At 62.8% G+C, this 56,439-nt stretch carries 50 protein-coding genes (1 of these 50 running past the window's edge); 32 read left to right on the forward strand and 18 right to left on the reverse strand.

Annotated features, from left to right (window positions below; all coding sequences use genetic code 11):
- Positions 1-11: 11 nt before the first annotated feature.
- From LNV09_RS18115 to LNV09_RS18150, 8 genes are all read left to right on the forward strand, one after another.
- Positions 12-983, forward strand: a complete 972-nt coding sequence (locus LNV09_RS18115; protein WP_263558475.1) for an HlyD family secretion protein — start codon at positions 12-14, stop codon at positions 981-983.
- Between the two features lie 3 nt (positions 984-986).
- A complete protein-coding gene (locus LNV09_RS18120; RefSeq protein WP_263558476.1) occupies positions 987-2,141 on the forward strand; it encodes an ABC transporter permease in 1,155 nt (384 codons plus the stop codon).
- Positions 2,141-3,280: an ABC transporter permease gene (locus tag LNV09_RS18125; RefSeq protein ID WP_263558477.1), complete on the forward strand. Its 1,140-nt coding sequence runs from the start codon at positions 2,141-2,143 to the stop codon at positions 3,278-3,280. Before LNV09_RS18120 ends, LNV09_RS18125 begins: the two co-directional genes overlap by 1 nt.
- A 210-nt stretch (positions 3,281-3,490) precedes the next feature.
- On the forward strand, positions 3,491-5,779 hold the full coding sequence (locus LNV09_RS18130; protein WP_263558478.1) for an Orn/Lys/Arg family decarboxylase: 2,289 nt from the start codon (positions 3,491-3,493) through the stop codon (positions 5,777-5,779).
- Between the two features lie 35 nt (positions 5,780-5,814).
- The gene (gene potE / locus LNV09_RS18135) at positions 5,815-7,152 is read left to right on the forward strand and encodes a putrescine-ornithine antiporter (protein WP_263558479.1); all 1,338 of its coding nucleotides are present in this window, start codon (positions 5,815-5,817) and stop codon (positions 7,150-7,152) included.
- 23 nt (positions 7,153-7,175) lie between these two features.
- Complete coding sequence (locus tag LNV09_RS18140) at positions 7,176-8,090, forward strand: amino acid ABC transporter substrate-binding protein (protein WP_263558480.1); 915 nt, start codon at positions 7,176-7,178, stop codon at positions 8,088-8,090.
- Between the two features lie 46 nt (positions 8,091-8,136).
- On the forward strand, positions 8,137-10,440 hold the full coding sequence (locus LNV09_RS18145; protein WP_263558481.1) for an Orn/Lys/Arg family decarboxylase: 2,304 nt from the start codon (positions 8,137-8,139) through the stop codon (positions 10,438-10,440).
- 143 nt (positions 10,441-10,583) lie between these two features.
- Positions 10,584-11,726, forward strand: a complete 1,143-nt coding sequence (locus LNV09_RS18150; RefSeq protein WP_263558482.1) for a hypothetical protein — start codon at positions 10,584-10,586, stop codon at positions 11,724-11,726.
- Here the strand turns inward: LNV09_RS18150 and LNV09_RS18155 are convergent.
- Together LNV09_RS18155 and LNV09_RS18160 are read right to left on the reverse strand one after the other, a co-directional pair.
- Positions 11,723-13,273 (reverse strand): methyl-accepting chemotaxis protein, encoded by a 1,551-nt coding sequence (locus LNV09_RS18155; RefSeq protein ID WP_263558483.1) that lies wholly within the window; start codon positions 13,271-13,273, stop codon positions 11,723-11,725. The genes LNV09_RS18150 and LNV09_RS18155 overlap by 4 nt on opposite strands.
- A 256-nt stretch (positions 13,274-13,529) precedes the next feature.
- The gene (locus LNV09_RS18160; RefSeq protein WP_263558484.1) at positions 13,530-17,099 is read right to left on the reverse strand and encodes an indolepyruvate ferredoxin oxidoreductase family protein; all 3,570 of its coding nucleotides are present in this window, start codon (positions 17,097-17,099) and stop codon (positions 13,530-13,532) included.
- A 255-nt stretch (positions 17,100-17,354) separates the two neighbouring features.
- On the opposite strand from LNV09_RS18160, the gene LNV09_RS18165 reads away from it, so the two are divergent.
- The 5 genes from LNV09_RS18165 (at position 17,355) to arsA (ending at position 21,941) form a co-directional block, all read left to right on the forward strand.
- Complete coding sequence (locus tag LNV09_RS18165) at positions 17,355-17,891, forward strand: Lrp/AsnC family transcriptional regulator (RefSeq protein ID WP_411969322.1); 537 nt, start codon at positions 17,355-17,357, stop codon at positions 17,889-17,891.
- A gap of 180 nt (positions 17,892-18,071) precedes the next feature.
- Complete coding sequence (locus LNV09_RS18170) at positions 18,072-18,509, forward strand: hypothetical protein (RefSeq protein WP_263558485.1); 438 nt, start codon at positions 18,072-18,074, stop codon at positions 18,507-18,509.
- 269 nt (positions 18,510-18,778) lie between these two features.
- Entirely contained in the window at positions 18,779-19,117 is a 339-nt protein-coding gene (locus LNV09_RS18175) for a cupin domain-containing protein (RefSeq protein ID WP_263558486.1), read from the forward strand.
- Positions 19,118-19,202: 85 nt separating this feature from the next.
- The gene (locus LNV09_RS18180; protein WP_263558487.1) at positions 19,203-20,096 is read left to right on the forward strand and encodes an EamA family transporter; all 894 of its coding nucleotides are present in this window, start codon (positions 19,203-19,205) and stop codon (positions 20,094-20,096) included.
- A 69-nt stretch (positions 20,097-20,165) separates the two neighbouring features.
- Positions 20,166-21,941, forward strand: a complete 1,776-nt coding sequence (gene arsA / locus LNV09_RS18185; protein WP_263558488.1) for an arsenical pump-driving ATPase — start codon at positions 20,166-20,168, stop codon at positions 21,939-21,941.
- A 33-nt stretch (positions 21,942-21,974) separates the two neighbouring features.
- Here the strand turns inward: arsA and LNV09_RS18190 are convergent, their stop codons facing one another.
- The 3 genes from LNV09_RS18190 to LNV09_RS18200 form a co-directional block, all read right to left on the reverse strand.
- Positions 21,975-22,895: a DUF535 family protein gene (locus LNV09_RS18190; RefSeq protein WP_263558489.1), complete on the reverse strand. Its 921-nt coding sequence runs from the start codon at positions 22,893-22,895 to the stop codon at positions 21,975-21,977.
- A gap of 616 nt (positions 22,896-23,511) precedes the next feature.
- Positions 23,512-24,318 carry a PEP-CTERM sorting domain-containing protein gene (locus LNV09_RS18195; protein WP_263558490.1) on the reverse strand — a complete coding sequence of 269 codons (807 nt, stop codon included), beginning with the start codon at positions 24,316-24,318 and terminating at the stop codon, positions 23,512-23,514.
- 56 nt (positions 24,319-24,374) lie between these two features.
- Positions 24,375-25,190, reverse strand: coding sequence for a PEP-CTERM sorting domain-containing protein (locus LNV09_RS18200; RefSeq protein ID WP_263558491.1), 816 nt, complete (start codon positions 25,188-25,190; stop codon positions 24,375-24,377).
- A gap of 264 nt (positions 25,191-25,454) precedes the next feature.
- Here LNV09_RS18200 and LNV09_RS18205 point away from each other — a divergent pair, with 264 nt between their 5' ends.
- The 5 genes from LNV09_RS18205 to LNV09_RS18225 all read left to right on the forward strand — a co-directional run bounded on the left by LNV09_RS18205 (position 25,455) and on the right by LNV09_RS18225 (position 31,254).
- Positions 25,455-28,433: an ATP-binding protein gene (locus LNV09_RS18205; protein WP_263558492.1), complete on the forward strand. Its 2,979-nt coding sequence runs from the start codon at positions 25,455-25,457 to the stop codon at positions 28,431-28,433.
- 16 nt (positions 28,434-28,449) lie between these two features.
- A complete protein-coding gene (locus LNV09_RS18210; protein ID WP_263558493.1) occupies positions 28,450-28,797 on the forward strand; it encodes an Hpt domain-containing protein in 348 nt (115 codons plus the stop codon).
- Positions 28,794-30,149 carry a response regulator gene (locus tag LNV09_RS18215; RefSeq protein WP_263558494.1) on the forward strand — a complete coding sequence of 452 codons (1,356 nt, stop codon included), beginning with the start codon at positions 28,794-28,796 and terminating at the stop codon, positions 30,147-30,149. Before LNV09_RS18210 ends, LNV09_RS18215 begins: the two co-directional genes overlap by 4 nt.
- Positions 30,150-30,225: 76 nt before the next feature.
- Positions 30,226-30,981, forward strand: coding sequence for a hypothetical protein (locus LNV09_RS18220; protein WP_263558495.1), 756 nt, complete (start codon positions 30,226-30,228; stop codon positions 30,979-30,981).
- 105 nt (positions 30,982-31,086) lie between these two features.
- Positions 31,087-31,254 carry a hypothetical protein gene (locus LNV09_RS18225; RefSeq protein WP_263558496.1) on the forward strand — a complete coding sequence of 56 codons (168 nt, stop codon included), beginning with the start codon at positions 31,087-31,089 and terminating at the stop codon, positions 31,252-31,254.
- 21 nt (positions 31,255-31,275) lie between these two features.
- On the opposite strand, the gene LNV09_RS18230 is transcribed toward LNV09_RS18225, so the two are convergent.
- Together LNV09_RS18230 and LNV09_RS18235 are read right to left on the reverse strand one after the other, a co-directional pair.
- Positions 31,276-31,962 (reverse strand): SDR family NAD(P)-dependent oxidoreductase, encoded by a 687-nt coding sequence (locus LNV09_RS18230; protein ID WP_263558632.1) that lies wholly within the window; start codon positions 31,960-31,962, stop codon positions 31,276-31,278.
- 14 nt (positions 31,963-31,976) lie between these two features.
- On the reverse strand, positions 31,977-32,222 hold the full coding sequence (locus LNV09_RS18235) for a TIGR02450 family Trp-rich protein (RefSeq protein ID WP_263558497.1): 246 nt from the start codon (positions 32,220-32,222) through the stop codon (positions 31,977-31,979).
- Positions 32,223-32,369: 147 nt separating this feature from the next.
- On the opposite strand from LNV09_RS18235, the gene LNV09_RS18240 reads away from it, so the two are divergent.
- Positions 32,370-33,392, forward strand: coding sequence for an NAD(P)/FAD-dependent oxidoreductase (locus LNV09_RS18240; RefSeq protein ID WP_263558498.1), 1,023 nt, complete (start codon positions 32,370-32,372; stop codon positions 33,390-33,392).
- 93 nt (positions 33,393-33,485) lie between these two features.
- Positions 33,486-36,527 (forward strand): EAL domain-containing protein, encoded by a 3,042-nt coding sequence (locus LNV09_RS18245; RefSeq protein ID WP_263558499.1) that lies wholly within the window; start codon positions 33,486-33,488, stop codon positions 36,525-36,527.
- Here LNV09_RS18245 and LNV09_RS18250 read toward each other — a convergent pair.
- On the reverse strand, positions 36,504-36,998 hold the full coding sequence (locus LNV09_RS18250; RefSeq protein WP_263558500.1) for an SgcJ/EcaC family oxidoreductase: 495 nt from the start codon (positions 36,996-36,998) through the stop codon (positions 36,504-36,506). The genes LNV09_RS18245 and LNV09_RS18250 overlap by 24 nt on opposite strands.
- A gap of 153 nt (positions 36,999-37,151) precedes the next feature.
- On the opposite strand from LNV09_RS18250, the gene LNV09_RS18255 reads away from it, so the two are divergent.
- Genes LNV09_RS18255 through LNV09_RS18280 form a run of 6 tightly spaced genes read left to right on the forward strand, consistent with a single transcriptional unit; the run spans position 37,152 to position 42,788 of the window.
- Positions 37,152-38,759 carry an ABC transporter substrate-binding protein gene (locus LNV09_RS18255; protein WP_263558501.1) on the forward strand — a complete coding sequence of 536 codons (1,608 nt, stop codon included), beginning with the start codon at positions 37,152-37,154 and terminating at the stop codon, positions 38,757-38,759.
- A 2-nt stretch (positions 38,760-38,761) separates the two neighbouring features.
- Positions 38,762-39,775 carry an ABC transporter permease gene (locus tag LNV09_RS18260; RefSeq protein ID WP_263558502.1) on the forward strand — a complete coding sequence of 338 codons (1,014 nt, stop codon included), beginning with the start codon at positions 38,762-38,764 and terminating at the stop codon, positions 39,773-39,775.
- The gene (gene nikC, locus LNV09_RS18265; RefSeq protein ID WP_263558503.1) at positions 39,751-40,683 is read left to right on the forward strand and encodes a nickel transporter permease; all 933 of its coding nucleotides are present in this window, start codon (positions 39,751-39,753) and stop codon (positions 40,681-40,683) included. The genes LNV09_RS18260 and nikC overlap by 25 nt, the downstream gene beginning before the upstream one ends.
- A complete protein-coding gene (locus LNV09_RS18270; protein ID WP_263558504.1) occupies positions 40,680-41,606 on the forward strand; it encodes an ABC transporter ATP-binding protein in 927 nt (308 codons plus the stop codon). The genes nikC and LNV09_RS18270 overlap by 4 nt, the downstream gene beginning before the upstream one ends.
- Complete coding sequence (locus LNV09_RS18275; RefSeq protein WP_263558505.1) at positions 41,606-42,376, forward strand: ABC transporter ATP-binding protein; 771 nt, start codon at positions 41,606-41,608, stop codon at positions 42,374-42,376. Before LNV09_RS18270 ends, LNV09_RS18275 begins: the two co-directional genes overlap by 1 nt.
- A gap of 37 nt (positions 42,377-42,413) precedes the next feature.
- Positions 42,414-42,788 (forward strand): methylglyoxal synthase, encoded by a 375-nt coding sequence (locus tag LNV09_RS18280; protein ID WP_411969314.1) that lies wholly within the window; start codon positions 42,414-42,416, stop codon positions 42,786-42,788.
- A gap of 2 nt (positions 42,789-42,790) precedes the next feature.
- Here LNV09_RS18280 and LNV09_RS18285 read toward each other — a convergent pair whose 3' ends face one another.
- On the reverse strand, positions 42,791-43,375 hold the full coding sequence (locus LNV09_RS18285) for a hypothetical protein (protein WP_263558507.1): 585 nt from the start codon (positions 43,373-43,375) through the stop codon (positions 42,791-42,793).
- A gap of 86 nt (positions 43,376-43,461) precedes the next feature.
- Between LNV09_RS18285 and LNV09_RS18290 the strand changes: the two genes are divergently transcribed.
- Positions 43,462-43,629: a hypothetical protein gene (locus LNV09_RS18290; protein WP_263533648.1), complete on the forward strand. Its 168-nt coding sequence runs from the start codon at positions 43,462-43,464 to the stop codon at positions 43,627-43,629.
- A gap of 155 nt (positions 43,630-43,784) precedes the next feature.
- The gene (locus LNV09_RS18295; protein WP_263558508.1) at positions 43,785-45,464 is read left to right on the forward strand and encodes an NAD(P)/FAD-dependent oxidoreductase; all 1,680 of its coding nucleotides are present in this window, start codon (positions 43,785-43,787) and stop codon (positions 45,462-45,464) included.
- Between the two features lie 4 nt (positions 45,465-45,468).
- Here LNV09_RS18295 and LNV09_RS18300 read toward each other — a convergent pair whose 3' ends face one another.
- The 3 genes from LNV09_RS18300 to LNV09_RS18310 all read right to left on the reverse strand — a co-directional run bounded on the left by LNV09_RS18300 (position 45,469) and on the right by LNV09_RS18310 (position 47,806).
- The gene (locus LNV09_RS18300) at positions 45,469-46,329 is read right to left on the reverse strand and encodes a hypothetical protein (RefSeq protein ID WP_263558509.1); all 861 of its coding nucleotides are present in this window, start codon (positions 46,327-46,329) and stop codon (positions 45,469-45,471) included.
- Positions 46,330-46,633: 304 nt separating this feature from the next.
- Positions 46,634-47,524 carry a TIGR02285 family protein gene (locus LNV09_RS18305; protein ID WP_263558510.1) on the reverse strand — a complete coding sequence of 297 codons (891 nt, stop codon included), beginning with the start codon at positions 47,522-47,524 and terminating at the stop codon, positions 46,634-46,636.
- Positions 47,525-47,566: 42 nt separating this feature from the next.
- Positions 47,567-47,806: a hypothetical protein gene (locus tag LNV09_RS18310; protein ID WP_263558511.1), complete on the reverse strand. Its 240-nt coding sequence runs from the start codon at positions 47,804-47,806 to the stop codon at positions 47,567-47,569.
- A gap of 14 nt (positions 47,807-47,820) precedes the next feature.
- Between LNV09_RS18310 and LNV09_RS18315 the strand changes: the two genes are divergently transcribed.
- Both LNV09_RS18315 and LNV09_RS18320 read left to right on the forward strand, forming a co-directional pair.
- Positions 47,821-48,147, forward strand: coding sequence for a DUF427 domain-containing protein (locus LNV09_RS18315; protein WP_505190996.1), 327 nt, complete (start codon positions 47,821-47,823; stop codon positions 48,145-48,147).
- Between the two features lie 41 nt (positions 48,148-48,188).
- Positions 48,189-49,127: a DedA family protein/thiosulfate sulfurtransferase GlpE gene (locus LNV09_RS18320; protein ID WP_263558513.1), complete on the forward strand. Its 939-nt coding sequence runs from the start codon at positions 48,189-48,191 to the stop codon at positions 49,125-49,127.
- A 68-nt stretch (positions 49,128-49,195) separates the two neighbouring features.
- Here LNV09_RS18320 and LNV09_RS18325 read toward each other — a convergent pair whose 3' ends face one another.
- The 3 genes from LNV09_RS18325 to mltA form a co-directional block, all read right to left on the reverse strand.
- A complete protein-coding gene (locus LNV09_RS18325; protein ID WP_263558514.1) occupies positions 49,196-49,696 on the reverse strand; it encodes a potassium channel family protein in 501 nt (166 codons plus the stop codon).
- 319 nt (positions 49,697-50,015) lie between these two features.
- On the reverse strand, positions 50,016-50,846 hold the full coding sequence (locus LNV09_RS18330) for a 2OG-Fe(II) oxygenase (protein WP_263558515.1): 831 nt from the start codon (positions 50,844-50,846) through the stop codon (positions 50,016-50,018).
- 521 nt (positions 50,847-51,367) lie between these two features.
- Positions 51,368-52,570, reverse strand: coding sequence for a murein transglycosylase A (gene mltA, locus LNV09_RS18335; RefSeq protein WP_263558516.1), 1,203 nt, complete (start codon positions 52,568-52,570; stop codon positions 51,368-51,370).
- Here mltA and LNV09_RS18340 point away from each other — a divergent pair.
- Positions 52,569-52,700, forward strand: coding sequence for a hypothetical protein (locus LNV09_RS18340; RefSeq protein WP_263558517.1), 132 nt, complete (start codon positions 52,569-52,571; stop codon positions 52,698-52,700). The genes mltA and LNV09_RS18340 overlap by 2 nt on opposite strands.
- Here LNV09_RS18340 and tlpB read toward each other — a convergent pair.
- Both tlpB and apaG read right to left on the reverse strand, forming a co-directional pair.
- The gene (gene tlpB / locus LNV09_RS18345) at positions 52,697-54,715 is read right to left on the reverse strand and encodes a transporter-like protein TlpB (RefSeq protein ID WP_263558518.1); all 2,019 of its coding nucleotides are present in this window, start codon (positions 54,713-54,715) and stop codon (positions 52,697-52,699) included. The genes LNV09_RS18340 and tlpB overlap by 4 nt on opposite strands.
- Positions 54,715-55,089 carry a Co2+/Mg2+ efflux facilitator ApaG/CorD gene (apaG, locus tag LNV09_RS18350; RefSeq protein ID WP_263558519.1) on the reverse strand — a complete coding sequence of 125 codons (375 nt, stop codon included), beginning with the start codon at positions 55,087-55,089 and terminating at the stop codon, positions 54,715-54,717. The genes tlpB and apaG overlap by 1 nt, the downstream gene beginning before the upstream one ends.
- 85 nt (positions 55,090-55,174) lie before the next feature.
- Between apaG and LNV09_RS18355 the strand changes: the two genes are divergently transcribed.
- The gene (locus LNV09_RS18355) at positions 55,175-55,810 is read left to right on the forward strand and encodes a DNA-3-methyladenine glycosylase I (protein WP_263558520.1); all 636 of its coding nucleotides are present in this window, start codon (positions 55,175-55,177) and stop codon (positions 55,808-55,810) included.
- Between the two features lie 21 nt (positions 55,811-55,831).
- On the opposite strand, the gene LNV09_RS18360 is transcribed toward LNV09_RS18355, so the two are convergent.
- Positions 55,832-56,439, reverse strand: partial view of a fasciclin domain-containing protein gene (locus LNV09_RS18360; RefSeq protein ID WP_263558521.1) — the 3' portion only. The gene runs 316 nt beyond the window's last position; the window shows 608 of its 924 coding nt (coding positions 317-924); its start codon lies off the right edge, out of view; it ends in the stop codon at positions 55,832-55,834.

Consider the following 56,439-nt stretch of genomic DNA (forward strand, 5'->3'; position numbering starts at 1 on the left):
AGAGACAGATGATGAAGTTGCCTAAATTTTTAGTGCCCGCAATTGCCCTGACCGCGCTGGGAGTTGGCGTTTACGCGATGTTGCAGCACAGCCCGCCGGCACCTGAGCAACTGCAAGGCATGATGGAGGCGCGCGAGACTGATATCGCGCCCAAGCTGACCGGCCGCGTGATCGAATTGCTGGTGCAAGAAGGCCAGCGCATCGAGAAGGGCGCACTGATCCTGCGCATCGACAGCCCCGAGGTCGCGGCCAAGATGGCTCAGGCCAGCAATGCGGCTGCAGCCGCAGCGGCGGTGGCGCAAAAGGCCAAGAACGGTGCCCGGCCGGAAGAGATCCGCATGGCGCAGGCTAACTTCGAGCGTGCGCAGGTCGGGGTTGATTTGGCGCGCAAGAGTTTCGAGCGGGTGGACGGGCTTTACAAAGAAGGCCTTGTGTCGGCGCAAAAGCGCGACGAGGCCGAGGCCAATTGGCGCGCCGCCCAAGGCCTCGCCAATGCCGCCCGCGCCCAGGCCGATATGGCCCGCGCCGGTGCGCGCAGTGAAGACCAAGCGGCGGCCAGCGCTCAAGCGGCCCAGGTCGCCGGCGCGGTGCAAGAGGTTGAAGTGGCGCGCGCCGAGACCGAGCTGAAGAGCCCGGTGGCCGGCGAAGTGGCCAAGCTGCTGGCCAAGGTGGGCGAGCTGTCGCCGGCCGGCGTGCCGGTGATCACCGTGGTCGACCTGGCCGATCAATGGATGCTCTTGAACGTGCGCGAGGATCAGCTGCAGCGCTTTGCCGTCGGCCAGGAGTTTGACGCCACGCTGCCGGCGCTGCCGAATCAGACGGTGCGTTTCAAGGTCGTCGCCTCGCAAGCCTTGCCCGATTTCGCCACCTGGCGCTCTACCCGCAGCAACCAGGGCTATGACCTGCGCACCTTCGAGATCAAGGCGCAGCCGCTCAAACCGATTGCGGGCGCGCGGCCCGGCATGAGCGTGTTGGTCAAGTAAATCATGGCTATCTTGGCGAGGGAATGGGCACGCTTGCGCGCCAGCCCTTTCGATCTGGCCATGTTGTCCTGGCTGCCGCTTTTGATGGGCTTGCTGCTGATCTGGACCTTTGCTGCGGGCCTGCCGACGCGCCTGCCCATAGGCATTTTGGACAGCGACCACAGCGCGCTGTCGCGCCAGCTTTCCCGCATGCTGGACGCCGCACCCGGCCTGCAGATCGCAGCGCAGTTCAGTGACGAAGGCGAGCTGCAGCGGGCGCTGCGCGCCGGCCATGTTTACGGCGCCTTGGTGATACCGGCTGGCATGGCCAGCGACATCAAAAAGGGCAGGGCAGCCCAGCTGGCCTTGCTGCATAACGCCCAATTCGCGACCCACTCAGGTTTAATCCAAAAAGACGTGCGCACGGTGGTCGGCACGCTGTCGGCCGGCATCGAGATTGTCTCGCGCGAGAAGCGCGGCCAAAGCGCGCTGGCGGCGCAGGAGGGCTTCGAGCCGCTGCGCGCCAATCTGCAGGCGATCTACAACCCGACGCTGAACTACCAGCAGTTCCTGGCCGCCGTGCTGCTGCCAGCCCTGATGCATATGTTGGCGATGGTGGCCGGCGCCTGGGCCGTCGGCACCGAGCTGCGTGATGCGACGGCGCCGCAGTGGCTGGCCGCTGGGCGGGGCCAGGTCTTGCCTGCGGTGCTGCTCAAGCTGCTGCCGGCCATGCTGCTGCTGAACGGCGTCAATCTGATCTTGTGGCTGCTGATGCAGCAGCTGGGCCTGCTGCAGTTGGATGCCCTGGCCGTCTTGTTGGGGCTGCACGCGCTGATGTTGGCGCTGTACTGGGGTTTGGGTGCATTCGTGGCGCTGGCCAGCAGCAGCTTGCGTACGGCGCTGTCGGCCGCCGGCTTCATCACCGCGCCGGCCTTTGCGTTTTCGGGCCTGGCCTTCCCCTTGATGGCGATGCCCCAAGGTGCCCGGCAATGGGCCGAAGCCCTGCCGCTTGCCTGGGTGCTGGAGGCGCAGGTCGGCTTGCTGCAGCAGGGGCGAGCGGCGGCGGCGCTCTTGCCGCTGGCCGGTTGGCTGAGCCTGGCTGCTGCCCTGCTGTTGCTGGCCAGCGCCGCGCTGCTCAAACGTGCGGCGCTGACGCCCACTTGCTGGGGCAAGCGCTGATGTGGGCCTGGTTCAAAACCATTGGTGAGACCTGGCGCAGTGCCTTGACGGACAAGGGCACTTTGCTAATGTTCATCGTCGCCCCCATCATCTACGCCTTCTTCTACCCCTGGCCCTATCTGACCCAGGAGTTGCGGCGCGTGCCGGTGGCCATCGTGGACCAGGACCACAGCAATATTGCCCGTCAGATTGGTCGTTTTGCGCAGGCCAGCCCGCGCCTGGATTTACGCTTCGTCACGGCCAGCGAATCGGAAGCCAAGGCGGCGCTGGCGCGGCGGGAAATTGAGGGTTATGTCTTGCTGCCCGATGGGCTCAAGCGCGATGTCTTGCGTGGCCACGGCGTGGTGGTGCCTGTGCTCGCCGACGGCGCTTACTTTCTGATCAACAAGGTGGTGCTGAGCGGCTTCGGCGAGGTGCTCGGCACAGTCTCGGCCGGCGCCGAGCTGCGCCAGTTGCAGGCCAAGGGCGCCTCGCCCTTGGGGGCTGCAGCCAGCCGCAGCCCATTGAATCTGAGCCTGGTGGCACTTTACAACCCGACCCAGGGCTATGGCAGTTATGTGGTGCCGGCGGTGGCGGTGCTGATCATTCAGCAGCTGATGTTGATAGGCACGGCGATGTGGGTCGGCACTTGGTTCGAACGCCGGCCAGCCGCCGAAACGCTTGCCACCTGGGCCGCGCGTACCTTGGCCTTTGCCTGTTTGGGCCTGCTGTCTGCCGCCTGGTTCTTTGGCCCGGTGTTCCGCTTTTTTGACTATGGCCACAGCGGCAATGTCGCCGGCGCGGCGCTGCTGCTCTTGCCTTATTGCTGGGCTATTGCGGCCTTGGGCGTGGCGCTAGGTGCCTTGTTGGCGGACCGTGAGCGCAGCATGCAAGCACTGTTGTGTACCTCGTTGCCGATTGCTTTTTTGAGTGGCTTTTCCTGGCCCCGCGAAGCCTTACCAGCGCCGCTGTATGCCCTGGGCGACTTCATCCCGGCGGTGGTCGGCATCCAGACCTTTGTGCGTTTGAATCAGATGGGGGCAACCCTGGCCGAGGTCCGCCCTTTTGCCAATATCCTCATCCTGCAAGCGCTGGGTTTCAGCTTGTTGGCCATTTGGGCCTTGCAGCGGCGCCGTCGGCCAGGGCTCAAACTGCCCTGATTTGAAACAGTTGTCGGCGCGGTGTTTTGAAGCTGGTAGGGATAAACCCTGATATCTGGCGGGAGCCACCAAAGTTTCATTTTGACCTAGACATACGGCGTTAGCATCAGGTCGCCGAACTTCGGTTCGCCAATTATTTGGAGGCCCGAACAGGCCTCTTTTCGGCCGCAGCGCTCAAGCTGGTCTGGCCAAAACTGGGGGTCAAAGAAAATGAGTCAAGGCACGCTGATTATTGGAATGAAGGTGCTGGTCATCAGCGATGAGTTTGGCGGCCAGACGGCGGTGGGCCGAACGGTGCGCTCGCTGGCGCAGGCGCTCGCTGAACGTGATATCGCCGTCATCGAGGCCACTTCCGCCGAAGACGCTCGCGCGGTGATCCTGTCCGACCCCTCGATCCAAGGCATCTTGCTGAGCTGGACGCTGGGCAGCCAAGACCCGCAGCATCATGCGGCGCAGGCCTTGCTGGACTTGATCCGCTCGCGCAACACCGATGTGCCGGTGTTCCTGATGGCCGACAAAGACGGTGCCGCCTTGACGGCCGCCGTGATGCGCCAGGTCGATGAGCTGATCTGGTTCTTGGAAGACACGACCAGCTTTATTGCCGGCCGCGTGATGGCCGCCATCCAGCGTTACCGCGAGGCGGTGGCACCTCCGTTCACCAAGGCCTTGATCCAATTCGCGCAGAAGTATGAATACTCCTGGCACACGCCCGGCCATGCCGGTGGCACGGCCTTCCTGAAGTCACCGGTGGGTCGCGCTTTCCATGACTATTTCGGCGAAAACCTGCTGCGCTCGGACCTGTCGATTTCGGTCGGTGAGCTCGGTTCCCTGCTGGACCACAGCGGCCCGATCGGCGAGAGTGAAAAATACTGCGCCAAGATCTTCGGCGCCGACCGGGCCTACACGGTGACGAATGGCTCCTCGATGTCGAACCGGGTCATCATGATGTCCTCGGTGACCCGTGGAGATTACGCCTTATGTGATCGCAATGCCCACAAGTCCACCGAGCAGGCGCTGACCATGACGGGGGTGGTGCCAACCTACCTCGTGCCTTCGCGCAACCACCTCGGCATCATCGGCCCGATCTACGCCAAGACACTCAGTGAGGAAGGGGTCCAGGCAGCCATCCAGCGCAACCCCTTGGCCAAGGACAAGGCGCAAAAAGCGGTGCATGCCATCGTCACCAACTCGACCTATGACGGCCTGATCTATCTGGTGCCGCGCGTGGTGGAGCTGCTCGACAAGAGCGTCGACCGCATCCATTTCGACGAAGCCTGGTACGGCTATGCGCGCTTCAACCCGCTCTACCGCAACCGCTTCGGCATGTATGGCGAGGCCAAGGATTACCCGCGCGACAAGCCGACCATCTTCACCACCACCTCCACGCACAAGCTGCTGGCCGCCATCAGCCAGTCCTCCTTGATCAGCGTGCGTGACGGCCGCAACCCGGTGCCGCATGCGCGCTTCAACGAGAGCTACATGATGCATGGCTCGACCTCGCCGCTGTACGCGATCATCGCGTCCAACGAGGTCTCGGCGGCGATGATGAGCGGCGTCGGCGGGCGCACGCTGACGACCGAGTCGATCCAAGAGGCCGTCGCTTTCCGCAAGGGCGTGCGCACGATCAAGCGCGAGGCCGAAACCACCGGCGACTGGTTCTTCAGCACCTGGAATGCTGACACCGTGACCGACCCGGTCAGCGGCGCGCAAATCGCTTTTGAAGATGCGCCGACTGAGTTGCTGATCAGCGAGCCGGACTGCTGGACCCTGCACCCTGGCGCGGCCTGGCATGGCTTCAAGGACATCGAAGCCGGCTATTGCATGCTGGACCCGATCAAGGTCTCTATCGTCAGCCCGGGCGTGGCAGCTGACGGCAGGTTTGAGCAGATGGGCATCCCGGCGATGTTGGTGACCGCCTTTCTGAGCAAGCGCGGCATCCAGGTCGAGAAGACCACCGACTTCACCATTCTGGTTCTGTTCTCAATGGGCATCACGCGCGGCAAGTTCGGCACCCTGGTCAATGCGCTGCTGCGCTTCAAGGATGCCTACGACGCCAACACACCGGTTGCTGAAGTCTTGTTCGAGCATGTGGCCGATGCGCCGGCGCAGTACGAGGGCATGGGCTTGCAGGACTTGGCCAAGGCCATGTTCGAGCAGATGAAGGCGAGCGATATCTTGCGGGTGCAGGCGCAGGCTTTCTCCAGCCTGCCGGTGCCGGTGATGACGCCGGCCGACGCTTACTCCAAGCTGGTGCACAACGAGATTGAAGAAGTGGCGCTGGAGAACCTGGCCGGGCGCGTCATCGCGACCGCCGTGGTGCCCTACCCACCGGGCATTCCTATGCTGATGCCGGGTGAATTGGCCGGCGCGGACGACGGCCCCTTCATCGCCTATCTGCGTGGCCTGCAGGACTGGGGCAAGCGCTTTCCGGGCTTCGGGCATGACACGCACGGCGTCGAAGACCGCGACGGCCGCTATTACGTGCAGTGCCTGAAGTAGCTCGTCCATCCATACATTTGACACAGGAGGCCTGCATGGCTGACTCCAGCAAGAAGATGAGCCTGATGGGGCTGACCACCATCGTGGCGGTCAATATGATGGGCTCCGGCATCATCATGCTGCCGGCCAATATGGCGCAAATCGGTGCCGTGTCGCTGCTTTCATGGGCAATCACGGCAGTCGGTTCGATGGCGATTGCCTACAGCTTCGCGCAATGCGGCTTGTTTTGCGCCCGCTCCGGCGGCATGTCGGCCTATACCGAGGAGGCGCATGGCAAGTCGGGCTTCTTCATGGCCTCGTTTTTGTATTACCTGTCGCTGGCGATCGGCAATGTGGCGATCGCGATTTCGGCGGTCGGCTACATCACGCCCTTCATCCCCTGGCTGGGCACCGGCGCCACGCCCTTGTTCGTTGGCGTGGTGGCGCTGCTGTGGCTGACCACGGTGGCCAATTTTGGCGGCCCCAAGGTCACAGGCAAGATCGGCGCCATCACCGTCTGGGGCGTCATCATCCCGGTCGCGGGCTTGTCAGTGATCGGTTGGCTGTGGTTCAAGTCCGATGTGTTCGCGCAGGCCTGGAACCCGCACAACGTACCTTTGGCCGAGGCGATCTCGTCCAGCATTCCGCTGACGCTCTGGGCCTTTTTAGGCATGGAGTCGGCGGCCGCCAACTCCGACGCGGTCGAGAACCCCAAGCGCAATGTGCCGCTGGCCTGCCTGTTCGGCACCGGCGGGGCGGCGGTGGTTTACATCTTGTCCACGACAGTGATCCAGGGCATCGTGCCGAATGCCGAACTGGCCAATTCGACGGCTCCGTTTGCCTTGGTGTACTCCACCATGTTCACGCCCATGGTCGGCAATGTGATTCTGTTCCTGGCGGTGGCGGCCTGCGTAGGCTCGCTCTTGGGTTGGCAGTTCACGCTGGCGCAAGTGTCCAAGGCGGCGGCCGAGCAGCGCATGTTCCCGAAATTCTTTGCCCGTGTGACGGCGGCCGATGCGCCTGTGGTCGGCATGGTGGTGGCGGGTGTGTTGCAAACGCTGATGGCGGTGTCGACGATGTCGCCCGACGCGGCGGCCCAGTTTGGCAAGCTGGTCAATTTGGCTGCCGTGACCAACCTGATTCCCTATGTGACGGCGCTATCGGCGTTGATGATCATCATGCACAAGGCCGAGGTCAGCCCGGCCGTGTTCAGCCGGAATGTGGCGGTCTTGATGGTGGCGATGATTTACAGCTTTTATGCGCTGTATGCCTCGGGCCAGGAGGCGGTGTTCGGCGGCATGATTGTGATGGCGGTCGGGTACTTGATCTACGGTTTTATTGCGAACCGTTTTATCGCTGCGCCTGCAGCAGTCGGCGGAGCCACACGCGCATGAACCCCATCAGCAGGACAAGCATCATGAGCAAATTCCGCAAACTAGGCGCCGGTCTTCTGGGCATTGGCCTGTTGGCCGGCTTGATCTTGCCGCAGTCGGCCTCGGCCCAGACGCTGGAGCGCATCAAGAAGGCCGACACCATCAAGCTCGGCTTCATCGACCGTGCCGCGCCTTACTCCTATCTGGGCGCCGACGGCAAGCCCAGTGGCTATGCCATCGAGGTCTGCCAAGTCGTCGTCGATGCCATCAAATTCAAGCTGGCACAGCCCGCCTTGAAAGTGAGTTATGTGGCACTGAAAGCCGAGGACGCCGAGGAGACTGTCAGCCAGGGCGGCGTTGATTTGCTCTGCACGGCAACGGTGGAAACGCTCAAGCGCCGCGAGCGCATGTCTTACTCGATTCCGGTCGTCAGCGGCGGCATCGGTGTGCTATTGCGCGGCGACGCAGCGCAAAGCCTGCGCGATGTCTTGAGCGGCAAGCCGGCCCGCAGCGGCCCGGTCTGGCGCGGCACCACCAATGGCGGCCTGTCCAATCACACTTATGCGGTGCGTGGTGGCACGGTTACCGAGGCTTGGGTGCGCGAGCAAACACGCCGGCTTGGCGTGACCGTCAATGCGATCACCGTCGATGATTACGGCAAGGGGATCGAACTGGTGCGAGCGCGCCAGGCCGATGCATTTTTTGGTGAGCGTGCGCTGCTGAAGGACTATGTGCAGCGCAACAAGCTGAGCGGCGAGGTGCTGGTGCTGGAGCGTCGCTTTGCCGCCGAGCCGCTGGCGCTGGCGATGGGCCGCAACGAGGATGACTTGCGCCTGCTGGTGGATGGTGCTTTGAGTCGGCTGCTCAAGAGCCCCGACTTCGCCACGCTCTATGAGCGCCATTTCGGGCCGCTGGATGAAGCCAGCCGCCTGATTTACACCGGCTTTGCGCTGCCTTGAGTTGCAGGATCGCCTAGCTCTTTTTATCCAGACGAGGACTTAAGCCATGACCAGCTCCAAGCTGATCCCTTCCCGCGTACTCTGCGTTGACGGCGACCTGGCCGGTGAGTCCAGCACGGCCAGCCGGCGCATCCGGGCCATCGTTGGCGCGCTGCGCGAGCATGGCGTCGAGGTGATCGAGTCGCTGTCTTATGAAGATGGCCTGGCCAATCTGATCTCGGATACGTCCATCCACTGCTTGCTGCTGGATTGGTCCTTGGGCGCCAATGACGCCGCCAGCCATGCAGCCGCCACTGAGCTGTTGCGGAATCTGCGCAAGCGCAATGCGAGTCTGCCGGTGTTCCTGCTCGCCGACCGCAAGGCATCAAGCGGGCCGATGACGGTCGAGGTGGCCAGCTTGGCGGATGAGTTCATCTGGACGTTGGAGGATAGCCCGGCCTTCATCGCGCGCCGCGTTGAAGCGGCGCTGGATCGTTACTTCGACGGGCTGCTGCCGCCCTTTGCCCGCGCGCTGGTCAACTACAACCGTGATGCCGAGTATTCCTGGGCGGCGCCCGGTCACCAGGGCGGCGTGGCCTTCACCAAGTCGCCGATCGGGCGGCTGTTCCATGACGCCTACGGCGAGACGCTGTTCCGCACCGACATGGGCATCGAGCGCGGCGCCCTGGGTTCGCTGCTCTCGCACAGCGGCCCGATCGGTGAGAGCGAGCAATACGCGGCGCGCGTGTTCGGCAGCGATCGCAGCTACTCGGTGCTGAACGGCACCTCGGCCTCCAACCGCACCATCATGTCGGCCTGCATCGGCGAGCAGCAGATCGCGCTGTGCGACCGCAACTGCCACAAGTCGATCGAGCAGGGCCTGGCTATCACCGGCGGCATCCCGGTGTTTTTGCAAGCCGGGCGCAACCGCTATGGCGTGATCGGCCCTATCCACCCCGATCAGATGACGCCCGCCGCGATTGCGGCCAAGATCGCCGCCAACCCGCTGGCGGCGCAGGCCGAGTCACAGCGCGCCGTCTACAGCGTGGTGACCAACTGCACCTATGACGGCATGTGCTACGACGCCAAGAGCGCGGAAAGCCTGCTGGGCCAGAGTGTCGACCGCATCCATTTCGATGAAGCCTGGTATGGCTATGCCCGCTTCAACCCCATGTACCGTGACCGTTATGCGATGCGCGGCGCGGCCAGTAGCCATGCGGACGATGGCCCGAGCGTCTACGCGACGCACTCGACCCACAAGCTCTTGGCGGCGCTGTCGCAGACCTCCTTCATCCATGTGCGCGACGGGCGCGGTGCGATTGATCATGGTCGCTTCAACGAAGCCTATGGCGCGCAGGCCTCGACCTCGCCGCTGTACGCGTTGATCGCCAGCAATGAGGTGGCGGCCGCGATGATGGCCGGCCCTTCCGGCGAGGCGCTGACGCAGGACGTGATCGATGAGGCGATCGCCTGCCGCCAGGCCGTGGCCCAGGTGCAGCGCGAGTTGGCAGCCAAGGGCGAGTGGTTCTTCACGCCCTGGAACGCGCCTGAGGTCACCGACCCCGCCACGGGTGTGCGTTATGCATTCGCCGATGCACCGGCCGAGTTGCTGGCCCATGAGCCCACTTGCTGGGTGCTTCATCCGGGCGAGAGTTGGCATGGCTTTGACGCGCTGCCTGACGGCTGGTGCCTGCTCGACCCGATCAAGTTCGCCGTGGTGGCGCCGGGCATGCAGGATGACGGTCAGCTGTCCGAGCGTGGCATTCCTTGCGACCTGGTGACGGCCTATCTGGGCCAACACGGCATCGTGCCTTCGCGTACCACCTCGCACATGGTGTTGTTCTTGTTTTCGATGGGCGTGACCAAGGGCAAATGGGGCACTTTGATCAACACCTTGCTCGACTTCAAGCGCGACTACGACGCCAATGTGCCGCTGGCGGACGCCTTGCCGCGCGTGCTTGCCGCTGCGCCGGCACGTTATGCCGGCATGGGGCTGAAGGATCTGGGCGATGCGATGTGGGCCGAGCTACGCGCTGGCCGCATGGGGCATTGGGAAGCCGAAGCTTATGCGCAGCTGCCCAAGCCGGTTTGCACGCCGCGCGTCGCCTTTCAGGCTTTGATGGCCGGCGAGGTGGAGTTGCTGCCCTTGGACGAGATGGCCAACCGCGTCGTCACCGTCGGCGTGATTCCTTACCCGCCCGGCATCCCTATCGTGATGTCGGGCGAGAACATAGGCCCAGCCGATGGGGCCTGGATCAGTTATCTGCGCGTGCTGCAGCATTGGGCCGAGGCCTTCCCCGGGTTCGCCAAGGAGGTCGAGGGCACGATAGAGAAGGACGGCGTCTACAGCGTCTATTGCCTGAAACAGTAGGCCAGGCAGTGATCCTTGCAACAGTCCGAGAAGGGCTGATTTAGGTCAAAACGCGTGGCCGGCAAAGCAGTATCGTTTTGCCAAGGGCTGCAGTCTCAAGCGAAGTTGTCGCCCGAGTTCTTGTCGAAAAACAAGGGGCAATGATGAAGCGGATATCAACGACTTTGCTGACCGGCCATGCTTTGATGGCCTTGGTGGCAGGCAACGCTGCGGCGGCCAGCAGCTGGACCATCACCGATCTGGGCTCGGCCTACAACGTGCAAACCATGGCCTTGAACGATCAAGGCGCGGTCATCCTGGGTAACCGCATCCTGAGCCCCGTGGCCGGCGGCGGCTACTCGGTCACAGAACTGTTCAATGCGCAGGGCAATGCCAATAACTTCGGCCTCTACGGCATCAACAACAGCAACACCGTGATCGGGGTTGATCGCAATGGGGGCTCGGCGCAGGCCTTTGCATGGCAGGGCGGCGTCAGGACCAATTTGCCGCAGCTGGCCAATTGGGCCAACTACAGCTATTCCGAAGTGCGGCAAATCAATGCCAAGGGCCAGATCATCGGCAATACCGGTGATGGGGCTGCGATCTGGTCACCCGATGGCAGCGGCGGCTATGCCATCACGGAACTGGACAAGTGGAGCACGGGCAGCGCCATCAATGACGCCGGCATGGGCTTGATGAGCAATGTGAATTCGCCGACGGCCAATTTTCAAACCGGCTATTCAAACGGGCTCGGTCCCACCACCTTCATCCCCGCGCGGGCTGGCTACAGGCCTGCGGGAGCGGCGATCAACAACTCGAACACGGTGGCCGGCGCGGCTTTTTATGAAGCAGCGGGCTATAGCTGGAACCAGACTTATGTGTGGCAGGGCAGCACAGTGACGCAATTGCCTGTCAGTGCGACGGCGGCCAATTGGCAGATGAATGTGGGCGAGGTCGGCGGCATCAATGAGGCCAATATCATCGTCGGCACAGGCTCCTTTGGCCCCTACGACGGTCGCGCCATGATGTGGACACCAGGCGCCTTGGGCTGGAGCGAGATCGACTTGAACACCGTGGCCTACACGGGTGCGAGTTTTGGCAAACTGACCCAGGCCAGAGACATCAACGAGAGCGGCCAGATCCTTGGGGCTGGAGATTATTTTGACAGTGCCAGCGGCCAGTGGAGCCAACATGTCTTCCTGCTCACCCCGGTGCCTGAGCTGGCAAGTTCTTCCATGCTGCTGGCGGGCTTGCTGGGCCTGTTTGGCCTGCTGCGGCGCCGCTTGGCGACGCCGTCGCTCCGCTAGCGCCTGAGCTTGAAGACGGCTACCGCTTGCACCAACTGGCCCGCTTGCCCGCGCAAGCTCTCGGCGGCGGCGGCGGACTGCTCCACCAAGGCCGCATTTTGCTGCGTGGCTTGATCCATTTTGGTGATGGCCGCGCCGACTTGCGCGACGCCGCTGCTTTGCTGAGCACTGGCGGCGCTGATCTCGGCCACGATATCGGCCACACGCTTGATCGCACCGACGATTTCATCCATGGTCTGGCCGGCCTGCCCGACCAGATTGCTGCCGGCCTCAACGCGCTCGACGCTGTCGACAATCAAGGTTTTGATTTCACGCGCGGCTTCCGCGCTGCGCTGCGCCAGGCTGCGCACTTCGGACGCCACCACGGCGAAACCGCGCCCCTGCTCGCCGGCTCTCGCGGCCTCGACGGCCGCATTGAGCGCCAGGATATTGGTCTGGAAGGCAATGCCATCAATGACGCTGATGATGTCCGAAATCTTCCTTGAAGACTCGTTGATGCCGCGCATCGTCTCCACCACTTGCCCAACCACTTGCCCGCCTTGCTCGGCCACCATCGAGGCGTTCAAGGAGAGTTGATTCGCTTGGCGGGCGTTATCGGCGTTATGCCTGACGGTATTGCCCAGCTCATCCATGGTGGCGGCGGTTTGCTGCAAAGCCGAGGCTTGCGCCTCGGTGCGGGCGGACAGGTCTTGATTGCCCTGCGCGATCTCGGCACTGGCGGTCGCCACGCTCTCGGCATTGCTGCGCACATTGCCCACCACATCAATCAAGGAATCCTGCATGCCGCTCAGCGCGCTGAGCAAGGGCGAGAACTCGTCTTGGCTTTGGTCCCGGATTGGAACGGTCAGGTCGCCATCGCGCACGCGCTCAGCCACATCTTGCGACGCTTGCACCCGTTGACGTAGCGCTTTGGCGATCAGCACGGACAGGAATAGCAGCCCAAGCAAGCAGACCCCGACAATACCCAGCAGCAGCTTCAAGGTGGTGCCAATCTCCGACCGCACACCGTCAATGTCCGTGGTGAGCGAGTCTTGCTGGAACTTGACGGTCTCGTCCAGCACGGCCAACACTTCATTGCGAGCGGGAATTGTCTTGTCCACCAGATAGGCGAAGGCCTCTTCTTTCTTGCCGTCTTGAACCAATGCAATATTGCCCTCGGCCACTTGCCAGAAGCGGCCCAGCAGCGGCGGCAACTGGGCAAAGCGGCGCTTGCCCTCTGTAGTGAATAGCAGGTTCTCGTACGCGGCAGACATCTCTGTCACCAACTTGCGTTTGCTGCCAATGTCCTCGATCGAGGCGTTTCGTTCCGCATCGTTGCGGGCCAGCATGGCGTGGCGCAGCTGCAGAGATATTCGGGTGATATTGAGCTCCATCGCCGCAATGCGCGTCAGCTGCGGCACGCGACCTTTTTCGGTCGCCTCCGCCGTGGCTGCCACGGCATTGAGCTTGACATAGGCGGTGGCGGCCACAGCAAGCAGCGCGAGCGAAAGTGCAAACGACACCAGGTAGAGCCGCTGGGCAATACCTTTGGTGTTAAAAAAACTCATGGGGCAGACCCTTCACTTTGACAACCGGCCGTGTCAGGGCGTCGCCGAGAGCTTGTGCGCTTGGGCAACGCAGCCACTGGTCATGCTGCTGCGGAAGCGGCATTGATACTTTGACAAGTATCAATGTATTGTCGGCTCGGGCAGCTCCAAGCTTGAATGCATCAGCGTTGTTGTGAATTGCTGCACAGTTTCAATCAATAAAAAAACCCGCAGGGCTTGCGCACTGCGGGTTGGCGGTTGAAAGCTTGGCGTCAGATCAAGCGAGGGCCTTCCACTGCGCCATCAGCCCGTCCCACTTGGCGCGCGCTGCATGCACATGGCGCTCCTTGACATGGCCGTAACCGCGAATCTCCTCGGGAATGCGGGCAATCTCGGTGGCCAGGCTCAGACGCGCAGGCGTCAAGCCCTTGGCCAGGATCGCTTCGATGCTGGCGCGGTACTCGTCAATCAAGGCGCGTTCCATCTTGCGCTCGGCCGTGTAGCCGAAGATGTCAAATGTGCCGCCGCGCAGGCCCTTGAACTTGGCCAGCAAGCCAAAGGCGGGCCGAATCCAGCCGCCCATCTGCTGCTTGATCAAGTCGCCCTTGGCGTTCTTTTTGGCCAATAGCGGCGGCGCCAGGTGATGCACCAGCTTGTAGTCGCCTTCGAACTGGCTGGCCACTTGATCCAGGAACTTCTGGTCGGTGTGCAGGCGCGCGACTTCGTACTCGTCCTTGTAGGCCATCAGCTTGAATAGATAACGGGCCACCGCTTCGGTCAGTTTGTGGGTCGGGCCGCCCAGCTTGTCTTCGGCTGCGCGCACCTTGTCGACGAAGGCTTTGTAGCTCTCTGCATAGGCCGGGTCTTGGTAGTCAACCAGGAAGTCGATGCGCTTGGAGAACATCTCGTCCAGGCCGGGGCGCTTGACGATATTGATGACTTGGCGCGCCTCGAACAGGGCTCGCACGGCAGCCAGATCCTGCGCGCAGCGACGGCCCCATTCAAACGCGATCTTGTTGTTCTCGATCTGCACATTGTTCAGCTCGATCGCCCGCATCAGCGCCGCATAGCTCAAAGGCACGCGGCCTTGCTGCCAGGCATAGCCCAGCATCAGCGGGTTGGTGTAGAGCGAGTCGCCGACCAGCTTGACGGCCACTTCCTCGGCGTCAAACATGCCAACACCCGCTTGGCCAACGGCCGAGGCAACCGCGCTCTCACAAGCAGCCGCTGGGAATGACCAGTTCGCGTCATTGACCAGCGCGGCGGTCGGCGAGCCATGGGTGTTGAGCGCCACAAAGGTGCGGCCCTCGCGCATCACCGCCAGCGTGGTCTTGTTGGCGGCGACGATGGAGTCGCAGGCGATGACCAGATCGGCCTCGGCCGTGCCAACCTTGGTGCAGTGGATCGCGTCTTCGCTATTGGCAATCTGGATATGGCTCCAGGTGCTGCCGCCCTTTTGCGCCAATCCTGCGGCGTCTTGCGTGATCACGCCCTTGCCTTCCAGGTGGGCGGCCATGCCCAGCAGCTGGCCGATGGTGATGACGCCGGTGCCGCCGACGCCGGCGACGACGATGCCCCAGGCTTTTTCGGGGTTAGGGATCAAAGGCAGGGGCAGGGTGCCCAAAGCCGCGTCGAAGGGGCTCAGGCGCTTGTCCTTCTTGGGTTTCTTGAGCTGGCCGCCTTCGACGGTGACGAAGCTCGGGCAGAAGCCCTTGACGCAGGAATAGTCCTTGTTGCAGCTGTTCTGGTTGATCTGGCGCTTGCGCCCAAACTCGGTGTCCAAGGGCTCTATGCTCAAGCAGTTGGATTGAATGCTGCAATCACCGCAACCTTCGCAGACCAAGTCGTTGATAACGACGCGCTTGGCCGGGTCTGTTAACTTGCCCCGCTTGCGGCGGCGGCGCTTTTCGGTCGCGCAGGTCTGGTCATAGATGATGGCCGAGGTGCCGACGATCTCGCGGAACTCGCGCTGGATGGTGTCCAGCTCATCGCGGTGATGCGCGGTCACGCCGGGCAGCAGCGCCACGCCGTCGTACTTCTGCGGCTCATCCGTCACGATGCAAAGTTTGGCCACGCCTTCCGAGATCACGCTTTGCATGATTTGCAGGACGCTGTGGCCTTCCGCGCGCTCGCCCACTTGCTGGCCGCCGGTCATCGCGACCGCATCGTTGTAGAGGATTTTGTAGGTGATGTTGACGCCGGCGGCGATCGATTGGCGGATCGCCAGGATGCCGCTGTGGAAGTAGGTACCGTCGCCAAGATTGGAGAAGATGTGCTTCTCGTCGGTGAAGGCCGACTGCCCCACCCATGGCACGCCTTCGCCGCCCATCTGCGTGAAGGTGGCGGTGCTGCGGCCGGGCATCCAGGTGACCATATAGTGGCAGCCGATGCCGCCCACTGCGCGCGAACCTTCGGGCACGCGGGTGGAGGTGTTGTGCGGGCAGCCGCTGCAGAACCACGGCGTGCGGTCGGCACCGGCGGCGGTTTTTTCCTCGGCCTTGAGCGCATTCTCTTTGGCATCGATGATGGCAACGCGGGCGTCCAAACGTGCCATCACATCGGCGTCGACGCCGAGCTTCTTTAAACGTTTGGCGATTGCGCGGGCAATGATGGCCGGCGTCAGATCGGCCTGTGGGCGCAAGAGCCAGTTCTTGCTCGGGCTGGCCATGCCCCATTCGCCGCCCAGGGCACCCGAATCGGCGTCGTCATCGAATTTGCCCAGCACATGCGGGCGCACATCGGGGCGCCAGTTGTAGAGCTGTTCCTTGATTTGATACTCGATGACCTGGCGCTTTTCTTCCACCACGAGGATTTCTTGCAGGCCGTCGGCAAAGTCGCGCGTGATCGTCGCTTCTAGCGGCCAAACCACATTGACCTTGTGAACGCGGATGCCGAGGCGGCGGCAGGTGTCGTCGTCCAGACCCAGGTCATGCAGCGCCTGGCGGGTGTCGTTATAAGCCTTGCCGGAGGCGATCAGACCGAAGCGATCCTGCTGGGTCGAGATCACGTTGTAGTTGAGCTTATTGGCGCGCACATAGGCCAGGGCGGCGTACCACTTGTGGTCCATCATGCGCGCTTCTTGCTCCAGCGGCGCGTCGGGCCAGCGGATATGCAGGCCGCCGGCCGGCATCGGGAAGTCCTCCGGCATGATGATCTTGACGCGGTCCGGGTCGACGCTGACCGAGGCACCCGACTCGACAATCTCTTGAATCGTCTTCATGCCCGACCACAGGCCCGAGAAGCGACTCATCGCGAATGCGTGCACGCCCATGTCCAGGATGCCCTGCACGCTGCTCGGGAAGAAGACCGGGAAGCCGGCCGCCTTGAACACGTGGTCGCTCTGGTGCGCGGCGGTGGAACTCTTGGCGATATGGTCATCGGCAGCGATCGCGATCACGCCGCCATGCTTGGAGGTGCCGGCCATATTGGCGTGTTTGAAGACGTCGATGCTGCGGTCCACACCCGGGCCCTTGCCGTACCAGATGCCGAACACACCGTCGAACTTGGCTTTCTCGGGGAAGAGGTCGAGTTGCTGCGAGCCCCACACCGCAGTGGCGCCGAGTTCCTCGTTGACGCCGGGTTGGAACACGATGTGCTGTTTGGCCAGATGCTTTTTGGCCGATTGCAGCGCCTGGTCATAACCACCCAGTGGCGAGCCGCGGTAGCCGGATATGAAACCGGCGGTGTTGAGGCCGGCCATTGCGTCGCGCGTGCGCTGAAGCATCGGCAGGCGCACGAGGGCCTGCACCCCGCTCATGAACGCGCGACCCGAGTCGAGCGCGTATTTGTCGTCCAGCGTGACTTTTTCTAGCGCGCGCAGGATGTGATCGGGCAAGGGTGCATTCATGGTGGTGTCGCTTGTCTCTTGGTTTGGGGCAGGGCTGGCGCAGGTCGCTTGTGGCGACTTCGCCCCCTTTGGGTATGGGCAGTATTACCGGGTAGGGCAGTGTAGGGAAAGCGCGGCGTTTGGTGCTTGCTTTTTGCTGTTGCAATTTTGATTCAAGAGCAATAATCATGCTGCAAACGTCAAAAGGAGTACAGATTGGCATCTCGAAAGCCAGAAACAGGGCATGGCCGGGCGAAAGCCTTGGCCAAAACAGCGCTGAACATTGCGCCGGCGCCGGCTGGCAGCCCAACGCTGGATGGCGAAGGCGCCGGTGGCGACACCCTGGATCGTTTCCACATTGCCATCCTGGCCGAGCTGCAACGCGATGCTCGCTTGTCGAATGCTGAGCTGTCGGCGCGCATCGGCCTGTCCACCGCCCCGACCTGGCGGCGTGTGCGCTGGCTGGAAGAGCAGGGCTTCATCACCGGCTACCGCGCCGAGATCGACCGCCGCAAGATCGGCCTGGGCGTGCTGGCCTTTGTGCGCCTGGACGCCGACCGCAACACCGGCGCCTCGACCAAGCCGCTGGAAGATGCGATCCGGCAATTGCCCGAAGTGATCTCCTGCCACTACATCTCGGGCGCCGGCACTTTTGAGCTGCAGGTCCTGGCGACCGACCTCGATGCCTTCAGCCGCTTCACCATCGACACCTTGTTGAACCTGCCTAACGTCAAGGATGTACATACCAGCTTTTCGCTTGGCGAGGTCAAGGCCAGTGGCGGTGTGCCGCTGGCGCATTTGGGTGGTGGCTGAAACCGTAGCTGTGTAGTGGCTCTTAAAGGAATACAAATGTTTGTGACCACACTGGGGGCCAAGGATTTGGAAAGGCGCAGTCTTGCGTGGCTGAAGCGGGCTTCCCGCTTGGCAGGCGGCGCCTTGATCTTGTCCTTGTTCTTGATCCTGGGGCCTCTGCATTTGTTGGAGCCCCTGAATTTGCTGCCCCATTTCGCGCTCATCACCAGCGCTGCCGTTTTGCTGCTGCGCGCCTACACGGTGCCCGCCAAGCAGTGGTGGAAAAAGCTGATCAAGGTTCTCGTGGTTCTGCTGATCGCGCTGAGCTTGGCCGCACTTTCGTTTGGAATCTTGATGACCACTTCTTTGCAGCTGAGCGCGAAGACCACTCAAGACATAGATTGCGGCCCGTCGCTGGAGTGCCGTGTGTACAGCCGGGGGAATTTTGGGAACTACTGGCAGGACCTCGTCCAGCGTCAGCGCTACCTCGGCTTCATTTATGTGGAAACTCCCTTGACACAGTTCGATCGGGAAGTCGTCAAGACCATGCGCTTCGATGCGCAGGCGCAAGGTCTGATTCTTGAGGTGGAGGAGTATGGCCAGGCGCCGCGCACGGTAAAAATTGCTTTGCCCAAGTGATGGCGTTGCAAGGGCAAGTGTGGGAATGCAAGATGACTCGGTGCCTTGACCCAGCCACTGGAAGGTGCCATCAGGCAGTCGCCGGGGTGATCTCAGGCGGTGCATGCCGCTGGGGCACCTGATCGCCTGGCCTCGAATGGGCTGAATCACCGCCCCTGTGTGATGGTCGCCCGGCCTGTTCCACGAGTGGGTCGGCCGCCCTCAGTTAAGCTGGGTATTTTCCCGAAGCCCTTTCGCGGAACCCCTGTTGCTTGAACCGAGAGAAGGCCATGCACGCCGTCAATTTGAAGCTCACACTTGCCAGCGTCACAGAGCCATGGCGGCCAAGCACGGTCGCTCATTTCAATGGCAACGAGGTGATGGTCGCCAAGGGCCGCGGCAGCTACCCCTGGCACAAACATGAAGAGTCGGATGACCTCTTCCTTGTCTTGCAAGGCCGTTTGATGCTGGAGTTACGTGATCGCCAAATTCATCTGGCGGCCGGCGAAATGTTCGTCGTGCCCAAGGGCGTCGAGCACCGGCCGGTGGTGGCCGAGGGCGAAGAAGCTCACTTCATGCTGATCGAGCCGCCCGGCACGGCCAAGAGCGGCACCACGCTGGTCGAGTGATCCGGCTTTCGCCCGCATCACCCCAAAGCGGCGGCCCGTTCAAGTGCCTGCCGCTACCATCAGCGGCACTCAATCAGGAGCCAGCATGAGTCAGGGCGCACGCCTTCCTTTCAAGCATTTCTTGCTCGCCTTGGCCGTGGTAGCGATTTGGGGCAGTAACTTCGTCGTCATACGGCTGGGGCTGAACGCCTTGCCGCCGCTGCTGTTCGCAACTCTGAGATTCAGCTTCGCGGTATTGCCGGCGATCTTCTTCCTCAAGAAGCCCGATCTGCCTTGGCGCAATCTGGCCAGCTATGGGCTCTTGATCGGCGTTGGCCAATTCGGCCTGCTGTTCCTGGCCATGCGCAGCAATATCTCGCCGGGCCTGGCGTCCTTGGTGATACAGACGCAAGTCTTTTTTACCTTGATGCTGTCGATGCGGCTGAACAAGGAAGGTGTGCAAGGTTATCAATGGCTAGCCTTGCTGCTCGCCGCCAGCGGCATCGCCTTGATCGCGAGTCACACCGACGGCAGCGCCACGCCCTTGGGGCTGCTCATGATCCTCGCCGCCGCCTTCAGTTGGGCCTGCGCCAATATGGTCGGCAAGCAGGCCGGTCGGGTCAATATGCTGGCCTATATGGTCTGGACGAGCGTCTTCGCCGTGCCGCCCTTGCTGGCGCTGTCCTTGATCGTTGAGGGGCCAACGGCCATGGCGGCAGGCCTGGCCCGGGCTGATGCGACGACCTGGGCCGCCGTGCTCTGGCAGGCCGTCGGCAACACCTTGTTCGGCTATGCAGCCTGGGGCTGGCTGCTGGCCCGCCATGCGCCGGCCACCGTCGTGCCGATGGCCTTGCTGGTGCCGGTGTTTGGCATGAGCACGGCGGCGCTGGTGCTGGGCGAGAGCCTACCGGCCTGGAAGCTGATCGCAGCGGGCCTGGTGTTGAGTGGCCTGGCGCTCAACCTGCTGTGGCCGCTGCGGCCGTGGCGGGTTCGCGCCTGACATTGATCTAGAGCAGGCGGGGCTCAATAGCTGGGATTTGGCAGGCGGAGTGGAGATTAGGATGGGGCGATGAACGCCTCATACCCACTCGCCCTGCTCAAACAGCCGCCTCGCTATCTGTTCTTCACCGGCAAGGGCGGCGTGGGCAAGACTTCGTGCTCGACGGCGGTGGCGCTGGCTTTGGCGGACAGGGGGCTGCGGGTGCTGCTGGTCAGTACCGACACGGCCTCAAATTTGGACGAGATGCTGGGCGTGCCGCTGCGCAACCACCCGGTCGCGGTTCCCGGCGCGCCAGGGCTGTCGGTCTTGAATATCGACCCGAATCAAGCCGCCGAAGATTACCGCCTGCGGGTCTTGGATCAGTTGGCTGCTGAAGTTAGCGAAGCCGAGCGCAGCACGGTGCGCGAACAGTTGTCGGGCGCCTGCACGACCGAGATTGCCGCTTTTGACGAGTTCGCGACGCTGCTGGCCGAGCCACCGGCGGATTTTGATCACATCATTTTTGACACCGCGCCAACCGGTCATACGCTGCGCTTGTTGAGCCTGCCCAAGGCTTGGAGCGGATTCCTCGCCGACAACGACCGAGGTGCTTCCTGCCTAGGCCCGCATTCGGGCCTGAAGATGCAAGAGCAGCGCTTTCAAGCGGCCTTGGCCGCCCTGACCGACCCGGCCTTGACCGAGGTGGTGCTGGTGACGCGGGCCGAGGTGGCCGCCTTGGCCGAAGCCGGCCGCACCTCGGCGGAGCTGCGCGAGTTGGGCTTGAACCGCCAGCGCTTGCTGGTCAATGGCGTGTTCAAGGCCAGCGACCGCGCTGACACGGTTGCGCTGGCTTTGGAGGCGCAAGCTGAAGCCGCGCTCGCAGCGATGCCGCCCGCCTTGCTGGATTTACCGCGTGACCAGGTGCCGCTGCGCTCTTTTGACACCGTGGGTTTGCCGGCCTTGCGAGGCTTGTTGAGTGAATCGCCCGCTGGCCATGCGACTTCGGCCGCGTTGTCGCTACCCGCTCAACTCGACGCCGCTAGCCTGGGCGCGCTCTGCGATGACTTGGCTGCTGCGGGCCATGGCCTGATCATGGTGATGGGCAAGGGCGGCGTAGGCAAGACCACGATTGCGGCGGCACTGGCGATCGGCCTGGTGCAACGCGGCCATGCGGTTCATCTGACGACCACCGATCCGGCCGCCCATGTGCTGCCGACCGTACACGGCGATTTGGCCGGGCTGCGCGTCGACTGCATAGACCCCAAGCGCGAAACCGAGCTGTACATCGCCAAGATCATGGCGGCTCGTGGGCGCACGCTTGACGATGCTGGGCGCGCGCTCTTGCTGGAGGACTTGCAATCACCTTGCACCGAGGAGGTCGCGGTGTTCCATGCCTTCTCGCGCGTGGTCAGCGAAGCGCGCAGCGCCTTTGTGGTGATGGACACCGCGCCGACCGGCCACTCGCTGCTGCTGATGGACGCCACCGGCGCCTACCATCGGCAAATGATGCGTGAGTTCGAGGGGCGCAATTCGGCGGGCCGGGTACTGACTCCTTTGATGCGCCTGCAAGACCCGCAACACACCCGCATCATCATTGCGACGCTGGCCGAGCAAACACCAGTCTCGCAGGCGGTGGCGCTGCAAGACGATCTCAAACGCGCCGGCATCACGCCGTTTGCCTGGGTCATCAATCGCAGCCTGCTGGCCGCTGGTGCGCGTGACCCTTTGCTAACGGCGCGGCTGATTGGTGAGCAGCGCCAGGTGCAACGCATCCGCGCCGGCCTGGCCGAGCGGCTCTATGTCTTGCCTTGGTCGGCCACACCGCCGGTGGGCGTGGCGGCCTTGGCGGGTTTGACGGCCTCGTGAATCGCCGCACCTGGTGAGTGCAAGCAAACGGCTTCAGTTCGCATGCTCGTGCGTATGCGTATGCACCGTTTGAGCTTGCAGGCCGCTGCTCAAGGCATGGGCCAGCGCGAGCAAGGTATCAAAGCGCTTGCGAGCCTCGGAACGCTTCTTCGAGGCGATCGCAGTCAGGTCGGGCGGGCTCAGCGGCTCGCAGCTCAATTGATAGTCGCCGTCCGTGCGTTGTCGCGCCCCCATTTCTTCCCACAGGCTGTTGTAGTCGGCAAAAATCTTGCCCTTGCGCGCAGCGCTTCGATGGGCGAGGTTGGCGTTGCCAACCAGCAAGAGCTGGCGACAACCATAGCCATGACCTAAATGTGCCAGCAATCGCAGCATCAGGCATTTGGGACGCAGGCCATGGAAATCTTGAGTGGCTTGGCGGATGTGTTGGAGGCCGTCTTCGCCCTGCGGCCCTTGCATGCAGCCTATGCCCAGCGCCAGCTGGGTGCTCTCGCGGAAGAAAGAAAACGCCGCCGAGTAGATCAGCGTCTCGCCTTGCACCAGGCGCAGCACCAGTTCGCCTTCACGTTCGAGTGGCGCGATCGCCGACAACTCAATGCCGTAGCTCGCGCCGCTTTTGCCCTCGACTTGGGCCAGTAGCACTGCTTGCTGCGCGGCGCGCACGACCAAGGGGGCTAGGCCTTGACTGAAGATGAAGTGGTAATGCGCCTGCAGCAAAGCCAGCCTTTGGCTGCAGTTCAGGGTGTTGCTCAGGTAGGGGCGGTAGATCTTCAAGACCAGGCTCGGCTTGTGCTTGACCAGCTCGCTGAACGGTGAGTGGGCATTCAGCAACTGCAACCAGGCGGAAGTGGCCGGCCGGTTGGCGAAAGCTCGCCAGCCGATCTTGATGCTTTCACGTAAACGGGGCAGGCCTTGCCTTCCGCTCAGGCCCGAATTGAGGGTGATGGTTTGCGACAAAGTGGGGTCTTCAGCGGGGCGGTGGACGGCCGCGGATGGAGCAGCTGGTGCGATCGGGGGTCAATGGCGCGCGGGCCAGACTTCTTATGGGTCTGTGGCCGCAAGGTAATGAATTGTAAATCTTTGTGTTTTGGTAAAACTGCCTTGACACCTCCCTCTGATGGGGGTGTCGGGCGGCAAATCGTCACGATTCAAGGCATGTTTCGCGTCAGCTCCAGCACCAGCTGGGCCATGCGGCCCATGCTGAAGAGCGACCCGGGCCAAGCTCAGTTCCGGCGCGCCCCCATCCCGGCTAACGCCGCTGGGCTGCGACCCACTGTTCTCGCGTCACGAGCTAAAGCCCGAGACGCTTGCAATCCACCGCAAGAGGCCCGTTCGAGGCCACCGTCATGGCTTCCGGCACCGTGGCCTCAACTGCTTTAGCCATCGCGCCGACGTAGACGGTGTCGCTTCAGACCTAGCGATAGGCGTACAGGCCCGCTCACGCAGGTGAGTGCTCCAGCAAGCTGATGTCTTGCTTCAGGCCTTCGTCTGAAAACCAGTACCAGTCAGCGCGGACGGTGAAACGGCGAGACGCCTTGAGCTTGAGGGCCGCTCGCCGTTTTTGCAGCCCGTTTCAGCCGCGCCGGCGATGAATCGCGCCAGCGCCGATCGCCAGCAGGCCCAGGCCCATCAAGGCCCAGCTGCTTGGTTCAGGCACTGCCGTGATGTTGTAGGTGATGTCCTGCTCGAAGGTCCATTGGCCCGCAAACGGTCCGGTCGGCGAAGAATTGACGGTCCAGCGCACTTGATGATTGCCTGCGGACAGTCCCTCCATCGCGATCAGATAGCCATCTGAAATGGCCGGGAAGATGCCGGCGGGCCAGCCGCCCAGATTGTCTGCGCCGACATGCAAAGGGAACAAGTCGGTTGATTGGCGGAATTGGCCCAGCGACGAATAGCCGGCTGGCAGCAAGGCAGGCGCACCGTCGACGGTGAGCGACATGCTGTTGATCGTGCCCAATACATGGCCGGCAATGAAGCGAAGGTCAGCTTCGGTCTCGTTGGCATCGGGCCAGCCGGTGACGACCTGAAGATTCAGCAACAGGGTCTGGTCGGGGCGCACCGTCACGTTGCGAACCACCGGGGTCGGGGTGAAGGATCCGGGCAGAAAGAAGAATCCTCCTTGGTCGCCAAGCTGTGTGTTGGCGCCAGGCCCATCGAGGAGGGGGTTGGTGGCGGCGGGAATCGAGACCCACCATTGACTGAACTGGGCCAACCTGAAACGCTGGTCGTAGCCGGCAACGAGGGCGTCGGGGGCGATCAGCTGCTGCGCCAGCGAGGGGCCGGCCGCGATGGCAAGCAGGGCGGCCGCAGCCAGCGGGAGCAGTTGGCGCCTGACGCCGCTAGCTGCGTGGCCATGTTGTGTTGCTACGTTTGACATGTCGTACATCCTTTGAATTGAGGTTCGAAGATAGTTCTCAGCCTGTGCCGCAAAGCTCACGCGCGCCTGCGATGAATCGCGCCGGCCCCGATGGCCAGCAGGCCCAGGCCCATCAAGGCCCAGGTGCCAGGCTCGGGCACGGCGTTGATGTTGTAGGTGACGTCGTACGAGGTCGGGGGGCCGCCGGCGTAGGGGCCGGTGGAGACAAAGGTCGAGGTGAAGTGCAGCTGATGTTGGCCGGCCGACAAGCCTTCCAAGGCAAAGGTGTAGCCCAAGGTGACGGCTGGAAAGGTGCCCGTTGGGTAGCCCCACATGCTTTCAATAATGCCGCCGGGCGGCAAGCTCAGTGGGAACAGCGGGCTCGCCTGCAGGAAGGGGTCCAGTGAATTGATGCCATTGGGCAACAGAGCCGGCGCACCATCGACCGTGACCGTTAGATTGCTTACATCGCCCAGCGCATAGGCCGCGTGCGTGCGCATATCGGCCTCGGTGTAAACCTGGGCGTCCGCCCAGTAAATGATGGTGACCGGGCTGAACACCAAGGTCTGGTCGGTTCGCACCGTCACATTGCGTACAACGGGATCTTGGGAAAACGTCGAGGCGAGAAAGAAGTAGCTGCCCTGGTCGCCCTGCGCGGTATGGGCGCCGGTCATGTCGAGTATGGGGTTGGTCGCCGGTAGGATGGAGAATTCCCATTGCGCCATTTGGGCCGATAAGAAGCTCTGGCTGTAGCCGCCGACCATGGTGTCGGGTGCAATCAGTTGCTGCGCCCGCAAAGGCACGGCCGCGATGGCAAGGATGGTGGCTGCTGCGAGTGGGGCCAATTGCCGCGCGATGGCGGCGGTGGCGTGGCGGGTGAGTGGTTTTGACATGGCGCATCTCCCAAGGATTGACAAAGGAAGGCAGGCGGCTTGCCTGCCAAGTGCACGGCGTCGGTTTGCCGTGCGGCCAATGTCCTACTTGCTGGGGTCGGCGTCCTTAAGGCGCCTGAAACAGGCCTGAAAAGTTCTGAAACTGCACGGGCAAGGCAGTAGTTAGGGGGCAGCGTCTCTATCATCGCCAGCAAGCGGTCTTGCGACGAGCAACTTGCAACTTGCAACTTGCAAAAAAGGCGGCCGAGCATTGAGGAGTCAGCGATGGTGATGACCCAGACTTACCCGGACGCCGGGCTATCGAGCAATGCAGTTGTCCCGCCGTCTGGCGCCGGCGCGCGGCGCTGGAAATGGATATTGCTCGGCCTTTGCCTGTGCTGCGCCGGCATGCGGCTGTGGGCAATGGCTTATCTGGAGCGCTCGGTCGTGCCTGCGGCGGCGGGCGGCATGGGCGTGGTCATGAAGGGCCCCTTGAGTGGCCCCCATTGGATGACGACGGTGGTGAGCATGGAGCCCGAAGCCGACCTTGCCCGCCAGGGCGTCAAGGCGGGTGATCGCCTGACCTTTGACCAGATAGGCGACCGTTGGCGCATCAAGGGCGTGGATGAGTTGATCCCCGTCACGATCGAGTCCAACGGTGAATGGCGCCAGCTATGGGTCCGCACCGAGCCTCAACCAGATCGCGTTGACGCCGTGGGAGTCATGCGCGAGTTCAGCGGCTTGGTCGAGAGCTGGCTGGCCTTGACGATTGCGGCGGTGCTGAGTTGGCGGCGTTCGGACAGTCGGGCCATGCGTGCCTTGGCGATCGCCTTGGCGCTCTACAGCATTGCCGACGTGGGCATGCGTTTGCCGGCAGGCACGGTGCAGGCTTTCATGATGTTCTACGGCTCCTTTGTGAATACCTTGCTCATCGCGGCAAGCTATCTGTACTTCGCCATCGCCTATCCGGATGAGCAAAGCCGGTTCTCGCGAACCGGGGTCCGGCGCGGCTTCGCCCTGCTGGTTTGCCTAGGTTTGGCGGTCAATGTGTTCGAGCTGGTCTTTCATTTTCGGCTCACGCCATTCGAGCCACCGTATTGGAAACTGGTCTTCGAGCGACTGGGCGGCAGCTTTGTCTATTTGGTCGACATCGCGACCTTGGTGTTTTTGTGGCTGGCTTGGCGGCGCGCCAGCGGTGTGGCGAGGTACCGCGCCGCTTGGATAGGCGTTTGCGTCGCTGTCATGGTGAGTGGCTCGATTGTTTTCGTCATCATGGGCAACTTGCCGGGGCGCACGTTGCAGCGCGAGTTGGTCATGGATTTCATTCAAATTGCATTGGCGATGCTGTCTATGCTGGGCTTGGCGTACGCCGTGCTGCGCCACCGCGTGTTCGGTTTTGGCTTCGCGCTCAACCGTGCCTTGGTCTGGGGCTTGGTGCTGGCGGTTCTGGTGGCCGGTGTGGCTACGCTGCGCATGATTGGGAGCCGCTGGCCGCTGCTGGCCGACCCGCGCATTGCGGCCGGCGTGACTGTGCCGCTGGCGCTGGTGTTCTCCAGCACGGTGCCGCGCTTGCGAGTCTGGGCCGATGACATCGTGCAGCGGCTTTTCTATCGCAACTGGCGCAGCAAGGAAGAAGCGCTGTGGACGGCGGCGACGGCGGCGGTCGGCCTGCAAGGGCAGGACGTGCTGTTAAGCCATTACTTGCGCGCCATCAAGCGATTTGCAGGCGGGGCCGAGGTGTCGGTTTTCCGCGTGCAGACAGCGGCGCGGACTCCGGCTTGCGCTCGCTTGGCCGCCACCGCAGCCACGGCGCCCGAGCTTTTGAGTATGGAGGCAGCCGATTTGCGCAGCATCCAAGCGCACCGCCTGCCGGCTGCCTTGTCGGCGCTGGTCGGTGTGGACGGTTTGGCGGTGCCGATCAAACACCGCGATCAATTGACCGGTTTCTTGCTGCTGCACACCCGGCCCGAAGGCGCACCCTATCGCCCCGACGAGGTGCGTGCGTTGGCCCGCGCCACCGACATGATGCAAGAGGATTTGCAGGCCGACGCCGGGCGCACCCAGGCGCAGCTGCTGGAGCAAAAACTCGCTGCCGAGTTGCAAGCGCGAGAGGCCGCGCAGTCGGCCAATGCGGCCAAGAGCGCTTTTCTGGCCACCGTCAGCCACGAGATCCGCACGCCTATGAATGGCGTGATCGGCATGAGCGGGCTGCTGCTCAATTCGCAGCTGACCGAGGAGCAGCGCGACAACGCGCAAACCATCCGCGACTCGGCCGAGGCGCTGCTGAGCATCATCAATGACGTGCTCGATTTCTCCAAGATCGAGGCCGGCCGGATGGAGCTGGAGGACCAGCCCTTTGAGCTGCGCGAATGCGTGCGCCTGGCGCTCGATCTGGTGAGCGTGCGCGCCAGCCAAAAAGGCTTGCGCCTGAGCTGCCATTTCGAGGCCAATGTGCCCGAGGCGGTGCAGGGCGACGCCGCCCATCTGCGCCAGATCCTGCTCAATCTGCTCAGCAATGCGCTCAAGTTCACCGACAAGGGTGAAGTCGTATTGAGTGTGTCGGCGCCCAGCGAGGGGCGGCTGGCGTTTGAGGTGCGCGACACCGGCATCGGCCTCAGCGCCGAGGGCAGCGCGCGCTTGTTCCAGCGTTTCAGCCAGGCCGACAGCAGCATCAACAGCCGCTATGGCGGCAGCGGCCTGGGCCTGGCCATCAGCAAACAATTGGCCGAACTGATGGGCGGCAGCATGGCTGTGGACAGCGCCGGGCCGGGGCAGGGCAGCCGCTTCTACTTTGACATCCAGGCGCGTGCGGTGGCACTGGCGCCGCGACCCCAGCGGGTGGTGCCAGCGCCAACCGAGTTGGACCCCAATATGGCCGCGCGCCATCCGCTGCGCATCCTCTTGGCCGAGGACAACGGCGTCAACCAAAAGCTCGGCCTGCGCCTGCTGGAACAGATGGGCTACCGAGCCGACCTGGCCAGCAATGGGCGCGAGGCGGTGCAGAGTGTCGAGCGCCAGACTTACGATCTGGTGCTGATGGATGTGCGCATGCCCGAGATGGACGGGCTGCAGGCTAGCCGCGCCATCACGGGGCGCTGGCCGCCGGGCCAGCGCCCGCGCATCGTCGCGATGACGGCCAACGCCCTCAACGGCGACCGGCCACAATGCCTGGCGGCGGGCATGGATGAGCACTTGAGCAAGCCCTTGCGCGTCGAGGCCTTGATCGTCGAGCTGAGCGCCACTGCCCGTAGAGTTGATGCGTAATGTCGAGACAAACACCATGAACCAGCCCTTGCTAGAACCGCTTGTCTTCGAAGCCCTGCAGGCCAATGCGGGCGCTGACTTTGTGCTGCAACTGCTGGAGGCCTTCGCCGAGGAGGCGCCGCTGCTGGCGCAGCAGCTGCGCGAGGCGGCGGCGGGCGGTGACAGCACTCAATTCGAGACCATTGCGCACAGCTTGAAGAGCAATGGCGTTACCTTTGGTGCGGCGCGCTTGGCCGAACTGGCCGGCCGGCTGGAATGCCATGGCCTGGCGGCGGGCGGCGCGGCCATCAGCGCTGCGCTCGATGAGTTGACGGCCGAGATCGCGGCCGCCTTGCTGGCTCTGCAAGCGGCGGCGCGGCTATGAGCGGCAGCCCCGTTACCAAACTCGTGTTCGGCCATGTCGAGCTGCGCTTGGGCGAACGCCGCGTGCTGGTCGATGGCCAAACCGTTGCCCTGGGCAGCCGTAGCTTTGATCTGCTCAAGGCCCTGGTTAACAAGCGCGAGCGCGTTGTCAGCAAGGAAGAATTGCTCGATGAGGTGTGGCCGGGCTTGGTCGTCGAGGAGAACAATCTGCAAGTGCAGATTTCGGGTCTGCGCCGCGTGCTGGGCGCCGCGGCGATTGCGACCGTGCCGGGCCTGGGCTACCAATTTACGCTGCCTTTGGGTCCGGCCGAAACTGCCGAAACAGCAGAAGCGACCGACAAAAGGCAACCGGCTCAACAAGCGCAACAAAAAACGCTGGCTTTGGCGGGCAGTCTGTCAGCGCGCGTGCTGGTGGCCGATGACAACCGGGTCAACCGGCTGCTGCTGTGCCGCTCGCTGGAGCTGATGGGGCATCAGGTCAGCGCGGCTGCGAATGGCCGGGCAGCACTTGAGATGCTCAGGCAGCAGCCGTTTGATTTGCTGCTGCTCGATCTGGCGATGCCCGAGCTGGATGGCTTTGGCTTGCTGCAAGAGCGGGCCGGCGACGCCGCGCTGTGCGAGGTGGCGGTGATCGTGACCAGCGCCTTGGGCGGCGTGGCGCCAGTGGCGCGCTGCATCGAGCTGGGGGTGGAAGACTTTCTGCACAAGCCGGTTGATCCCTGGTTGCTCAAGGCGCGCGTGGATGCCAGCTTGAACGCCAAGCTGCTGCGTGATCAGCAGCGCGACGCGTTGCGCCGCTTGATGCCGGCCGGCCCCAGCGCGGCCCGCTGCTTGCCCGATGTGACCGTCTTGGTCGCCGGCCTGCATGGGCTGGCCGCGCTGGACCTGTCGCCCGATCAGATGCAAGAGCTGCTGAGCGACTGGTGCACCTTGATGTTTGATGCCATCGATGGGCGTGGCGGCGAGCTCGCGCAGTTCAGTGGCGATGGCTTGTTGGCCTTGTTCAGCGAGCCGCAGGCGGCTGTGCAAGCAGCGCAGGAGATGGGCGATCTGATGCGCGTGTTCAATGAAGAGCGGCTGATCGCGGAATTGGCGACGGTCAACTTGGGCTGCGGCTTGGCGCGCGGCCAGGTCTTGGCCTGCTCGGCCGCCACCAGCAGCCGCGCGGCCTATGCCTGCATAGGCGCGCCGGTTGCTCAGGCGCAGCGCTTGGCGGCGGCGTGCTCGCTAGGAACGGCGGCGGGAGAGGCCGTATTTCTGATGGATGCCGCCACGCGGGCCGGGCTGAGCGCCGAGTTCGAGATCATTGCCGTAGCGCAGAGCGGGGCGGAAGCTGCTTACTCCCTGCTCTAGGTCGCCGCTGAAAGCGGCAATTTATGGGCGAAAATTCTCGGCTTGCTGCCCTCGCGTTGGCGCTTATGCTGCACGCATGAAGATGCATCCCTTTCGCTTCGGTGTCGGCTTGGCTTTGGCGCTCACCGCAGTCGCCGCCGGTGCGGCTGATTTACCAACATCTGTCGGCCCACGTCAAAACCTCTGGGTCGAAGTCCGCTGGGTGGACAGTGCGGTCAGCGGCGCAGCAATGGCGGCGATACGCGATGGCTCGGTCGTGGTCGGCACGGCGGGCTCGGTGTCCTCGCGAGGCAGTGTCGGCTTCAACACGCAGCGGCGTGACGAGCAGCAGGTGCAGCGCTTGTTGGTGCTCAACGGCGATCAGGCTTCGGTGCAATTGACAGAAACGACGCCCGTGCAGTGGCTGGACTTTGGCGTGCAGTTTGATGCCGCTGCGGGTGGGGCAGGTGGGGCTGGCGGGGCGACCCCCCTGCCAGCGGCCGGAGGAGCCAATTCGAATGTCAACCGGGGCTGGGCCGTGCCAAGGCAGGGCGTCACCGAGCAGACCCAAGGCTTCACTGTCACGCCGCATTGGCCGGGTGGACAACAGCCGGTGCGGGTGGAGCTCAGGGCGCAGGGCAGCAGCGGCTCCGGTAACTTGCTGCAAGGCCAATCTCAGGCTCAAACACAGGCGCAAGTCCTCAGCACCGTCTCGGTGGGCCTAGGCCAATGGCTGACCGTGGCTCGCAGCGGCGCGGCCACGCAGCGCCAGGAGCGCGGCGTGATCAGCAGCCGCAGCGCCGAGACGCAGAGGACGCGGGAGTTGCAGTTGCGCGTCGATCTGGCTCCCTGAAATGGGGTCAGGTTCATTTATTGGCTAGTTTCAGTTGCCGACGGTGATGCCGCTATGCTCAGGCACCGGTCGCGCGGGTCGCGAAGTCAAATGTAGGACTGCTTCATGACCCTCTGCCCCATCGCCATCGCCGTAGGCTGCCGCAAATGCCCGATCTTCAAGGTCTGCCCGGTCAAGGGCTTGATCGGCGATATGCCTGACTCGGCGGCGCCACCCGAGAAACCCAAGGCTGCGGCAAAAAAGACCAGCAGCGCCGCGAAAAAACCTCGCTGAACTCGGCGCGCCTGCGGGCTGCTACCAGGGCAGTTGCTCGCCCGTGTAGCTGAGGAACTGCCCGCTGTCCGCTGGCTTCAGCCCATCCAGCACTGCCAACAACTCGCCCGCCGCAACTGCGGCTGGCCGGCCGATTTCGGCACCGCGAAACGGCGCCGACAAGGCCGAGCTGACCGTGCCCGGATGCAAGGCGACGAGCACCGTCTGCGGCTGGCTGCGGCGCAGCTCGATGGCGGCCGTCTTGATCAGCATATTCAGCGCCGCCTTGGATGCGCGGTAGCTGTACCAGCCGCCCAGGCGGTTGTCTTCGATGCTGCCGACTTTGGCAGACAGCAGGGCCATCACGCCGCGTTGGCGGTCCAGCAAGGGGCTGAAATGGCGCAGCAGCAGGGCGGGGCCGAAGGTGTTGACGGCGAAGGTGCTCAGCATCTGCGCGTAGCTGAGCTGGCTCAATTGCTTCTCGGGCATGAAGTCCGGGCCGTGCAAGATGCCGGCGGCGTTGATGATCAGCTGAAACGGCCCGGCCTGAGCCAAGTCGGCGGCGGCCGCTGCGATGCTGGCTTCTTCTGCAAAGTCAATCGCCGGTGCGGCGTCTCGCCCCAAACCGAGTGCGAGCCCGCAGCGTGGGTCGGCCTGCAAGGCTTGCACAAAAGCGGCTCCAATCGCGCCGCTGGCCCCCACCACCAGCGCCCGGTAGCCCTCGGGCATGGAAGTGAGCGCGCTCACTGCCAACCTTGGCGCCACAGGGCCGGGTCTTGCAAGTCGCGCCAAGCGATGCGCTGGCTGCGCTTGGAGATCACCGCCTCCAACTCGACAGCTTCGACCGCCAAGGTCGTTTTCTTGGGGCCCGCACTCTCTTCAATTGGAGCGTTGAAGACCTGGGTTACCAAGAAATGCTTTTCCTTGGCCAGCGGCCGCATGGCTGTCCATTTGCTGAGCAGCAGTTTTTTCGGGTGTATCAAGTTCATGGCGCTGAGCCTAGCCTAAACCGCTTAAGCGTGGCTGCGCATATGGCATTGCCTGGGCAAACGCCAGGTGATCGGCCGGCCAGCCATTCACAGGCAGAGATGCGCGGCAGAATCCGCGCTTCGAGTTCATTGCATTGGGGCTTTGTCATGTCGTCATCGCAGCATGTGGCCGTTGTGGGCGCCGGCCTGGCCGGCTTGGCCTGCGCGACGGCCTTGGTCGCCGCGGGCCACCGGGTCACGGTGTTTGAAAAAAGCCGCGGTGTGGCCGGTCGCATGAGCACTCGCCGTGGCGAGGGCTGGCACTGCGATCACGGGGCACAGTACTTCACTGCACGCAGCAGCAGTTTCAGCGCCGAGGTGGCCCGCTGGGTGGAGGCCGGGGTGGCCAAGCTTTGGGTGCCTCGCTTGGCCGTGTTCGGTGAAGCCGCGCTGCACCGGGCTGACGCGGCGCTGCAGCGTTATGTCGGCGCGCCGCAAATGACCGCGCCGGCGCAGTGGCTGGCCAGCGCCTTGCCCGCACCGGTCAAATTGGGCGTGCAGATCGAAGGCTTGCAGCGCGTTGGTGCCGCATGGCGGCTGCAGGTGGGCGCAGCCCTGCTTGAAGATGAATTTGATGCCGTGGTGCTGGCGCTGCCGGCCCCGCAGGCGGCCGCCTTGCTGCAAGACTGCGCGCCGGCCTTGGCGCAGCAGGCGGCTGCGGTGCGCATGCGCCCGAGCTGGGCCTTGATGCTGAATTACGCCGCGCCGCTGGAGCTGGGCTTCGAGGCCGCCTTCGTCAACCAAGGGCCGCTGCGCTGGGTGGCGCGCAACAACAGCAAGCCGGGCCGCAGCGGCGCCGAGAGCTGGCTTTTGCATGCGCAGCCCGAATGGAGCGAGGCGAGGCTGCAAATGCCTGCCGAGCAGGTGGCGGCAGAACTGCAGGAGGCCTTTGCAGCCTTGGGTGCGCCGCCCGCCGAGCAGTGGAACGCACATCGCTGGCTATATGCCGATACCGCACCCGCGCATGAAGGCCCGCCCGCCCAGTCCGTTTGGGATGAGGCCTCGGGACTCGGCCTTTGCGGCGACTGGCTCGGCGCAGGCAAGGTCGAGGGTGCCTGGCTGAGTGGGCAAAGGCTGGCGCAGCAGATGGTGGCCATGGCGAACACGATGTCTCGAGCAAGTAATTCCTAGGGATCCTAGGGGCGAATACGGAGGCCGGCAAGCCTCACGATCGGGCACAATTTGCCGTAGAGATGCAATGCTAGCTTGCATGGAGGTTTAGACATGCCTGCAGTACCGAAGCCCGATCAGGAGTTGGACAGATTGAGCGCTTTGCAGGGTTTGCAGGTGCTGGATAGCTTGCCCGAGCCTGAGTTCGATGCCTTGGTGCAGGCCGCAGCTTTGGTCTGCACGGTACCGATCGCGCGCATTGGGCTGGTCGATGACCGGCGTGTCTGGTTCAAGGCGGGCGTGGGTCTGCAAGGGCTGGATGAGCTGCCGCGCGATGAGGCTTTTTGCTCCTACGCGATTTTGCAGCCGGGCATTTTTGAAGTGGAAGACGCCAGCGCAGACCCGCGCTTTTGTGATCTGCCCGCTGTGGCCGGCCCAGTGGGGCTGCGCTTTTATGCCGCCGCGAATTTGTGTTTGAGTGGCGGGCAGGTGGTCGGCACCCTGTGTGTGATGGATGTTCAGCCGCGCCGTCTGACGCAGGGGCAAAAAGATGTTTTGGCCCAACTTGCCAAGGCGACGGTACATGCCCTGGAGTTGCGGCGCAGCGTGCAAGCCGAATTGTTGGCGGCGAACGAGTTGGCCGAGCGCGATGCCTGGTTTCGCACGCTCAATGAAGCGGCGCCTATAGGCATCTTCCACACCAGCACCAATGGGGCATGCAGCTATACCAATCCTCGCTGGCAGGAGATTTTCGGGCTCAGTCTTGCGCAGAGCCTGGGACATGGCTGGTCGACAACGATTCACGCGCAGGATCAGGCCGCGGTGATGAGCCATTGGCTCAGTTGCGCCCGGTCGCAGCAAGATTTCGAGATGGAGTTTCGCGTGCATGTACCGAGCGGCCCATTGCGCCACGTGCATGCGCGCAGCCGCCCGGTCTTGAATCAGGCGGGGCGGTTGATCGGCCATGTGGGCGCGGTCGAGGACATCAGCGAGCGCATGCAGGCGCACGCCTTGCTGCAGGCCAGTGAGGCGCGCCTGAATATGGCCCTGGACAGCGGCCGCATCGGCATCTGGGAGTTTGACCTGCGCAGCGGTGTCTTGGTGTGGGACGCCTGGATGTGCCGTTTGTACGGTCTGGAGCCCAGCAGCAAGCCGATGACTTATGCCAGCTGGACGGCCTGCCTGCATCCGGAAGACTTGGCCAGGGCCGAGCGCGAAGTGCAAGAGGCCATCAAAGGGCACAAGCCCTTTGACACCGAGTTTCGCGTGATCTGGCCTGATGGCAGCATCCACCATCTGCGCGGGTCCGCGCGGCTGACTTTTGATGCACAGGGGCGTGCGCTGCGCATGGTCGGAGCCAACTGGGATTTGACCCAGATCAGGCAGATGGCCGAGGAAATCGCCGCTCGCATGAGCGCCGTGCTGGCCGAACAGCATGAGCTGCTCTTGGTCACCCTGCGCTCGATCGGCGACGCGGTCATCACGGCGGACGCAGCGGGCCAGGTCGTGTGGCTGAATCCGACCGCCGAGCTGCTGACGGGCTGGGCGGCCGAAGAGGCACGCGGGCGGCCGCTGGAGCAGGTCTTTCATATCGTTGACGAGCAAACGCGGGCCCTGGTCGAGAACCCGGTGCAGGCCTGCTTGAAAGAGGGCCGGAAGCTCGCGCAGGCCGGCCATACCTTGCTGATCTCCCGCCATGGCGAGGAGTTCGGCGTGCAGGATTCGGTGGCGCCAATCCGCAATGAAAAGGGTGATATTTTCGGCGTGGTGCTGGTCTTTCACGACGTCACCGAGCAGCGCCGGCTGAGCGGCGAGATGACTTACCGTGCCACCCATGACACCTTGACGGGCTTGATCAACCGGACTGAATTCGAGGCGCGGCTGCGCCGCGTGTTGGAGCAGGCGCAGGGCGACCGCAGCCAGCATGCCCTGCTCTATATCGACCTGGATCAGTTCAAGTTGGTCAATGACGCCTGCGGCCATGCGGTTGGTGACCAGTTGCTGAAACAAGTGGCCGGCATTTTGGTGGCTGCGGTGCGCACACGCGATACCTTGGCCCGTCTTGGCGGTGACGAGTTTGCGGCGCTGCTGGAGCATTGCTCACCGGCGCAGGCGCAGCGCGTGGCGCAGCAGATTTGCGATCGAATGGAGGAGTTTCGCTTCGCCCACGAGGAACGGCGTTACCGCATCGGCGCCAGCATAGGCCTGGTGCCGATTACCGGCCGCTGGCCCTCGGCGGCAGCGATTTTGCAGGCCGCTGATACCTCTTGTTATGCCGCCAAGGAGCAGGGGCGTAACCGCGTCCACACCTGGTTTGATACCGATCAGACGATGCGTGCCCGGCACGGCGAAATGCAGTGGACCGGGCGCATCGAGCAGGCACTCGATGAAGACAGCTTTGTGCTTTACGCGCAGCGTATCGAGGCCATGCACTTGCCTGGCGCGGGCACGCCGCCGCTCAAGCCTGGCCTGCATGCCGAAGTGCTGCTGCGCATGCTGGAGCCCAGCGGCGAGCTGGTACTGCCCGGCGCTTTCTTGCCGGCGGCCGAGCGCTTCAATCTGGCGACCCGCATCGACCGTTGGGTCCTGCGCCATGTGCTGGATTGGATGAAGGCCGAGCCTAATTTGGCCGCGATTGAAATGCTCAGCGTCAATTTGTCCGGCCAGTCGATTGGGGACCGCGCCTTTCATCGCTGGGCGATGGAGGCCTTGACCGAGGCTGGCCCTGAGTTGTGCCGGCGCTTGTGCATTGAAATTACCGAGACGGCCGCCATCACCAGTCTGGCCGATGCGGCGCTGTTCATCGAGCAGGTGCGAGCCTTGGGTGTGCGCGGCGCGCTCGATGACTTTGGCGCCGGTGCGTCATCTTTCGGCTATTTGAAGAGCCTGCCGGTCGACTATTTGAAGATCGACGGGCAGTTTGTGCGCGATCTCGTCAACGACGCCTTGGACGAGGCTGCCGTGCGCTGCTTTGTCGACGTGGCGCAAGTGGTGGGCATGCAGACGGTGGCCGAGTTTGTCGACAGCCCGGCGGTGCTGGCCCGGCTGCGCGAAATCGGCGTCAACTATTCGCAGGGCTTTTTGCAGCACCGACCCGTGCCGCTGACGGCACTGATCGGCGGTGAGTTGGAATCACATTTTCTCGGGCATGGCTGAGCTGTGATGGCTGGTGATCAGCCATTGCTTGCCGTCCCAGCGGTAGGTGTAGGTGTAGCGCGCCTTGACCACGCCGCCGGTCTTGGCGAAGGTGAAGGTGTAGAGGCCGGCATCTACGGCGGTATTGCAGTCGATTTGAATCGTGCGCGAATCGATCTTGCCGAACGGTTTGTTTTCCAGGAAATGGTGGAAGTAATCCTCCTTCTCGGCGGCGTTCAGGCGCGGCTTGTTGGACACGGTGGGCAGCAGCACCGAACGCTCGGCATAGTTGGCCACGACCTTGTGCGGGTCACCCGTTTGCAGCGATTGGTTCCAGCGATCAAACAGCGCGGCGATCTCGGCTTCACTGCTCACTTTGCAGGATTCGTTTCGCGCCTGCGGGTCGGTCGCCGGGCCGCTGGCGCAGCCGGCCAGCGCAAGGGCTGCGAGCAAAGATGGCAAGCCAAGAGATAGGTTGACAACTGATTTCATGAATCGAACTCCAGGATTGAAGGATGTCTCAAATGGGGTCTTTGCAATGCCCGCTTGGGAACGGGCTGCGGTATCGTATGCGCAGCTTGGATGTTTGGCGAGAGGCGTTTGTTCTTGCCGCACAATGCGGGCCTTCGCTGCAGCCCCTCCCGCATGAGTTCTCCAAATCCTGATCGCCGTCGTCTGCTGACCAGCGCCATGCTGCTGGCCACGGGTAGCCTGGCCGCTTGCGGCCATGTCGGCACACCCAAGGACACGCTGGTGCAGGCCTTTGCTTTCGATGACATCACCAGCATGGACCCGGCCACGTCCTTCGAGCTCTCCGGTGCCGAGATCCTGGGCAATACCTATGAGCGCTTGGTCGGCTTTGATCTGGATGAACCCAGCCGCATCATTGGCGTGCTGGCGCAGTCCTGGCAGATCTCGGCCGATGGGCTGGAAATCAACTTCGCGCTCAAGCCGGGCTTGCGTTTCGCCTCCGGCAATCCGCTCAGTGCCGAGGATGTGGTGTTCTCCTGGCAGCGCGCGGTGCGCATGGACAAGACGCCGGCCTTCATCCTGACGCAGTTGGGCTTGAGCAAGAATAATGTGGCCGAGCGCGTGATGCAGACCGGGCCGCTGACGCTCAAGCTGCTGATCGCCAAGCCCTTCGCGCCCAGCTTTGTCTTGAACTGCCTGACCGCGACAGTGGCCTCGGTCGTGGACAAACAACTGCTCTTGTCCAAAGAGAAAGATGGCGATATGGGCGCCGCCTGGCTCAAGCTCAATCATGCCGGCTCCGGCCCCTGGAAGCTGCGCGACTGGCGCGCCAACGAGATCCTGGTGATCGAACGTAACGAGCTTTTTTCTGGCCCCAAGCCGGCCTTGGCTCGCGTCATCTACCGCCATGTGAAGGAGGCCGCCACGCAGCGCCTGCTGCTGGAAAAAGGCGATGTGGACATTGCCCGCAATCTGGCGCCGCAGGATTTGGGGCCGCTGGCCGCGCGCCAGGACATCAAGCTGACGCAGCAAGCCAAAGGCGTCGTGTATTACATCAGCCTGAATCAGCGCAACCCATTGCTGGCCAAGCCCGAGGTGCGCGAGGCCTTCAAGTGGCTGGTGGACTACGAAGCCATTGGCGCCACCTTGATCAAAGGCATCGGTGTACCGCATCAGAATTTTCTGCCGCAGGGGCTCTTGGGTGCCAGCAATGAGCAGCCCTACAAGCTCGATGTAGCCAAGGCGCGAGCGCTGCTGGCCAAGGCCGGCTTGCCCGAGGGTTTCAAAATCACCATGGATGTGCGTACCATTCAACCGGTGATGGGCATTGCCGAGGCGGTGCAGCAAACTGCCGCGCGCGCCGGTATTCAGATCGAGATCATCCCCGGCGACGGCAAGCAAGTGCTGACCAAGTACCGCCAGCGCCGCCACGATATCTTCATCGGCGACTGGGGCACCGACTACTGGGACCCGCACAGCAATGCCGACACCTTCACCCGCAATCCCGACAACAGCGACGGCGCCAAGAACAAGCCCTTGAGTTGGCGCAATAGCTGGGACATTCCCGAGCTAACGCGTCAAACAGACGCCGCTGTCTTGGAGCATGACGGCGAGCGGCGCGTGCAGATGTATGCGGCGCTGCAGGCCGAGTTCCGCAAAGCCAGCCCCTTTGTGATGCTGTTCCAGCAAACGCAGGTGGCGGGGCTGCGCAAAGAGGTGCAGGGCTTTCGCCTGGGGCCAACTTCGGACACCACCTATATGGTCCCGGTGAGCAAGCGCTAAAGATGAAGACATTTGCCAAAGCTTTTTTGCGCTTCTTGCCGGTGGTCGGGCTGACCTATCTGGGCCTTTTGGCCGTGACCTTTTTTATCGGCCGCGTGGTGCCGGTGGATCCGGTCCTGGCGGTGCTGGGTGACCGCGCGAGCGAGGACCAGATGGTGCAGATGCGCGAGGCCATGGGCCTCAACAAGCCGCTGTGGGAGCAATTCGGCAGCTACGTAGCCAAGGTGGTACAGGGCGATTTCGGAACTTCGGTGCTGACCGCGCGGCCGGTGCTGGATGACATCATCCGCGTCTTCCCGGCGACACTGGAGTTGGCCACGGTGGGCATCCTGATTGGCGTGAGCGTGGGCGTGCCGCTAGGCGTGTGGGCGGCGGTGCGGCGGGGCCGCTTTGCCGACCAGCTGGTGCGGGTCATGGGATTGATCGGCTATTCGGTGCCGATATTTTGGCTCGGTCTGATGGGCCTGGTCTTGTTTTACGCCAAGCTCGATTGGGTCAGTGGCCCGGGGCGCATCGGCATTGCCTTCGCTTACAGTGTACCGACCGTCACCGGCCTGGTGCTGGTGGATAGCGCCTTGGCGGGCGAGTGGCAAGCCTTCAGGAGCGCGCTGTCCCATCTGGCCCTGCCCGCTGCTTTGCTGGGCTATTTTTCGCTTGCCTATATCAGCCGCATGACGCGCAGTTTTATGTTGAAGGAGCTGAGCCAGGAGTACATCGTGGCCGCGCGCGCCAAAGGCCTGAGCGAGGCGAGCATCATCTGGCGCCACGCGTTGCGCAATGCGGCCGTGCCGTTGGTGACGGTGATTGCACTGTCCTATGCCGGCCTGCTGGAGGGCTCGGTCTTGACCGAGACGGTGTTCGCTTGGCCGGGTCTGGGCCTCTACATTACCAACTCGCTGCAGAACGCCGATATGAACGCGGTGCTGGGCGGCACGCTGGTGGTGGGTTCCATCTTCATTGCTTTGAATCTGTTCTCTGACTTGATGTATCGATGGCTCGATCCCCGTACCCGATGAGCGGCGCTGCTGATTTGCATGCATGGTTGATGAGCGAGCAGCCGAGCTCGCGCCGGCAGGCTGCCTTTGGGCGAGCCTATGCCGGCTGGCGCGCCTTTGCCCGTAATCGCTTGGCGCTGTTGGGTCTTGCCATCGTGCTCGGACTCGTGCTGGTGGCAGCTTTGGCGCCATGGCTGGCGCCTTACGCGCCGAATGTCGGCGACCTGATGACGACGCGCCTGCTGCCGCCGTCCGCCGCCCATTGGTTGGGCACCGATGACCAGGGCCGCGATATCTTGTCGCGCATCCTGCACGGTTCGCGCATCACCTTGTTTGTGGTCGGCTTGGTGGCAATGCTGGCCGCGCCGATTGGTTTGGTGGTGGGCACCGTAGCCGGCTATTTCGGCGGCTATGTAGACGCCGCGCTGATGCGCGTGACTGACATCTTTCTGGCTTTTCCGCGCCTGATCCTGGCGCTGGCCTTTGTGGCCGCTTTAGGCCCCGGTATCGAGAACGCGGTGCTGGCTATTGCCATCACCTCCTGGCCGGCTTATGCCCGCATTGCCCGCGCCGAGACGCTGACGATTCGCCATGCCGATTACATCGCCGCCGCGCAACTGCTGGGCGCCTCGCGCTGGCGGATTGTGTGGCGCCACATCATGCCCCTGTGCCTGCCCTCGGTGATCGTACGCGTAACGCTTGACATGGCCGGCATCATCTTGACCGCCGCCGGCTTGGGCTTCCTGGGCCTGGGTGCGCAGCCACCCAGCCCCGAATGGGGCGCGATGATTGCCGCCGGCCGGCAATATGTGCTGGATCAATGGTGGGTGGCGGCGGGGCCAGGTCTTGCCATCTTTATTGTCAGCCTGGGGTTTAACCTGCTCGGTGATGGTTTGCGGGACGCGCTTGACCCGAAGGCGGGCGAATGAGTGAATCGAAAAACATGCTGGAAGTCGAGAACCTGCGGGTGAGCTTCCCGAATAGAGACGGCACTTTCAGCGAGGCGGTGCGTGGCGTGTCCTTCAAGCTCGGCCACGAGCGTTTGGGGATTGTGGGCGAGTCGGGCTCGGGCAAATCGCAAACCGGACGAGCGATCATGGGCTTGTCGGCGCCCGAGGCGCGGGTCACTGCGGATCGCTTGCGCTTTGACGGCATTGATCTCTTGGCTTGCAGCCCGAACGAGCGCCGCAGCTTGCGTGGCCGGCGCATTGCGATGGTCTTGCAGGACCCCAAATATTCGCTCAACCCGGTGATGCGCATAGGCGCGCAGATTGCCGAGACCCTGCTTGCGCATCAGAAATTCGGTGCCGCCGAGGTGCAGCGGCGCGTCATGCAGGCGCTGGCCGATGTGGCGATTGATGACCCCGAGCGCGTCGCCCGGCTCTATCCGCACGAGGTGTCGGGCGGCATGGGCCAGCGCGTGATGATGGCGATGATGCTGATCGCCGAGCCCGAGTTGCTGATTGCCGATGAGCCCACTTCGGCCTTGGATGTCACCGTGCAATTGCAGGTGCTGGGCATTCTTGACAGATTGGTAAGGGCTGATCGGCCCCTAGGCCTCCGCGAAGCGCAGGCCGTCCCCCAAGGGGAGTCGGGCGGCTTGGGACGGCCCGGCGCTGCCCAGCGCGGCATGGGCCTGATCTTCATCTCGCACGATCTGCGCCTGGTGGCGACGTTTTGCGACCGCATCCTGGTCATGTATGCGGGCCGGGTGGTCGAGGAGATCAAGGCCAGCGAGCTGCATGCGGCCCAGCACCCCTACACGCAAGGCCTGCTGAATTGCTTGCCACAGCTTGGCGCGCCGCGCCATCCGCTGCCGACGCTGCAGCGCCAGGAAGCTTGGAAGTCATGATGGGCATCGGATTGAAAGTCAGCGGCCTGCAGGTGCGCTTTGGCGCCTTCACCGCCGTGCAGGACATGAACTTGGAACTCGCACCAGGCGAGAGCTTTGGCCTGGTCGGCGAGTCGGGCTCGGGCAAGTCCACCGTGCTGCGTGCGATCTGCGGCCTAGCGCCCTTGGCCGCAGGTTCAGTGCAGTTGACCGGTGCCTGTGAGTTGCCCGCGCCCGGCAGCAAGGCCTTCAGGCGGGCGGTGCAGATGGTGTTTCAAGATCCTTATGGCTCGCTGCATCCGCGCCAGACGGTCGACAGCATGTTGGCCGAGGCGCTGGCTATCCACGCGATAGGAGACGCCGAGCGGCGCATCGAGGCGGTGATGGACGCGGTCGGGCTGGGCAAAGGGTTTCGCTTTCGCTATCCGCATCAGCTCTCCGGCGGCCAACGCCAGCGGGTGGCGATTGCGCGGGCGCTGATTCTGGAGCCCAAGGTCTTGCTGCTGGACGAGCCGACCTCGGCGCTCGATGCCTCGGTGCAGGCCGAGGTCTTGAATCTGCTGGAGCGCCTGCGCGCCGAACGCGGCCTGACGTTTCTGATGGTCAGCCATGATTTGGCCGTGGTCACCCATCTGTGTGAGCGTCTGATGGTGATGCGTCAGGGGCTTGAGGTCGAGAGCCTCAGCGCCGCTGACTTGGCCGCCCGGCATGTGCGCGCCGACTACACCCGCCAGCTGATGCAGGCCTCGGCCGGCTTTGTGCGCAGCGTTTCTCCTGGGCCTTCGACTTGACGCTGCGCTGTAACCGCCAGTCTCTAAGATGAGCGGCATGAAGCTCGCATTGATCGCCCATGACGGCAAGAAAAACGATATGGTGGCCCTGGCCGCCAAGCACCTCGCTCTGCTGCAAACTTGCAGCTTGATGGCCACCGGCACCACAGGGCGGCGCTTGATCTCGGAGTTGGGCCTGACGGTCGACTGCCTGCTCAGCGGTCCACATGGCGGCGACCTGCAGATCGGCGCCCGCCTGGCGGTCGGCGAGGTGGATGGCGTGATTTTCTTGCGTGACCCAATGACGCCGCAGCCGCATGAGCCCGATATCAATGCCTTGGTGCGCGCTTGTGATGTACACGATGTGCCCTGCGCCACCAACCTCGCCGGGGCGGAGTTGATGCTGCAGGCTTGGGCGCAACAGATGGTCTGAGCTCAGTCCATTTCTGCGTACCGGTTTGTTCCGGGCGCTGTGCCAAACACTGCCTTGATCAGCCGGTTCAGCAGGCTGTCTGGTGCCAACTCTGGGCTCGGGCTGGGCTTGCGGGCCTCGATGGCGAGCCTTCGGTACAGCGCTTGTTGTTCCTCGTTGATGCCCAGGCTTTGCCAGCCATCGGCGGTCAACTCGAAGTTGTTGGCCACTTTTTCACGCTCGGCTTGGGCTGCCTGCAAAGCTGCAGGCGAGCTGGCGCAGCCGCTTAAAACGATGGTCAAAATAGCGGTGAACAGGTGGATTCTCAATGGGTGGGTGTGTTGGCCAAGACTTGCGCCAGTGTTCGTCGGCGCCACAAGCACAGCAAGCGCGGTCGGCGAAGTACCGCCCACAGCCCCGCAAAGGGGCGTTTTGAATGCCAAAATGAGCGTCTGGCCGGCACAGATGCACAAAAATATGGCCGAAGCTTGGGCGAATCTCGTTTCCAAAGTAAAATGCCGGATTCTCTCCAACTCAGCCGGGTTGAAATTGGGCGCATTTGAGGCCCGATCGTGACTGCGGCTTCCGCTGAGCGTGCTTGCCTTCAAGCAGCGTCTGAGTGGAAAAGGGGTTGGTGAATTTTTGCATTCAGCTTCGCTGTCAGCTTTATCAATCCTTTGTACTGGAGCCACTCATGGGCAACAAAATCATCACCGAAGCCGCTCGTCGTGCTACTCCTCGTCCTGCCGCTCCTGTTGGCGTGACTTTCACCGCCGGCCACGGCCAAAAGTGCAGCCTCGAGCGCGGTGTGCACACCCGCAGCAAGAAGAACCCGGGCAAGCGCCCAAGCAAGGGCGGCTGATTGGCCTAAGCCCTGTGGCACCAAGGTCCGCTAAGGATTTGGTGCCCGCGATAAGAATTGACACGAGGCCCTGGACGGGGCCTTTTGTCATTTCTGCAACAGCTTTTCATCAGATCGTAGATCGGGTTAGCAGCCCAAGCCCTTGAGCGACCACCATGCTTCGCATCACCGAACTCCGCCTGCCCTTGAACCATGCCGAGGACGCGCTGCGCCCCGCTATTGTTCAGCGCCTCGGCGTGAGCGATGCGGACTTGCGGGCCTTCACCGTCTTCAAACGCAGTTACGACGCGCGCAAAAAGTCGGCCATTGTGTTGACCTACACGGTCGATTGCGAACTGAGCTCGGCCTCGCTTGAAGCGGACTTGCTGCAACGCTTTGCGGCCGACAGCCATATCAAGCCGACGCCGGACACCGACTATCACTTCGTCGCTCAGGCGCCGGCTGGCTTCTACGGCGAGGCCAGCCCACCGCCGCGACCCCTCGTCATCGGCTTTGGTCCCTGCGGTATTTTTGCGGCGCTGATCTTGGCGCAGATGGGTCTTCGCCCCATCGTGTTGGAGCGCGGCAAGGACGTGCGCCAACGCACCAAAGACACCTGGGGCCTGTGGCGCCAGGGTGAGTTGGACCCGGAATCCAACGTGCAATTTGGTGAGGGCGGGGCCGGCACCTTCTCGGACGGCAAGCTTTGGAGCCAGATCTCCGACCCGCGCTTTCTGACCCGCAAGGTCTTGACCGAGTTCGTCAAGGCCGGCGCGCCGGAAGAGATTCTCTACGTCAACAAGCCCCATATCGGCACCTTCCGTCTGGTGTCCATGGTGATCAAGATGCGCGCCGAGATCGAGGCGCTGGGCGGTGAGATCCGCTTCGAGCAGAAGGTCTCGGACGTGTTGATTGAGGATGGCCCCGATGGTCAACATATTCGCGGTGTGACGCTGGCCTCGGGCGAGCAGATCGCCAGCAACCAGGTGGTGCTGGCGCTGGGGCACAGCGCGCGCGACACCTTCACGATGCTGCATCAACGCGGCGTCTATATGGAAGCCAAGCCCTTCTCGATCGGCTACCGCATCGAGCATCCGCAAAGCATCATCGACGCCGCCCGTTTCGGTGCCAGCGCCGGCCATCCCATTTTGGGCGCGGCCGATTACAAGCTGGTGCATCACGCCAAGAACGGCCGTTCTGTCTACAGCTTTTGCATGTGCCCCGGCGGCACGGTGGTGGCGGCGACCTCGGAGCCCAACCGTGTCGTCACCAATGGCATGAGCCAATACTCGCGCAATGAGCGCAATGCCAATGCCGGCATCGTCGTCGGCATCAACCCGCAAGATTACCGCCAGGATGGCAAGGCAGATGGCCCCGTCAACCCCCTCGACGGCATGGCCTTCCAGCGCATCTGGGAGAGCCGCGCCTACGAGTTGGGCGAAGGCGGCTACAAGGCGCCCGGCGCGCTGGTGGGTGACTTCATCAAGCGCCAACGCAGCAAGGTGTTTGGCAATGTCGAGCCGTCCTACAAGCCCGGTGTGACGCTGACTGACCTGCAGCAAAAAGGCAACGGCAGCCTGCCCGACTACGCGCTCGAAGCGATCCGCGAGGCGCTGCCGGCCTTCGAGCGCCAGATCAAGGGTTTCTCCATGGCCGATGCGGTCTTGACTGGCGTCGAGACGCGTACCTCCTCGCCGCTGCGCATCACGCGCGGCCGCGACTATCAAAGCCTCAATGTCAAAGGCCTGTACCCCGCCGGTGAAGGTGCGGGTTATGCCGGCGGCATCATGTCGGCCGGGGTGGACGGCATCGAAGTGGCCGAGGCCTTGGGCGCGGCGATGCTGCAGCCATCTTGAGGAATCAATCGCTGTAGTGAGGCTTGCTGCGGCGCAGATAGAACTGCTCGATTTGCGGTTTCAGTCGCTCTAGAGCCGCTCCGCTGAACCAGTCGGCGCTTGTTTTTCGCATATGAGCCGCGCCGGCGGGCGTGCCGAGCACCTGGTCGATCGCCTTGACGGCGGCCAGCCCCCAGGCCGTGCGAGGGCAGGCAATGCCCAGCACCAGCGGCTCAGATGCGCCTTGGATGGGCAGATCGACGAAGGGCTTGACGTCAATGTTGCGGGCGCTCATCTGCGCCAAAGCGCCATTCGATTCGATCAGATAGTCGGCGCGATCACGCGCCAGCATGTCTTGCAAGCGCGAGCCATAGCCTGCCATTGAATAGTCGACCAATTGCTTGTTTTGGCCTTGGCTGGCCAGCAGGCGGTCAATAGCCTCGCCGTAGCTGCGCCCGCGGGCATATGCACCGCGCAAAGCCCCTTTGTTGATCAGCAGCCCCAGATCGACCTCACCCGCTGCATTGCGCGGCACAAGTGCCAGTTTGTCGCGCCGCACGATCAGCTCCGCCGGCGGGGCCAGATGGGTGTCGGCAAAGTAGGCTTGCAACTCGCGCTGCGCAGTGCGCACCGTCAGCGGGCGGCAGGCATGTTCGCCGCGCTCAATCATCTGCCAACTGCGCAGCGCGTTCACCGACAAGTATTCGTGCTGGATCGCCGGCAGGCGCTCGACGAGATAGGCCGTCGCCGGATTGATGGCTTTCGCGTCGGCCTTCATCCAGACGATGCGTTCAAGTGCGGGCGTGTCGGGCAGCGAACTGCCCGTTGAAGCCGCAGCCGTCAATGGCCATGCGAACAAACCCAGCAGCAGCGCAGGCAAGTACATTTTCTTGGCCTCCATGTCTGAGTGGCTTGGTGCGGCTCAGTTTAGAGCAAGTTCTTGGCTGCGAAGTCGAGGCAACGCTAGCAATGCCTCGTGCTAAGCCCTTGGCTTGAAGCGCTCTTTATAGCGTGGCCCCAAGCGAGACCTTTCCTTTTTTGGGTGGGGAGTCAAACGAGGGTCACGGGATGCAGCTCACAGTCGCTGGCTGCATGACTGGTCCTAATTGGGTCGGCGCTGGGCAGCAGCAAGGCCTGGGCGGCAGCGCAAATACCGGCCCAAGTGGCGGGCCAAATTGCCAGGGCTTGATTCAGGGGCCAAACTGAGTCGCTTGAGCGCGGATCTTGTAAAACGCTTCGATCTGCGCAGCAAAGCGTTGCAGTTCATCGCCAGTGGCCCAGCGCGCACGGGTTTGCTTCAACATCGCAACACCTGCCGGCGTGCTCAGCGCCGCGTCTATCAGCTGAATCGCCGCCAATCCCCAACTGTTGCGCGGGCAGGCCACGCCAACCAGCATCAGCTCGGAAATACCTGCAATGGGCAGGCTCAGCAAGGTTCGCTGCTGATCTTCAACCAGCAACATCGCCTGGTGGTACTCGATGGTGTAGTCCGCCCGGTCGCGCGCGATCATTTGCAAGACTTGAGTGCCGAAGTCGCTGGGCGTCATCACGCTGATGGCTTTGTTGGGCGCGCGCTCGGCGAGCAACTTGTCTACCGTGGTGCCGTAGCTGCGTTGGTCCACCAAAGCGCCGCGCAACTGGGTGTTGTTCAATAGCGCGGCCAAGTCGACTTCGCCGGATTTGTTCAAGGGCAAGGCGGCCGCCTTGTCTTTGTTCACGATCAGGCGCAGCGGCGGCGTCAGTTCGGTGTTCGAAAAGTAGGCGATGCGTTCGCGTTCAGGATTGCGCACCGCTGAAGCGATGCAAATCCGAACCCCTTGGCGGAGCAATTGCCAGCTGCGCTTGGCATTGGCGGTGATGAGCTGATGCTTGACCTGCGGAACTTGCTGCTTGATAAATTCAAGCATCGGGTCGACGGAGCCCACGCTGCGCAAGAAGTCTCTCGACATGGGCGACTCGGACTTCAACCAAGTGATGCTGTCAACCGTGACCGTGACCGTGGCCGCTTGTGGCTGTGCCTGCGCCTGCGCGAGCAAGACGCTTGCGCAAAGCAGTGCGGCCGCGAAGGCTTTGTCGATCATGGCATTCGGCTCCTTGGATGCTTGCTTGCTCGACGGGGCCGTTCAGCTTTGTTGCAGCATCTCGATCAGTTCCTTTAAGAACGCCAGCGCCTCCTCCGGGGTAGCGAAATAATACTCGCCGCCGAGGTCCGCGGCGTCGCCGTCGGGGCCAATATGCACCACCGACCAGCCTTGTGCGCCGCCGTCGATGGCACAGATGCCGAAAGAGCCGGGAGCGAGGTCCTTGGCTGAGCCTGAGGTGACAAAGATGTCGCGGTCGAGATGGGAATGGTAGCGTTTCACCGCTGCATTGTCGGCTGTCCTATAGTCCGGCCAATAGTGTTAGTCGCCGGAGAGACAAGATGAAAGCAGTTTGGCATGGTGTGGTCGTGGCCGAGAGCGACAAGACGGTCGTCGTCGAAGGCAATCATTACTTTCCGCCCGAGTCGCTCAAGCGTGAGCACACGAGCTTCAGCAATCACAGAACCGGCTGCGCCTGGAAGGGTCAGGCGCATTACCTGAGCCTCTTTGTCAACGGCGAGATGAACCCGGACGCAGTCTGGTTCTACCCTGAGCCGACCGAGGCTGCCGCTGAAATCAAGGGCCACTATGCGTTCTGGAAGGGCGTGCAGGTGCAGGAGTGACGGACATGCTTTGGGGCGTTGGCAAGTTCTGACGCTAGCCCATGCGTGAACTGATTGACCTGCTGATTGCACACGGCGTGCTGCTGGTGTTCTTCGTGACGCTCGCAGCGCGCGCCGGGCTGCCGCTGCCGGCCGCACCGATGCTAGTGGTGGTAGGCGGTCTGGCGGCCAATGCTCAGCTCTCAGGCATGGCCTCGCTGGTGGCGGCTGTGTTGGCCAATATTGCCGGCGATGTGATTTGGTTTATTGCCGGGCGGCGCCATGGCTACCGGGTCATGAAGTTGCTCTGCCGTATCTCGCTGTCGCCCGATGCCTGCGTGCGCCAAAGCGAGGGCTTGATCCTGCGCTGGGGTGGCCAAGCGCTGCTGGCGGCCAAATTCCTGCCGGGCATCTCGGTGGTGGCAGCTCCCATGGCCGGCGCTTTGGGCTTCAGCTGGCGGCGTTTCCTGGCCTATGACTTCGTCGCCGGTTTGTTGTGGAGCGGCACTTTTCTGCTCTTGGGCCTGATGCTGTCGGACCAGATCCAGCAGGTGCTGGACATGCTGGCCAGTGCGGGTTTTGTCGCCTTGGCGGCGCTGGCTTTGATGGTGGTTGGCCTGATGTTGCGGCGCCTGTGGCAGCGCCGACGCTTCGCCCGCCGCACCCTGGGCGGGCGCATCACGGTGGCCGAGGCCGCGGCCTTGCAAGACAGTGGCGCCGCGCCGGTTTTCATCGATGTGCGCGCCGCCGGCGGCCACGCGGTGGACCCGCGCCACATCCTTGGCGCCATGCTGATCGACATCGATCAACTCAAGCGTCACGCCGCGAGCCTGCCACGCGACCGCGACTTGGTGCTGTATTGCAACTGCCCCAACGAGGTCAGCGCCGCCTTGGCCGTGACGGTGCTGGCCGAGCAGGGCATCACCCGCGCCCGCGCCTTGGTGGGCGGCCTGGATGGCTGGGACGAGGCCGGGAGGGCGGTAGCGGGGCGCGCTGAATGAGTTGCGCTGAGTGAATTGAGGTGAGGTGTGGGCCAGCCTGCCTAAGGACTTGATCCCCAGCGACCGCCTCAGTTTCTTGCCGGAAAAATCACGCGGCTGAAAATGAGCGTGATGAAAATGCCGAAATGGGTCGAGCCGATGATGGACTCGGCGATGAAGAGCATCTTGCCGTGTGCATTGCAGGGCAGGAAATCGCCGAAGCCGACGGTCGCGAAGATCGTGGTCGAGAAATACAGCGAGTCAAGAAAGTCGGAGTTGTTGTTGCAGCCCGCGCTTGTGCCGTAGACATCGAAGACCTGCCAGCCTGCCGCGAAGGTCAGGATCAGCAAAATATTGCTGAGTAGAAAAAGCCAGACGGCTTGCGCCGGATGCAGGCCCATTTGCATGCGCTGGCCGTAGGCGATGCTGAAAATGAAAGACAGATAGTTGATATAGGTCGCGGCGATAAACCAATACAGCGTGCTGCCGCCGGGGTCCAGAATTTTCGATCTGATCAGAAATGGCCAAGCGAACATGAACAGCAAGGTGTAGAGCGGGATCTGCCGCCAATTGATGTTCTTGAATGACATCAGGCATGGGTGATGTTTGGGCTGGAGAGCTGCAGCATACACACCTTTGTTGTCTAAATAGTCCGCGGGCAAGCCGGGAACTTCTGAGTATCGGGGCAGTGAATTTTCGGTTCAGCACATGTTGATGCTGTCATCGCAACATGCCTAGCAACCCACACCCATTTTGGCATCGCACAAAACCAAGCGGTCGGCGCTGGGCGGTTTCTCTGGACCTAATTTTCAGGGGATTTCTTGAAATTGAGGGCTGGGTGCAGCCCTGACACCAGTGCGACGGAAAATATGAGGAATTAAAAACCTTGAAAAATGAGATTATCTATCCTTAAATGCGACCTCCCGTATAGTCGATGTTGATCGTTATGGATTTTCGAACCGCCCGCTCGTCTGTCGCTTCATAGGGCATGACTGCGTGCCAAGAGTTAAAGGTCTTGATGAAAATTACGCAGGCGTTTGGCACAAAAGGAAATGTCTCTATAACCTCCACATCGTTAAAACCTAGGTACCTGTTCAGATAATTAAAATTATCAGTCATATCCTTCGGGCGACAGACTGTGGTTCCTCCTCCCCAATCAGGATCCCATTCCCCTTCCTTCATCATGGAAAGCACCAGCGAAATCACTTTGCGCGGCGTGTCTGTATGAGGGTAATGAGAGCCACCGTTGCCGGGAAGAGCACTGAACTCAAATCTTGAAGTGAGATGGCCCGACTGCTGCCTTGCAAGGCGTAAAAGATGCTTAGCTTTGCGCGCAACTTTGCTCGAATAGTATTCAAGTGGATCGGCAAGCTCATTGGCATTGGCGATCGGAATGGACTGCAATCCGAGGTCCATTTTTGCCGCTCGCAGTGTTTCAATCATTTGCTCGATGAAGACGGTACCCTTGATATACGCGTAAAACCGTTGCCATGAGGGGGATGCCCTCACAAGGTTCAAGTAGGGTTCGCCATCGAATTCGGTCAGTAGATATTTATTTCCTAGGTTCTCGGTCCTGCGCAGATTTTGAATCGTCGGAAAACTCTCGACGAGTTCTTTATAGAGTGCATCCGGAACAACATCGCGAGCAAACCCGATAGGGTAAGGATCATAGCGAAACTCTGCCCCACCAAAGTTCAGCAAACGATCGGCGGTTTTTACTTGGAGTTGCCCGTGGTCCATGATTTGTCATTTCGTTTCTTCAGAAGGTTGTGAAGCAAATGCAGGCCGCAGTCGAGTCTGACTCCTGTATTTTTTGTAATTACGTGAGCTGGGCGCTGCACATCTCGTTTCGCGCAACCAGCATGTTCCCGGCTAATGGCCTAGGAAAATTGAGCGGGATCAACGAGGAGATACCAAAATTCTGAATTCAGTATCAAATTCGAGTCCAACTCATTCTCAATATCGCCAGCGCTTGGGTTCGACAACTCTTGCCAACCGAGTCAGTGGTTCGCACCGGCTGTTGGCAATCTATTTCAGTCGCCTGGCGCCTCATTCCGACTCCCCTTGGTGCTCGAACCCTGAGGCCGAGCCCAACCCCTTGCGAGGCCCGGCGGTCGCAACGCCGCTCTGACAGGCGTCGCGCATTCAGCCTTGCGGTGGTGCCGCGCTCATGCCGGGGTTCCTCTTTCACTGCAGCTTGGCTTCAAAGTCGCCAAGGCCTAACGGCCAGGTTCGTACTAGTTTGGCAGCCGCTGCTACCACTACATCCCGCTCATTGGCCACAGTGCCCACAATCTGAGTGGCTGTTTCATTCGGCCGGCCTGTGCCTCGGCTTCGCCGCCCCAGCCCCAAAAATAATCGGCACGCACCGCGCCTACGATCGCGCTGCCGGTGTCTTGCGCCATCGCCAACTTGCGCAGGGGCTGGTTGGACAAGGGCTCGGTCGCATCCAGCCAGACCGGCGTGCCGTAAGGAATGCTGCCTCTATCGACCGCGATCGAGCGGCCCGGCGTCAAGGCCACACCTTGTGCGCCGCGCGGGCCCACGGCCGGGTCGGGTAGGGCCTCTTCGCGGAAAAAGACATAGCGTGGGTTGCTCCACAGCAGTTCTTTGGCGGACTGAGGATTGCGCCGCAGCCAGTCGCGAATAGTCGGCCAGGAGGCTTCGCCGGGGCGCAACTCGCCGCGCTCGATCAAGGTCTTGCCAATCGACTGGTAGGGGTGGTCGTTATGACCGGCAAAAGCCATGCGAACCCATTGCGAGCGTCCGCTCGCGTCGCTGATACGTAAGCGGCCCGATCCCTGGATCTGCAGCACCAGCAAGTCCAGCGGGTCTTCCAAAAAGGCCAGCTCTTGTGCTTTCAAGCGCGCCCGCAGCGTCGTATCGGACTCAATTTGTTGGCGGGTGAAATACGGCCGGCGCTGCATCAGGTCGGCAGGCGCCGCATGCACAGGTACTTGAAAGCTGGCCTGTGGGCGGCGCGTGGCCTCCAGCATCGGCTCGAAGTAGCCGGTGATCAAGCCCTGCGCTTCGCCTTGATGCGACTCGACCCGATAAGGCCGCAGATGCTGCATCAGCCAGAGCGAGGCTTGGGCGTCGTCGGTCGGCGCAGCGCTGCTTTTGGCTTGGGCACAGACCTCGGCAAAACCGTCGGCCGGGCGGGCGCAGCCGCGCAGCAGCGCCGGCCACAGCTCGGCCGCGCGGTCGCTGCCCCAACCGGGCAGCTCGCTCCAGTCGGCTTCGATCCAACGGGCGCGCTCGCGCAGCAGCACGCCGCGTTGGCGCTGTTGGAGGTCGCTATTGGCGGCGGGCAATGTCAGTGTGGTTTTGGCGTCAGCGCCCGACTGTTGCGCCTGCTTGGGCGGCGTGCTGCAGCCTGCGACCAAGCCACCTAGAATCGCGACCACTGCGGCAGCCTGCCGCCGTGCATTGAATTTGTTGAACATCGAGGTGGCCGCAGCCATGACATTGCTTTTGCTGGAGGCACTGGGTGCCCTGTGTGTTTTCGTGTTCATCATCTGGTGGACGATGTTTTCCGGCCGCAAAGGCGGCGAGCGGCTGCCCGCTGAAGACGCCAGCGACAACAAGGACTAAGGCCCGGGTGCATCGCGGCTGGCCTTGGGCGGCAGGAAAAAGCTGCGTGGCTGCTCGCGCACACGCCGCCAGATGGCCGAGCTGACACGCGCGCGGTCGGCCAAACGGATGCCACGTGAACGCAGCGCCACCTTCAGCGCCAGGTAAAAGCTGACGCTCAGATTCAAGATGCCAGTGACCGCAATGCCGGCCACGCACCACCAAAAGTCGGCCAAACGGAAGATATCCAGGCCCAGGGCGCCGACGGCGGCTGCCAATTGACCGGTCGAGAGCGTGACGTGGCGCACATCGAGCGGCAGGCCGACAAAGTCCAGCAGCACCGGCACCAAGCCCAACATCATGCCCAAGGAGACATTGGCGGCGACGCCGGAGACATTGTCGCGCCACCATTTTGCCCAGCGCTGGGCCCGCGAGGCACCCAGCCGCGCGATGATGGCCGGGTTCCAGGCGATGGCACTCTCCAAGCGGTGCAGGACAAACCAATTTTCGAACCAGCCCGCGACGATAGAGCTGGCAAACAGCAGCACGCCGGTGAAGGCCGCAAACAGTGCCGAGGGCCCCAACAAGGTCAAGGAATGCAGTACGTAATGGGCAGATTTTTCGCCCACCAAGGGCGCGCCAAACAGCAAGTGACTGAGGAGCTGCACCCCCAGCACGGTGGGCGCCACCACGGCCAGGTTGCCGAGTATGCCGGCGAACTGCGAGCGCAAGAGATTCGCCACCTCGTCGACAAAGCTCTCCAAATCGGTCTCGCGCTCGATGTGTTCGAGCTTTTGAGCCATTGCCGGCGCCGTCATCGCGGGCTGCTTGGTGGCGACCGTCCAGTGCAAGAGATGGATGATCAAAAAGCTCATCGCATAGTTGGCGCCGGCCCAAAAGCCGGTCCAGAAGGCGCTCATGCCAATCGCGATGACGCTGAATTTGGCGAAAGTGGTGCCTACGATGATGGCGCCGCCCCCGGCCGCATGTTTGAGCATGGAGCCATAGTCGGCACGGTCGCGGGTGATGTAGTGCTCGCCGGTTTCGGCGCTGCGTTCGGCCACTTTGCGCGCCAGCAGCGAGTAGTGGCTGGAGAACAGCTGCATGATGCTGCGGCGCTCATGCACCACGCGCACCAAGTTGGCCAGCAAGCGCGCCAGTTCGCGCTGCGGCTGTTCGGCCACCAAACAGATCAGCAATGTTTCGATGCGCTCAATGCGTGCCTGCATTTGCTCCAGTGCGAAGACGATTTCGACCGATACGCCATAAGCCTCCAGGTGGTCGGGGATGCTGGCGGCCGCGCGCCGGCAGGCATCGAGCAGCGCGCGCAGGTATTGCAGCACCTGTGCGGTTTTGTGCGCATCTCCGGCGCGCAATGCGTCGACCATATCGTCGCAAGCGCTCGCCAATTGCTCAAAGGGCTGATTGGCCAGCAAATCGGCGCTCATGCGCCGGCGCAGCGCCGCGGACAAGCCTTCGGCGCGCACCGAGCTGACCAGGGTGGTCAGGCCGCTCAGCATCGGTGCTTGCCAATCTTTGCTTTGCGCTTGCCCCTGCATGAGCCGGCTCAGTCGCAGCAGCAGTTCATCGTCAAGCGCCAGCAGCCATTGCTCGTCGGCCTCGTCAGGGAAGAGCAGATTGAACAACTCAGCCAGGTCGGTGGTGTCAGCCGTGTTAGGCAGCAGGTGTTGGCGCAAGCGGTGCAAAAACTCGCCCCACAAGGCCACGCGCGGCGCGAAGCCGACATCGGCAAACAGGCCGATAGCGTCAACATCGCGCCAAATCGAGTTCAAGACGCCGGCAAAAGCCTGTGCATGTTCGGGGTTACGCTCCAGCACATTGAGCAAGTGCTTGAGTCGCAACACCGGCAGCAGCGTGGTGCCGGTGCTGGCTTCATCGCGGGAAACCGGGTGGCGCAGCCATTCAAGCAGACGTGCCAGCCAGAGATTGCGCGTGGCCAGCGCTGCGCGTGGCTCGGCCGCGTTCAGCAGCGCGGTCAAATCCCAGCCGGGAGCCGCTTGAAAGAGTCCGAACATCAGTGCAGCGCGCCGCTATCGGCCAACATGAATTCGGGAATTTCGGTGTAAAAGATTTCGGCCTCTTCGGTCACGCAAAGCAGTCGCCCGTGCATGCTGCCTTGCGGAGTGGCGATCTGCGCCCAGGAGCTGTACTGGAACTTTTGGCCGGGTGCGAGCAGCGGCTGATGGCCGACCAGAGCCAGCCCGTCAACGGTCTGCTCGAAGCCGCGCGCATCAATGATGTGCCAATGCCGCGCGATCACTTGGGCGGCGATGTCGCCGGTGTTCTCCAGCGTGATCTGGTAGCTGAAGGCGTGCACGCCTTGCTGTGCGTCGGTCTGCTCGGGCAGGACTTGCACGAGCACCGTGCATTTGAGTTGCGGATTAGCCATGGGCTGATTCTAGGGGCGCCGCCAATCCCGCGCCTGATAGAGGGCGCTATGCTGCGCAGGTTCAAGCCGACTTCGACATCAAGCCATGAGTGCGACCCAGCCCCTTTTCTTGCCAAACGATGGCCAGCCGCGTTGCCTGTGGTGCGCCGCCGCAGCGGGCGATGCCGGCTATTTGCACTATCACGACAACGAGTGGGGCTTCCCTGTCGATGAGGACCGGCGCTTGTTTGAAAAGCTATGCCTTGAAGGCTTTCAGTCCGGGCTGTCTTGGCGCACGATTTTGAACAAGCGGGCCGCGTTTCGGGCCGCATTTGCCAATTTCGAGATCGAGCGCATGGCCCGGTTCGATGCCGCTGATATTGCCCGTTTGCTGCAGGATGCCGGCATCGTGCGGCATCGCGGCAAGATCGAGGCCGTCATCAATAACGCGCAACGCTGCCAGGAGTTGGTGGCCGAGCAAGGCAGCCTGGCGGCGTATATCTGGAGCTTTGAGCCGGCTGCGGCGGCCGCGCCGGTGATGGCAACCGAGTCGGAGGCCTCACGCGCGCTTTCCAAGGACTTGAAGCGGCGCGGTTGGAAGTTTGTCGGGCCCACCACCATGTATGCGTTCATGCAATCGATGGGCTTGTTCAACGACCATGCGCTGGGTTGCGTCACGCGCAGTCGGGTCGAGCAGGCGCGCCAGGGTTTTAAGCCGCCGAAGGTCGTTTTGCGGGCCTGAACAGGCTGGGCCGCGCCTGCTTCACTCGCCATGGGGGCAGGCCAGGCGGTGCAGCACGCCATTGCTGGCAATCCGGTCACTGCTCGGGTGCAGCGCCTGGGGTTTGGTCCAGCTTGAGGGGGCGCAACTGATGAGCCCCAGGGGGCTGAGGCTCAAGGCCTCACCGCCCAGATTGGGGAGGTGGCCGCCCCAGGGCATTTCATCGCTGAGCCAGCGGCCTGCTACGAGGTGGCGGCCAAGCAGAGCCTCCACACGAAACTCTTCGGTGGCATGCCGGCCGGCTTTCACTTGCGCAGTCCAAGCGCTATTGCAGGGGGCCAAAACGGTGATGGGGCCGCCGCCGCTGAGCCAACTGCTCAGGCCGGTGCGGTGCAGCGCGCTGAGAAATTCGCTGTGCGCAGGGCTGTCGGCCAGCAGCTCCAAGAGGCCGCGCTCGGCGGGTCGCAGCACGCGGTCGATCAAATGGGCGGCCGGAGTAAGCCCAGGTTGGGGGGCGAGTACACCGAGGATCTGGCCATGCCGGCCTTGAGCGTCGCGCAGGCGACCATCCCCAAGCAGCTGCAAGATGCCTTGGCCCGCGGTGCGCAGCAGTGTGCCCGGCCGGGCTGAAGCCAGGGTCAGCCCATCCA

Source organism: Paucibacter sp. B2R-40, from assembly GCF_025717555.1.
Taxonomy (GTDB): Bacteria; Pseudomonadota; Gammaproteobacteria; order Burkholderiales; family Burkholderiaceae_C; genus Paucibacter_A.

Excerpts from the sequence above, each read along its gene's own strand:
- LNV09_RS18160 (WP_263558484.1), bottom strand. The coding sequence starts at position 17,099 with ATGAATGCACCCTTGCCCGATCACATCCTGCGCGCGCTAGAAAAAGTC.
- LNV09_RS18235 (WP_263558497.1), bottom strand. The coding sequence starts at position 32,222 with ATGAACTTGATACACCCGAAAAAACTGCTGCTCAGCAAATGGACAGCC.
- LNV09_RS18205 (WP_263558492.1), top strand. The coding sequence starts at position 25,455 with ATGGTGATGACCCAGACTTACCCGGACGCCGGGCTATCGAGCAATGCA.
- LNV09_RS18155 (WP_263558483.1), bottom strand. The coding sequence starts at position 13,273 with ATGAGTTTTTTTAACACCAAAGGTATTGCCCAGCGGCTCTACCTGGTG.
- tlpB (WP_263558518.1), bottom strand. The coding sequence starts at position 54,715 with ATGTTCGGACTCTTTCAAGCGGCTCCCGGCTGGGATTTGACCGCGCTG.
- LNV09_RS18145 (WP_263558481.1), top strand. The coding sequence starts at position 8,137 with ATGACCAGCTCCAAGCTGATCCCTTCCCGCGTACTCTGCGTTGACGGC.
- LNV09_RS18355 (WP_263558520.1), top strand. The coding sequence starts at position 55,175 with ATGAGTGCGACCCAGCCCCTTTTCTTGCCAAACGATGGCCAGCCGCGT.
- LNV09_RS18120 (WP_263558476.1), top strand. The coding sequence starts at position 987 with ATGGCTATCTTGGCGAGGGAATGGGCACGCTTGCGCGCCAGCCCTTTC.
- mltA (WP_263558516.1), bottom strand. The coding sequence starts at position 52,570 with ATGGCTGCGGCCACCTCGATGTTCAACAAATTCAATGCACGGCGGCAG.
- LNV09_RS18295 (WP_263558508.1), top strand. The coding sequence starts at position 43,785 with ATGCTTCGCATCACCGAACTCCGCCTGCCCTTGAACCATGCCGAGGAC.
- LNV09_RS18215 (WP_263558494.1), top strand. The coding sequence starts at position 28,794 with ATGAGCGGCAGCCCCGTTACCAAACTCGTGTTCGGCCATGTCGAGCTG.
- LNV09_RS18130 (WP_263558478.1), top strand. The coding sequence starts at position 3,491 with ATGAGTCAAGGCACGCTGATTATTGGAATGAAGGTGCTGGTCATCAGC.
- LNV09_RS18150 (WP_263558482.1), top strand. The coding sequence starts at position 10,584 with ATGAAGCGGATATCAACGACTTTGCTGACCGGCCATGCTTTGATGGCC.
- LNV09_RS18305 (WP_263558510.1), bottom strand. The coding sequence starts at position 47,524 with ATGATCGACAAAGCCTTCGCGGCCGCACTGCTTTGCGCAAGCGTCTTG.
- LNV09_RS18280 (WP_411969314.1), top strand. The coding sequence starts at position 42,414 with ATGAAGCTCGCATTGATCGCCCATGACGGCAAGAAAAACGATATGGTG.
- LNV09_RS18180 (WP_263558487.1), top strand. The coding sequence starts at position 19,203 with ATGAGTCAGGGCGCACGCCTTCCTTTCAAGCATTTCTTGCTCGCCTTG.
- LNV09_RS18320 (WP_263558513.1), top strand. The coding sequence starts at position 48,189 with ATGCGTGAACTGATTGACCTGCTGATTGCACACGGCGTGCTGCTGGTG.
- arsA (WP_263558488.1), top strand. The coding sequence starts at position 20,166 with ATGAACGCCTCATACCCACTCGCCCTGCTCAAACAGCCGCCTCGCTAT.
- LNV09_RS18275 (WP_263558505.1), top strand. The coding sequence starts at position 41,606 with ATGGGCATCGGATTGAAAGTCAGCGGCCTGCAGGTGCGCTTTGGCGCC.
- potE (WP_263558479.1), top strand. The coding sequence starts at position 5,815 with ATGGCTGACTCCAGCAAGAAGATGAGCCTGATGGGGCTGACCACCATC.
- LNV09_RS18245 (WP_263558499.1), top strand. The coding sequence starts at position 33,486 with ATGCCTGCAGTACCGAAGCCCGATCAGGAGTTGGACAGATTGAGCGCT.
- LNV09_RS18230 (WP_263558632.1), bottom strand. The coding sequence starts at position 31,962 with ATGCCCGAGGGCTACCGGGCGCTGGTGGTGGGGGCCAGCGGCGCGATT.
- LNV09_RS18175 (WP_263558486.1), top strand. The coding sequence starts at position 18,779 with ATGCACGCCGTCAATTTGAAGCTCACACTTGCCAGCGTCACAGAGCCA.
- LNV09_RS18240 (WP_263558498.1), top strand. The coding sequence starts at position 32,370 with ATGTCGTCATCGCAGCATGTGGCCGTTGTGGGCGCCGGCCTGGCCGGC.
- LNV09_RS18325 (WP_263558514.1), bottom strand. The coding sequence starts at position 49,696 with ATGTCATTCAAGAACATCAATTGGCGGCAGATCCCGCTCTACACCTTG.
- apaG (WP_263558519.1), bottom strand. The coding sequence starts at position 55,089 with ATGGCTAATCCGCAACTCAAATGCACGGTGCTCGTGCAAGTCCTGCCC.
- LNV09_RS18255 (WP_263558501.1), top strand. The coding sequence starts at position 37,152 with ATGAGTTCTCCAAATCCTGATCGCCGTCGTCTGCTGACCAGCGCCATG.
- LNV09_RS18330 (WP_263558515.1), bottom strand. The coding sequence starts at position 50,846 with ATGGACCACGGGCAACTCCAAGTAAAAACCGCCGATCGTTTGCTGAAC.
- LNV09_RS18140 (WP_263558480.1), top strand. The coding sequence starts at position 7,176 with ATGAGCAAATTCCGCAAACTAGGCGCCGGTCTTCTGGGCATTGGCCTG.
- LNV09_RS18220 (WP_263558495.1), top strand. The coding sequence starts at position 30,226 with ATGAAGATGCATCCCTTTCGCTTCGGTGTCGGCTTGGCTTTGGCGCTC.
- LNV09_RS18340 (WP_263558517.1), top strand. The coding sequence starts at position 52,569 with ATGACATTGCTTTTGCTGGAGGCACTGGGTGCCCTGTGTGTTTTCGTG.
- LNV09_RS18210 (WP_263558493.1), top strand. The coding sequence starts at position 28,450 with ATGAACCAGCCCTTGCTAGAACCGCTTGTCTTCGAAGCCCTGCAGGCC.
- LNV09_RS18300 (WP_263558509.1), bottom strand. The coding sequence starts at position 46,329 with ATGTACTTGCCTGCGCTGCTGCTGGGTTTGTTCGCATGGCCATTGACG.
- LNV09_RS18225 (WP_263558496.1), top strand. The coding sequence starts at position 31,087 with ATGACCCTCTGCCCCATCGCCATCGCCGTAGGCTGCCGCAAATGCCCG.
- LNV09_RS18270 (WP_263558504.1), top strand. The coding sequence starts at position 40,680 with ATGAGTGAATCGAAAAACATGCTGGAAGTCGAGAACCTGCGGGTGAGC.
- LNV09_RS18200 (WP_263558491.1), bottom strand. The coding sequence starts at position 25,190 with ATGTCAAAACCACTCACCCGCCACGCCACCGCCGCCATCGCGCGGCAA.
- LNV09_RS18260 (WP_263558502.1), top strand. The coding sequence starts at position 38,762 with ATGAAGACATTTGCCAAAGCTTTTTTGCGCTTCTTGCCGGTGGTCGGG.
- LNV09_RS18290 (WP_263533648.1), top strand. The coding sequence starts at position 43,462 with ATGGGCAACAAAATCATCACCGAAGCCGCTCGTCGTGCTACTCCTCGT.
- LNV09_RS18115 (WP_263558475.1), top strand. The coding sequence starts at position 12 with ATGAAGTTGCCTAAATTTTTAGTGCCCGCAATTGCCCTGACCGCGCTG.
- LNV09_RS18195 (WP_263558490.1), bottom strand. The coding sequence starts at position 24,318 with ATGTCAAACGTAGCAACACAACATGGCCACGCAGCTAGCGGCGTCAGG.
- LNV09_RS18250 (WP_263558500.1), bottom strand. The coding sequence starts at position 36,998 with ATGAAATCAGTTGTCAACCTATCTCTTGGCTTGCCATCTTTGCTCGCA.
- LNV09_RS18125 (WP_263558477.1), top strand. The coding sequence starts at position 2,141 with ATGTGGGCCTGGTTCAAAACCATTGGTGAGACCTGGCGCAGTGCCTTG.
- nikC (WP_263558503.1), top strand. The coding sequence starts at position 39,751 with ATGGCTCGATCCCCGTACCCGATGAGCGGCGCTGCTGATTTGCATGCA.